This window comes from Stieleria sedimenti, from assembly GCF_025060895.1.
Lineage (GTDB): Bacteria > Planctomycetota > Planctomycetia > Pirellulales > Pirellulaceae > Stieleria > Stieleria sedimenti.
In genome coordinates this window covers 1-41,517 of the sequence record NZ_JANZKV010000089.1, presented here as the reverse complement: position 1 = coordinate 41,517, position 41,517 = coordinate 1, and the positions used below count along the sequence as shown (strand labels likewise).

The window sequence follows — 41,517 nt, the reverse complement described above, 5'->3', positions numbered from 1 at the left end:
GCCTCAAGGCTAGACACCAACGGTTATGCCCGCGCCATTCGGCAGCTGATTCTCAGTGGCCGTTTCACTGTTCACGGAAACAACACGAAGGCGGATGAGATGAGTGAAACATTTTCCGATCCTCCTGGCTCGACGATCGCGTCGGCTCCGACGCTCTATCGGCACAGCGGCAAGGTCTCGCCGGTCAGTTTGGTGATCGCGGCCGTGGTGCTGATTCCGTTGGGGATTCTGTTTGGCGCGATCTACTCGGCGGCCGTCGTCTACCTTCCGTTCATCAAGCTTCGTGGGCTGGTCACCTTTTTTGTCGGCGGCGGATTCGGTCTGATCGCCGGTTCGCTGTGCTTCAAGTTGAAGTATCGCAGTCGGCTGATGGTGTTCCTGACCGTGATCGGATTCACCGCGATCGGTTACTACAGTTCATGGGCGGTGCACCCGGCGTTGGTGATCGGCCCCGGCGAACTCGGCGGTGACTTCGTCCCATTGATGATCCAAGGCTTTGACCCGATCGTGATTTTGGGCTGGATGAAAGGCATCTTTGCCGAGGGCATTTGGGCGATGGGCGGGGGCGGCGCGGGGGCGCTTTCCGGCTGGGGAGCGGTCGCGATCTGGGTGCTGGAAGCTGCACTGATCTTCGGAACCGCCTACGTTTCGGGAATGGCCGCCTATGGCAATCGACCCTTTTGCGAACACTGTTACCGATGGAATGACGAGACCGAAGAGTTGGCCGTGCTGCCCGTTTCCACCACCGACCCGGCCTGGATGCAGATCCGCAACGGAAACTTTGACGCACTGAAGAAGCTGCAAATCGCATCGGATTCCGATGCCGCCTATGTCGAACTGAGACTCGCCGATTGTCCGACCTGCGACGAGAGTGATTATCTGTCCGCGATCGGAATCACATTGACGGTGGACGAGGGGCAGCTAAAAAAGAACGAAACCGATATCTTTCGAAATCTGAGTGTGACCCGGGCGCAACGTGACGAAATCGTCGACTTTGCCGCCGCCATGGCAGAAGCCGTCCAGGTGATGAAGGAGGAGGAAGAGGCCTTGAATGAAGCAGCCACGGACGAAGACGAATTGCCACCCGGTGATCCCATCGACCCGAACGAGTCAGCTCCATGACCGATGACGCGGCACCCGGCCACGCCACGACGATGCCACGTCAATCCGTCTATGTTTCAGCCGTGGATTGGTGGATCGCGGTCCTGCTGATGCTGGGGCCGCTGATTTGTGTCGGCTTGACGGCCCTGCTGTTGCAACAGGGCCGGCAGCAGGACGCCCTGATTTGCCTGCTGGCCGGAGCCGGGACCCTGCTGGTCACGGGCATGTTCACCGTCCCTTGTCGATACACCATCCTGCCGGACACGTTGTCGATCCGTTGCGGCATCCTGTTTCAACGCGTCCCACTGCATCAGGTCAAGGCGATCGAGCCGAGCAGCAGCTGGTTGAGTGGACCGGCACTGTCGGTGCGGCGGGTCAAAATCAGCACCGCCTCGCGCTTCTATCTCGTGTCGCCGGTCGATCGGGAACGGTTCATCGAAGAACTGACCGAAGCGGTCAAGCAAGTGGCCTAAGCGACCAAGTGGCGTAAGCTTCCAGCTTGCGTTCAGCCTGGAATTCGCAAGCCGAAAGCTTACGCCACTTTTTTGAAGACGTATTCGTTGCAGCCCCAGCCGTTGCCGACGGTGGTCAGGTTGATCAGCTGGAAATGCTTGGCGACCAACGGCACGATGATGGCTTCAGGTTTGGCAACTTCAAAGGGCAGCCCGCCGATCCAGTCGACCCAATCGTGCCACGCCGACATGCCGCGATCGGTTCGCTTTTTCCGCCAGTCGGCGAAAGGCAGCGGGTTGCGACCGCCGACCAGCCGGGCCAGTGCGAATTTGAATTCGTACCACGACGCTACCGCCGTGACCCAAACGGGGCGCGCCCACTTCGGCAATCGATGGTAGATCTGCTTGATCTTTAGCCAACGCCGACTGCCGCCGCCCTGGTCGTTATAGATCGCGATCGCAAATCGTCCACCGACCGCCACCCGCGCCGCTGCCAGTTCGATCGCGCGATCCATTCGCCCGGTGTGATGGAGCACACCCCAGCTGTAGACGACATCAAATGGTCCCAGCGATTCCATCAGCGATTCATCCAACGCGGACCCCTGAAGAATTTCCCACTTCGTCGGGTCCGTCGATTCACGCTGCCGGAGTTGTTCCGTGCAGGCGACACTGTGATGATCAAAGTCGATCGACACGACCTCCGCCCCCAAACGAGAGGCGGCTAGGGAAAACAGTCCGCTGCCGCTGCCGAGATCCAGGAATCGTTGACCTTCCAGCGGACGTCCGGCGGCGTCATCAAGACACAGCAGTCCGGTCAACGAACGGCATGCCTGGTCGATGCGATCTTCGTCCAGATGGTTTAGAAACGACGTCCAGTTTTCGCCGAACGCGAACCGCGTTTCGCTCATTCTGTTTCCAAGTCCAAGAGAAACTGTTTGGTCTGCAGCCCGCCCGGCGCGCTGAAGCCTCGTAAGCCACCCCCGGTGCTGACCACTCGGTGACAGGGGATGACCAACAGAATGCGGTTGCGTGCCATCGCCGCCCCGACCGCGCGGCTGGCTGCCTTGTTGCCCGCCCGCCGCGCCAGTTCCTGGTAGGTGATCGTCGTGCCCGGTGCGATCGCTCGACAACACCGATAGACCTGTTTGGTAAACGGCGTCCAGCCCTGTGTGTCCACCTCGATGGCATCGAAATCTGCGTGGCCGGTCGTGAAGTACTCGCGCAACCGTTGATCCAAATCTTCCACGCGAGCGTCAACGTCGCCTGGCCCGTCATCGGCGCCTGGCCCCTGATGAAGGCCTGGGCGTTCTTGCCAACGCAACGAATAAAGTCCCGCCGCGGTCCACGTCGAAACCATGGTCCCCAACGCGGTCCAATGATCCCGTTCCACGCCGGTCTGCGCGGTCAATTGAGCGGTCGTCAAGTTCATGGCGGGTGAACCGAGTCGAAGGGGGCGGAGTTTGCGCGATGCCCTGTTATACGCTAACGATGCATTCTCAACATCGCCCGTTTGTCTTCAATCCAGTCGGTCAACGAATCCCGGACGGCTCGTCCCAGGGTGCCGTCGCGATAAACCAGCCGCGCGTAGCCGGTTTGTCCGGGCATCACGCGGTCGGTTTCGCCGCCGACCAGATCGATCAGCACCGGAAACCTGGGAGCGATCAACTCCATCGCATCCGAATCACCAGTCGCCTGCGGGTTCGGTCGAACCGGTAACGGGCCTCCGGCATCAGCCCCCAGGGCGGCGTGCGGCAGCGACAGTTCGGCCCGCGGCAACACGCGATCGATTCGGCCCGCGATCGGTCGCTCGCCCATGCCCCACAAGCGGACATCGACACGTTGAGCTTGGGCACGCCGAAATGCGTCGACATCGGCTTGATCGACGAGCCCCAGCATTTTTTCGCTTCCATGGGATCCGATCACCAACAAACGTTCGCCCCGGTGGATGTACGTCCCCAAACACGATTCCACATCACACTGCGCAATCACACCGTCCGCCGGCGAGCAAACGACCAGCCCGGCGAGTTGTCGTTGCAGTTGTACCAATCGGCTTCGCAGCGCCGCTTGCACCTTCTGCTCCACACCTGCCGCGGCGATCGATTCGGCACTGAGAAAGCTTCGATAGCGTGCATCGGATGTTTCCAGATCCAACAACACATCGCGGTACTCCAGCTCCAGTTCGCGATTGCTCAGCCGAGCCAGGATCTGTCCGCGCGAGACAACGTCTCCGACTGAAACCGAAAGTTGGTCCAAGAATCCATCCGCGCCGATTCGTACTTCGTACGGACGGTGGTAGTCGACGACCAGCGGTACGGTTCCACGCGAGTACCACGGCACGACCGACCAGCACATCCAGCAGGTTCCGGTGGCAACCGCGGTGAGACACGCCATGCGGCGATAACGCACCGAGCGGTTTTTCATGATCATGAGGATCCAGCGGTAACACGGCAATCCCGCCCACAATCCGATTGCGACGATCGCGATCGCTTTTCCCACCCCGTGCATCAACACTTCGGCCGAGAGGAGCAGTGAGAGACAGACGAGCCAGCGCCACAGCAGCGATGCGATGGCATACGTGACCACGACCGCCGCACTGCCCTCGCTTCGATCGGGACTGCGGACATCCATTCCAAGCAAATAGCGACGCGTCGCAGTGGCCAGCCACTGCCGTCCATGCGTCGCCAGGTTGGGCAATTCCAGGGCGTCGGTCATCATGTAGTACCCGTCGAAACGCATTAACGGGTTCGCGTTGACCAACAGCGTCATCACCGATGCGGTCACAATTACATTCATCGCATGCTGACGGACCAACGGATCGAAGCTGGATGTCCACACCAACGCCGCGATCGCCGCACAGAAGATTTCGGCGTACATTCCCGCCGCCGAAATCAAAACCCGCTGCCACTTGCCGTCGATTCTCCAGCCGCTGGTCACATCGACATAGGGCATCGGTGCAAAGAGAATCAGCACGATCCCCGACTCGCGGACATGGCCTCCGAATCGACGACAGGCCAACGCGTGACCGGCCTCGTGAATCAGCTTCAACCCCAACCAGGTCGCCAACAGCACCAACCAGTTCTCCCGCGCCAGGACGTGGACCCCGGCGCCAGAGAACTCGTCCCACGATCCCCACAGTGCAAACGCCGCGCGGCCGACCACAAGAATCCAGATCACCCACCCCCAGACGCCGAAAAAAAGTTTGGCCAACGGATCCAGATGACGCAAAACCGGCATCGGATTGAACAGCGGAATCTTCTGGATCATCGGATTGACGCTGCCCAGCAGTCTGCGCGTCTGCTGTTTGACACGCCCCTCCTCCAGCCGATTCTCGGAACGCGACTGTTCGGTCGTGATGATGGAACATTCCAGCAGCCACTTGCAAAGCGTGGCGACTTCGCGTTCGTCCAGACCATCGCTGCCGCAGATCTCGGCCGTCTGGCCTATCGCGTCGGCGATCGTCGTTTGACCATCCAACAACGAAACGAACGTGTATTCGGCAAGTCCGAGTCGATAGAACTTGCTGCACAACACGTCTTCGATCAGATAACACGTCCGCCCACCATAAACCTGGACCGAGACACGCACGTCATCGCGAACCGAGGGGTAGGTCCCAAGGACGTCGACGGTGTGGTGCGGGGCGGGGGGGAGAGAAGTTTCAAGTTTCAAGTTTCAAGTTTCAAGTTTCAAGTTTCAAGTTTCAAGTTTCAGGTTTCAGGTTTCAGGTTTCAGGTTTCAGGTTTTGAGATTTGAGATTTGAGATTTGAGATTTGAGATTTGAGATTTGAGACATCCTCCCGCGCTTCAGAAAAACCAGGCCGCCCTGGCTTTCTCCGCGGCGTGATGAAACAAAATCCATGCGATGCGTTTTGAATCGGTGCTGACCTTTGCGGTTCCTTGCATGCCGGGACGCAGGGTTCGATCGGAATTTCCCAGGATCACTTCGGCGACGAAGACGTTGCGTTGATCCCGCACTTCGGCGCGGGGGCGGATCTTGTCGATCGTTCCTTCCGCGGTCTTGCTTCCCATGCCGTCCAGAAACAGCGTCACGCGGTCACCGACTTCGACGTGCGTGACCTCTTCGGCGGGGACCGCCACCTCGACACGCAGACGCTCCAGTGGTGCGACCTCATACAACACTTGTCCCTTGGTCACCGGATAGTTTTCTCGCCGATCCAGACTTCCCGACAGGACGATGCCGTCGATCGGGCTGCGGACTTGAAGATTCGATTGCCGGAACCGCAAGAGTTCTTTCTTGTTCGCCAAGGCTCGGGCTTGCAAGTCGGCCATCACCGCTTGCGGTGTTTCGTAGCGGGCTTGGTGCGAGTCCCGTTGCGCTTCGGCCCGCGAGTGTTCCGCCGTCACGCCGGCCAGTTCCCACAAGATCTCGCTGCCGTCCAGGTTTGCAAGACACTGTCCCGCACGCACCACGTCGCCCGGTTCGGCCAAGGTGGTTTCCAGCAATCCGTCATGCGGCGCGACGCAGAATCGGCGTTCAACCGGTTCGGTCACGCTTTGGCATCGAATCGAATACGGCCAGGGACAGGCCAGCATGATGCCGGCGGCAAGCATGACGAGCAACGCGACGATCTGCTTCGCGCGATGTTGTTTCGCAATCACGCCGCGAAGCATCCGGCCGGCGGCGCTACCTTGATGTCGCGCGACAACACTCAACGCCTCTCCCACGGGTTGTTCGATGGCCGAAAGAAAACGCGTGAATTCCGGAACGGTGGCTAATTCACGTCGGCCGGTGGCTGCCAACGCTCCGATGATTTGTCCTTCGCGGTCTTTCAAGGGGACCGTGATCACCAAAGAATCGCGACCGGCAAACTGTTTGTGGGCCAACAATTGATGCGTCCGGAATCCGGGCAACGGCGGCCAGGAGCCGATCGTTCCGCGTCCGACCGCTTCATCCAAGACTGCTTTCATGTTGAGCGTGGTTTCGCAATAGGGGTCGATCGTCGGCAACTTGGACGCCGCCCTGACGTGGCAGGCACCCGCCGCATCGCGGCTCCGTCGCCGCCCGACCGAGCCGACGAATACCTGGTCGCATGCAAGGTGTTTTTGCAGCTGTGCCGCGGTGACCAGGCATGCCTGATCAATCGTTTCCGCGTCTTGAATGCGCTGAACCAGTTCGAGCGTCGCCGCGGCCATCCGTGTTTGGCCGGCCGATTCCTCAAGTCGCTGTTGCTGTGATGCGTATTGAAGGAAGCTCAGGACGGTCTGGGCGACACTCAACTCGATCGCCCGCTGTGCATTGCCGATCGGCCATTCCACGACGGTCACGACGGCGGCAAATTCCAACGACCTCGTGGCCAACGCGATGCATTCCAACCGGTCGTCGACGCTTGACGCGATCACCGGTCGCCCCTCGGCCAGCGATTCGGTCGCCCTTGGCAACAACCACGCCTGGAGTTTGTGGACGTCGTGTTTCGCCGCATCCAGCGTATGCGAGGCAATCGAAAGAACGCCGTTGTTGGCACGTCGCACCAGCAGAACGCCCCGTACCGCGGGGCGCTCCGCCTGCAGACGCAGCGCGTCGGCGATGGTCCGATGAAGGTTCTGGCCGCGCGACAGCAACCCCATCAGTCGCGTCTGGAGGTCCGCGATCCAGTGCAGCTGTTGTGGGGCATCGGCACCTTCGTCGTGGCGGGGCCGAATGGTCCGGCCGATCGCCAGGGGCATCTGCGCGGTGTCGCTTCGCAGTTGGTCCATCGCTGTGCTAGTCCCTTGGTGTGGGCGTCAGCGTTGCCGGGCGAATCCTCTCGCGGGTGGTCCTCAATTGACAGCGCACTCCACTTCGATAGTGACGATTCGGGTTGTCGATCAGCAGGTCGACACGCACTCGTCCGCTGTCCGCTTCGGTCACGACACCGACATAGTCGATGCGACCGACGCAACGTTGATCGGATTCCGTCAGCCACAGGTCAACCTCTGTCATTGAATCCAGCCAACCGGCGACCGAGGTTGGCACAAACAGCGTGACACGCAATCGATCCAGTTGCACAACGGTGGCGACATGTGGTTCTTGCTGTGACACGTACTCTCCAGGCTGCTTCGTCACGTCGGTGATCACGCCGGAGATCGGGCTGTAGACCCGTCGTTGCTCGATGCGAGCTTCGATTTCACGCAATTCCAGTTTTCTCAGCCGCATCTCTTGCCGCGCCGCTTCGACCTCTAACATGGCCACCGACGCATCGGCTTTCGCGCGGCGAACCTCTTCGACACTGCCCGCACCATCGTCGAGCAGTTGTTGAAGTTTTTCATAGCGCTGTTGCTTCAAATCGGATTCGATGGTCAGGGCATCGATTCGTGATGTGGATTCGGCCTTGGCGGCGGCAACGTTTCGGTTCGCCTGTAACACGTCGCAGTCGAGCGTCATCAGCAACTGCCGCGCATCGACCGTCATTCCGCGATGGATCAAGACCGTGTCGACCGAGCCGCTCTCAGCGACGCAGAGTTTGATTTCGCGAAACGGCTCGGTGAATCCGCTGAAGCTGTCGAGGTGTTCCGCCGGCGTGTCGATCTGCTTTGGCGCGTCGATTTGGGTGTGGCGGGGTGGCGTGGCATGACAGTGGTCGGCGCCCAGGAAATGACATGCGCAACAACAAACGACCAGCAGGCCGCTGAAGAGGTGTGGGGCAGTGATGTTCATGGTGACGTTCGGCGTGCCCTCCTTGGTTTGAGCCGTGTTGCCGATTTCCTCAGGCGCGTCTGGCCAGCGACGATTGCACCGATTCCATCCAATCGTCATGGGCGACCATGCGTTGCCGCTGCACCAGCGCATCGGCTTCGGCTTGTCGTTGCAGTCGCCGCAGCGCGACAGAGAAGTCTTTGCGACATTCACCGGTCGGTCCGGCCGAGGCACGCATTTCCGCCGCCAAATCCGGATCGCGCGATTGAATCATTTCGTCATCGGCGGCGGCATAAAACTGGCAGCTTCCCGGGTCGCCTTGGCGGGCGGCGCGGCCGGCGAGTTGGCGATCGACCCGCTGGCAGGCGTGCATCGCGGCGGCCGCGACGTGCAGTCCTCCGGCCGCCAAGGCTTGGGCGTCGGGTTTGATGTCGGTGCCGCGACCGGCCATGTTCGTCGCGACGGTTACGGCTCCCGAGACGCCGGCCCGGCGGACGATCGACGCTTCCTCTTCATCTTGCAAGCCGTTTAGAACGACGTGCGCAATTCCTTGCTCGGTCAAACGGCGACTCAGCAGTTTGCTTTCGTGAATCGTCCCGGTACCGATCAAGACCGGCTGGCCGCGGCGACTGCGCCCTGCCGCGTCATCGGCGATCGCGTCGAATTTTCGCTGGCACGAATCAAAGCATCGCAGTGGAAGTTGCTGACGGACGCAGGGCTTGTTGGTTTCGATCCGCACGACCGGCAATCGATAGAATTCTCGCAGTTCCGATGCGCTGTCCGAAGCGGTTCCGGTCAGACCCGCGACACCTTCGTAAAACCCGATGTAGCGTTGCCGAGTGATGCGGGCGTGCGTTTCATTTTCATCGGTCAGCTCGACTTGTTCTTTGGCCTCGACTGCCTGGTGCAACCCGCTGCTCCATTTTCGTTCGTCGTGGATGCGGCCCGTGTTTTGGTCGACGATCAGGACCTGGCCTTCTTGCACGACGTAGTCGACGTCGCATTGCAGGATCTGCTCGGCCCGCAATGCGTTTTCCACCAATTGGCTCCAGGGGCGGGCGAGTTGACCCGGCGGCCGTGAATCAAACGATTGGTGAATACGTTTCCAGCCGTCGGGGGTCAACCGAATTGTGCGTTTGATCGGGTCGATGATGTAGTCATCCTCTTCGCTCAAGTTCATTGAGATGCGGCGGGCAAATTGATACAGGGCCGGCGAGGTCGCGGCGCTGCTTTTACCCCCGGCCAAGATCAGCGGTGTGGTGGCTTCGTCGATCAACACGCTATCGGCTTCGTCGATGATCGCGAACGCATGTCCGCGTTGGGCGGGCATCGCTTCACGGCTGTCGATCCCTTGCAGTGAGTGGAGGAATCGTTCACCGAGTCGCGTTCGGTGACGAGCACGAAGTGCCAATTGATCCTTCAGGAAATCGAATCCGAATTCATAGCCCGGGCCATAGGTGATGTCGCGGGCGTAGGCTTCAATTTTCTCTTCGACGGGTCCTTGGGGTTGCAGCAGTCCGACGCTGAACCCGAGCAAGTCATAGACCGGTTTGAGTTCGTCGTGGTCGCGGCGGGAGAGGTAGTCGTTGGTGGTCGCGACGTGCACGCCACGCCCCGACCAGGCATGCAGTACCGTCGGCAGCGCCGTCGTGATCGTTTTGCCTTCTCCCGTTTGAATCTCGGCGATGGTCCCGGCGGCCAGCACGAAACCGCCGCACAGCTGGACGTCGTAGTACGACATGCCCGTGGCCCGCCGCAACGCCTCGCCGGTCAAGGCAAACGATTCGATCGCGTTGTCCCGGACGAGGGCATCATCCCGAGATCGAATCCGGTCGCGACACTGTGAGGCGGAGGATCGAAATGTTCGCTCGTCGAGCGATGCGAGTTGCCGGCCGCGGGCGCGAACCCGCTGGATCCAGTCTTGAGTCGATTTTCCCACCGACTGCAGGCCGCGCTTCGGTTGCCCGGTGATGCCACGGTAGCTGGTGATGGTGGGATGGGACTGAAGCATGGACGACGCGCCGGAGCGGAGATGACCGAGGGAGACACGTCATGAAAATCGACGTTTTCGCCTCGACAACTTCACGCGTCTTGCCGAGCCGATGCAAGAGAGTGCAGGGAAAGCGGTCGCCAGGCGTGAGAATCGTTGCGGCAAGCATGATCGGGCACGCGATGCAACCGCTAAAATTTGCCTGAGGCAAATCTGTCGCTGTCTGGCGAAGGACAGTAGGTGCGGACGTGTGCACCTTGCGGTGCAGGGGTCGCAAGCTGGAAGCTTACGCCACTTGTTCTTCCGGCGGTGTACACCTCTTTCATACCGCCGGCTACTCACCGAGATCCCTTTGGGGACGTCTCCGCTAACCGCGGCGGATTTCGCTGCCTTTGAAATAGAGCGCGATTCGATAGACCTTCTTTTGGCAGCAGGAAATCCTGCCGGTCTCCAAGTCGACTCGTTCGGGGATCGCTCGGCGGCGGACATCGATCATCGCGTGATAGCCCCGTTCGGAAAAGATGTCGATCAACATCTGCAGGGCGAGCGGGTTGTCCAAGACCGGGTCTTCGCTGCTGATCGTGGCCCGTCCGGAAATGGCGTGCCGGAGGATGATCGGGACCAATTTGGCTTCGATCAATTCGACGACGGCATGGAAAATCTCTCCGTGGTCGTATTCATAGCCGTCCAGACGGCGGACCAGATCACGGCGGGCGTGTTGGACGATGTCGCTGGCCAGCGGAATGTCGCCGATGGCGTGGAACGTTCGCGGATCGAGTTCGAGTGAACTTTGGTACTCGAGTTCGTTGAGGATGTTTTCTTGGACAACGACCAGATCGGCTTGGGCGTTGATGAAGTGGAAGTGGAAAATCTGTTTGAGCGAGACGAGCGCGTCGTAGGTTTTTTCTTTGAAGACTCGATAGCGGTTTCGCGCCAGGGCTTCGTTGAAGTCCGTGGCCCGTTCTTCCCAGAGCTCGCCGATCCCGCTCCGCGCGACCTCTTCGTTGTGCGCGATGACTTGCCGTCCGCGCGAGAGTTGGCGTTTGACGCTCTCGGATTCGTCGACAAACAGCACCATGATGTGAAACACCGGCGGCTTCATGTGTTCGACGTTCGGATTGTCGATCAACTCGCGGCGGAGTGATTTCATGCGGTCGTAGAGCGCCTTGAGGCATTCGACCTGGACCTTGGTGCGGGGGAAACCGTCCAGGATCGCGCCGTTTTGGAATTCCGGTTCGAGCAGTTTGCGGAACACCAGCGAGACGACTTCACGGTCGCCGACCATGCCGCCCTGGGCCTTGATCGCCTTGGCGTCGGGTGAGTTGAGCAGCTCGCTGACGACGATCGGTTTGGCGGTGATGTCGCGGACTTGCCGAATGAAGTCGGTGTTGGTGCCCTTGCCCGCACCCGGGGCCCCCCCCAGCAAGATCAGCTCGGTGGGGAACCGGAGGTTCAATTTCCCTTTTTCAAACTCCAATTCTTTCCAGACGGAATTGAAAATCAATTGCGCGTCTTTGACCTCAAGATCGGCCGGCGGAATCGGCTTGGGTTCGGGATCAGCAGCTGGATTCACGATAAAAAGGCGGGCTTAAGAGTAGAGGGGCGGAAGCGGCGGCTTCAGGAGAGCGTATAGGGTAGCACGGGCGGTTCAATACGGCACGCCGATCGAATCGCACAAGAAACGCATCAGCGGTCGGGCCTGTTTGACCCGCTGGACGATCAAATCCACGATCGCATCGCCGGTCAGTTCCGCCTCGCTCAGCGGCGCGATCGCGACGAAGTCCTTGCGGCGCAGGTCCTCGATCAGCGGATGGTCCTTGGGGTAGTCCCGGGGGGCCGTTTTCAGACTTTCGCCGACAAAATCAAAATCCGCCCGAAACGCTTGATTGTCGCGGGCGCGTTTCCAGGCTTTCGGGTCCGCATCGATGGCGGCCCGGATGGACGCCAGAACGCTGCTTTCCGGCCGCCACGTGCCGGCCCCGATGAAACACTCCGCCGGTTCCAGGTGCAGGTAGATGCCGGGGGCGTGGACGTCTTTGCCCGCCTGGTGCCGCAACGAGATGCCGACGTTGGTCTTGTAGGGTGTTTTGTCCTTGCCGAATCGTGTGTCTCGGTAAATCCGCAGCACCGAGCCGTTGTGCGTTTTGGGGGACACGTGCAGCATCGGGGCGCAGCGGGCGAGCGGTTTTTCCAGCCGCGCGACCAGTTCGACGGCCGGCCCGAGCACGTTCTGCTGGTAGAGCTCTTTGTGCTCGGCGAACCAGTCGCGATCGTTGTTCTGTTTCAATTTGCGCAGAAACGCAAACAGCGACTTGGGAATAATGCCTTTGCTCATCGGAGACCACTCAAGGGAGGAGATGTCGCACCGTGAGACTGTCGACTGCGAAGTTGCGACGCCAGCGGTCGGTCGCCCGCCGATCGTTGGCGCTAGCGCTGCGTCGCTTGGATGCCACGGTCCTGCACGAGTTTGGCCGTCGGCAGCGTTCTTGCCAAGTATCGCTGCGAGACGCTGATGATCGTGCGGGCGAATTCGGCTTTGGTTTGGGCATCGATCTGTGGCATGCGGTCGACCATTTCCAGCATCCCCTCGGGGTTTTTTTCACAGGCCTGAGAAATTTGGCTGATGAACTTTGCCGTTTCGACGAAGTTGTGGTCCGCCGATTTTCCGATCAGTCCGCCCAGGGAACGGGCGATGATGTCGGCCCCCAGGCTCTCGAATTTGATGTAGCAATCCAGGGTGCCGGTGACGGTGGTCGATCCGTCGGCCGCGACGGCATAGGTGCTTTTGAAGACGAACACGCCCTTGCCGAGAATCGGTTTCTGCACAAATTTTCCATCGTACATCCCGTCGGCCATGAACACGTGCAGATTGCGATCGCCGTAAAGCAAGTCGATCTGGCAGGTCGTGCCGCTGCCGTCGACCGCGTCGAGTTGGTACGGCCCGGTGCGGGTCGCCTGGACGTTGGTGATCCCCATCAAATCCCAAATCCCGATGATCGCCTCGGGTTTTCGGGTCAGAAATAGAAACAGTTCTTCGTCACAGCGAATCGCTTGGGTGGGCAAACGCCGGTACAGCGTCGGTTTCTCGGTCACCCCGGCCAGTTTGACCTTGGCGTGCGTGGTCAGCCGGTCCATCGGCAAGGCGTCGAGTAATTCATCCCGATGCGATGGGGTTCCGTCTTCGTTTCCGCCAAATAGCGAGCGGAGCCCGAACAGATCGGAGTTCGGCTCGCCATCGTTGGTGTCGCCGCGATCGCCCCCGCTGGAGTGAGCGTGGGTGGCCGAGCGATAGCGGGATTTTCCCGCCGGACCTTCCGCGGCGCAGGGCGAATCAGAAATCGCCCAGCAAACGGCCAACAGTGCCAGCATGGACTGGGCGTAGTGCACCGCCCGGGCGTACCGCACAGCCCGGCCGCATGGCCGCGACGCGGGGGTAGCGGAGACGTGCCGAAGGCGCGCGATCGTGTGTCCCGTCGTCTTGGCCACCAAAATCCCCGGATTGCGTTCGGAGTCAGCGGCCGAATCGGCCACCATCCCACCGGATTAGGATTCGGCGATTGTCGGTAAAGGAGTTGAGAGAAAACCGGTGGGCCCTCCCGGCCGAGCTTTTTCCCGGGCCCCCAGCGAGAATTCGCGGCATGATTTCAGATTTCTTGCCCAGATTCCTTCAAGTTGCCGGGACTCGACACTGCAGACCGGATCTCGATAATCGCATCCAGCAGTGCAGGTAACTCTCCCCCTTACACCCGAACGACCGATGGCGAAGAAAACGATTGACCAAGTTGACGTGGCAGGCAAAACCGTGCTGATGCGAGTCGACTTCAACGTCCCACTCGATGACAACCAAACGATTACCGACGACCGACGCATCCGCATGGCCTTGCCGAGTATCAAGAGCGTCATCGATCGTGGCGGCAAGCTGATCTTGATGAGCCACCTCGGGCGCCCCAAGGGAGAGCCGTCGGACGTCGAAAAGTTTTCGCTCGCCCCGGTCGCCATACGTCTCGGCGAACTACTGGACAAAACCGTCGCTTTTTCCAGTGACACCGTTGGGGCCGACGCCGAAGCGAAAGCGGCCGCACTGTCCGACGGCGACGTGCTGGTGCTGGAAAACCTGCGTTTCAACGACGGTGAAAAGAAAGGCGACGCGGAGTTTGCCGGCAAACTCGCCGCCATGGCTGATGTCTATTGCAACGACGCCTTCGGAACCTGTCACCGCAAAGACGCCTCGATGGTCGCGGTGCCCGAAGCGATGGCCGGCAAGTCCCGGGTCGTCGGACATCTGGTCGCCAAAGAAATTCAATACCTCAGCGACGCGATCGCCAACCCCGAACGACCGTTTGTGGCGATCTTGGGCGGCGCGAAAGTCAGCGACAAGATCAACGTGATCAACAACTTGCTGGGGATCTGCGATGCCGTGCTGATCGGCGGCGCGATGGCTTACACGTTTTCATTGGCCAAGGGCGAAGCGGTCGGAAACAGTCTGGTCGAAAAAGACAAGGTCGATCTGGCAAAGGAACTGATCGCCAAGGGCGGCGACAAATTGGTGTTGCCGGTCGACACCCACTGCGGCGACGATTTCGGGGACCCCGAGGGATGCAACAAAGAGATCGTGCCGGCGGGCGAAATCAAGGACGGCTTTGAAGGCATGGACATCGGACCGGCGACCAGCGCCCAGTACTCGAAAATCCTGGCTTCGGCCAAGACGATCGTCTGGAACGGCCCGATGGGAGTGTTTGAGAAGCCGCCGTTTGACGCCGGGACCAAAGCCGTCGCCCAAGCGGTCGCCGACAGCGATTCGATCAGCATCATCGGCGGCGGTGACAGTGCCGCAGCGGTGGACCAACTGGGATTCGCCGACCAGGTCAGCCATGTCAGCACCGGCGGCGGCGCCAGCTTGGCGATGCTCGAAGGCCAGTCCTTTGCCGCGGTCGACCTGCTCGACGAAGCCTAGGATTCCGTCAACGTTTAAACGCTGCGTGAGCCCGGAGAGGCTCGTGGCCTGTCGATTGAGTGCCTGTCGATTGAATCGATGTTCCGAAATCAGCGTGATCATGTCAGCGGCGCCGCGTTAGCGAGCGGCGCCGCATTAGCGAGCGGCGCCGCGTTAGCGAGGGGCGCCGCGTGGCCCCTTGCCGACGCGTGCGGGCTTCAATCGACAGGCCGCTCACGCCGATCCGCTACGATTTGAGCGGCAGGAACGGGCCATCACACTGCGAGCGCCCTCGGCTCCGTTGATGACCGTTTCACCGTTTGCATACCAAGTCCCGCTCGCACGGATCCGATGCCCATGACTGCCGAAGACCGACGTTTAGACGAAAGCGCCAAACGCCTTCAGAATTGGCAGCGCTGGGGACCCTACCTGTCGGAGCGACAATGGGGGACGGTTCGCGAAGATTACAGCGACGGCGGTGACGCGACGTGGAGCTACTTTCCCCACGATCATGCCCGCAGTCGGGCCTACCGCTGGGGCGAAGACGGATTGCTGGGCATCTGTGACCGCGAAGGTCGATTGTGTTTTTCGGTCGCCCTCTGGAACGGCCGCGACCCGATTCTCAAGGAACGGCTGTTCGGCGTGACAGGCCCCGAAGGCAACCACGGCGAAGACGTCAAGGAGTGCTATTACTATCTCGATAGCACGCCCACGCACAGCTACATGCGGGGCTTGTACAAGTACCCGCACGCGATTTATCCGTACGACGAATTGGTCGATGTTTCGCGCAGTCGGGAACGCACCGAACCGGAATTCGAATTGATCGATACCGGCGTGTTTGACCAATCACGCTACTTTGATGTCGAAGTCGAATACGCCAAGGCCGGTCCCGATGACATCCTGATCCGACTGAACATCACCAACCGCGGACCGCAGCCCGCCGTGCTGCACGTGTTGCCCCAGTTGTTCTTTCGCAACACGTGGACCTGGCAATGCACCGATGAAGGCTGCACGACCCGGCCGACGATGAAGCTGGTCGGCGACGTGGTCAAAACCTTTCACGAATCGCTGAACGAATTCTGGTTCGCTTGCGATTGCATGGGCACCCCGGAAACCTGGGCGTGGCTGTTCACCGACAACGAAACCAATGCCAGCCGCCATCCCGACTTGCCGTCGGAATCGGACTACTACAAAGACGCGTTCCACCACTACGTCGTCAAGGGCGAAGTCAAAACCGTCAACCCGGATCAACGCGGGACCAAGTGCGCCGCCTACGGACTGGATCTGGTGCTGCCGGGCGTGACCAAGACGATCAAGATGCGATTGTCAGGCACCCACGAGCCGATCATCAAGGAAGACTGTGGCGGCGACATCGCGAAGTTCTCGGCGGCCGCATTGGGCGAACGCTTTGATTCGATCTTTGAGACGCGAAAGCGCGAAGCCGATGCGTTTTACAAAACTCGCATCCCGGATTCGGTCGCCGAGTGCCGGCGCCCGGTCATCCGCCAAGCTTATGCCGGATTGCTGTGGACGAAACAGTTCTATCACTACGTCGTTCGCACCTGGCTGGACGGTGATCCCAACGGTCCGCCGGCCAATGAAGCACGCAAACAGGGACGCAACAGCGAGTGGCGTCACCTGTTCAACCGCGACGTGATCTCGATGCCGGACAAATGGGAGTACCCCTGGTACGCCGCCTGGGACCTGGCCTTCCACATGGTTCCGATGGCTCACTTGGATTATGGATTCGCCAGAGATCAGATGATCTTGTTCTTGCGTGAATGGTACATGCACCCCAATGGCCAAATCCCGGCCTACGAATGGCATCTCGACGATGTCAATCCGCCCGTCCACGCCTGGGGCGTTTGGCAGGTCTACAAGGCCAGCGGTCCGCCACACCATCGGGACAAATTGTTTCTCGCCCGCGCGTTTCAAAAACTGCTGCTGAATTTCACCTGGTGGGTCAATCGCAAAGACCCACGTGGCAAGAACATCTTTTCCGGCGGCTTCCTCGGGCTGGACAACATCGGCGTGTTCGACCGCAGCAAACCGCTGCCGCGCGGTCACCTGGAACAGGCCGACGGGACCGCTTGGATGGCGTTCTATTGCGGGACCATGTTGCGGATGGCGATCGAGCTGGCCGATGAAAACGAAGCCTACGGCGACATGGCCAGCAAGTTCTTTGAACACTACATCGCCATTGCCGAGGCGATGAACAGCATGGACGGCTCGGGACTTTGGGACGAGACCGAAGGGTTCTATTACGACCACCTGTATGTCGACGGACAATCCATTCCGATCCGCGTGCGCTCGCTCGTCGGGCTGTTGCCCCTGACGACCGGCGTGATTCTGGAAGAACACATCATCGACAAGTTGCCCGGTTTCAAGCGACGGATGAAATGGTTCTTGAACAGTCGCCCCGACCTGACGCAACACATGACGTACATGGAGGGCGAAGATCCCGAGGAGACGAAGGTCTCGCGACGATTGTTGGCGATCCCCAGCGAAGACCGCTTTCGACGCCTATTGAGCGTGATGCTGGACGAAACCGAGTTCCTCTCGCCCTACGGAATTCGCAGCATGTCCGCCGCCCACGGCGCCGAACCCTTCGTGTTCGACTTCGGCGGTCAACATCACGAAGTCCAATACGTTCCCGGTGAGAGTGAGAGCGGGATGTTCGGCGGCAACAGCAACTGGCGTGGGCCGATCTGGTTCCCGATGAACTACCTGATCATCCAATCGCTCAAACGCTACCACGCGTTTTACGGGGAGTCGTTTCGGGTGGAATGCCCGACCGGCAGCGGGCAGAGCATGACGCTGATGGAAGTTGCTCGGGAATTGGAAAGACGCTGCATTTCGCTGTTCGAACGCGACGAAAACGATGCCCGGCCGGCGCACGGCGAGGAAACTCGCTACCGCGACGACCCCGCCTGGAAAGACTTGATTCTGTTCTACGAGTACTTTCATGCCGACAACGGCAAGGGGCTCGGCGCCAGCCACCAAACCGGCTGGACGGCGTTGGTCGCTTCGATGATCCGCAGCCAAGCCGACGTGCCCAAACACGTCGGCAGCGAGCGGGTCCGCTGATCGGCGGATGCGTCTCCCGGTGTAACGCCCCGGCGAGCGACCAACCGGTTGATCCCATTCGATCAGAGGCCCGTCAGCGTCAACACCAGTTTTCGCGATCCGCCGTGGTTGCGATGCTCGCAGAGATAGATCCCCTGCCAGGCGCCCAGCAGTAACCGCCCGCCGCCGATCGGAATCTGGACGCTGGCCCCCATCATGCTTGCTTTGACGTGGGCGGGCATGTCGTCGCGACCCTCGATCGTATGAACGTAGGGCAGGGATTCGGGGACCGCGTGGTTCATCGCCGTTTCGAAATCCGCGCGGACGTCGGGGTCGGCGTTCTCGTTGATCGTCAGTGAGGCGCTGGTGTGTTGGATGAACACGTGCAACAGTCCCGTCTGTACGGTCGCGATCTCGGGCACACCGTTCAAGACGTCCGAGGTCACCAGATGGAATCCTCGTGGTTTGGCCGCAAGCGTCAATGTTCGCTGAACCCACATACCTAGCACCACCACTACGAAATAGTCGAACCGAAGGAACCGCGACAAAGAAAAAATTGAAACTTTTTTCCCACCCCTGCGCGATCGAAAACCTAGCGATTGTGCACCGATTTTCCACAGTCGGCAAGGTGACACGCGCCAAAGCTGTTATTTTGTAGGCTGCCCCATTGACGATCTGCCGGTGAATGGATTCACCGCGGTGGGCCACCTATGTTAAGATCTGCCCCCTTGACGCGTGAAGGGGGCATGAACCCGGTTTGCGACGTCGTCGTCAGGCCGCTCCGGCGGTGATTTTCGCCACTTGCGGGTGCCCGCAAATCAAAGCATTCCACACCCCTTCGGAGTCCTGCGGCGGCGTGGGACCACCCGACAATTTTCTTGACTCCCGTCAAGCGACGTGAATAATCCCCTCGTCCCAGCCCGGGTTGCGCGAAGTTGCGCCCGTGGGCAAAAAGTTACTGTTAACAAAGAGTGACTGTTGACGAATCACGTGCGTCTGCCTGGACCGATGCACCAAAGTCGTTCAGACATAGTTGTCGAACCCCCCAACCGATATTTTTGAGCGGAACGAAATGAAAGACATGACAAGATGCAAGAACGTCTTCGAGGCGATCCTTCGTTACGGACACGACGAAGACTTCGTGCCCCACGAAGACGACCGATTCTCGCCGACCGACGCTCCTGCCGGAAGCCCCGAGAAGATTGAAGTGCTGCGTAGCCGAGTGGAACGAGGACAACCGCTGTGGCACAACACCGACCGTATTGATTACAGCGGCCTGACCGGTGCCATCCGCCCCCGCGAATAGATCGCACCGATCAACCCCGGTTGCCGTCGTCGCACGGCAGCATCAACGCTGAGAAAGACCCAGACACCCCGCGAGCCTCGCTCGCGGGGTTTTTTCGTGGTCCAGACCTCTATTGCCGGCGCTCTACGCTTTCCCAATCGCCCGGCCCTGTCGGGTAACGAACTAAAGCGTTCACAACCGCGGTGGATCAAAATTGAGTAACGAGTTGAGTCAAGGTGAGTTTGTCGTCGTCGGCGGCAGCAGCGGAATCGGGCTGGGGATTGTCAAACGGCTTGTCCAAGAGGATTGCGCGGTCACCGTCCTGAGCCGGACCTGGGAGCACGCCGGTGCCTTGCCCGGTGTCAAGCACGTTGCAATCGACGTGACCCGAGACGAGATTTCCGGCGAGCTGCTTCCCGGCGTGATCCGCGGGCTGGCCTACTGCCCCGGATCGATTCGATTGAGATCGTTCCGTGGCATCGCGCCGGAAGCGTTTCGGGAGGATTTTGAATTGAACGTCGTCGGGGCGATCAAGTGCATCCAGGCTGCGATGAAGGGGCTGCGGGCCGCTGACGCGGCCAGCGTCGTGCTGTACAGCACCGTCGCAGTCAAGTTGGGAATCCCCCTACACGCCTCAGTCGCCGTCGCCAAAGCCGGTGTCGAGGGACTAGCCCGGACACTGGCCGCCGAGTTGTCACCCAAGATCCGTGTCAACTGCGTCGCGCCGGCGCTGGTCGACACCCCGTTGGCCAGCCAGTTCTTTGGCGACGAAGAAAAGGAGCAGGCGATGGCCGCCCGGTATCCGCTCGGACGCACCGGAACGATCGACGATATCGCGTCGATGAGCCACTATTTATTGACCGACGGGCCGTGGATCACCGGCCAGACGCTGGGGGTCGACGGGGGCATGAGCACGGTGAGGAAATAGGCCCTCGGCCGGCACGCCGTTACTCGTTGTGTGTGTTACAGGCAGAACGCGAACGCGGGTCGAGACAAACGGGTTACAATCATCGGATGGTCCATCGAAAATCGTTCCTCGTCGTCTGGCTCATCTGGGTTTCCGCCGCGAATGCCCAGCCCCCCTCACCGCGGATCATCACTTGCGGATGGAACGCGCCGACCGTCGCGCAGTTCGCCCGCGATCTGGACAAGATGCCTGGCGAATTGCCGCTGACCGGTTGCGTGTTGACGCTGCATGCCGATTCAGGAAATCCGGACCCGTTGGCCACCGCGCACGGGACCGACGACTGGAGTCAATTGGATGTCCGGCGATCGATCGAAGCTGCCGCGGCCGTTTCCAAAGAATCGATGCCGGACAACTTTCTGTTGCTCAAGGCGAATCCCGGGGCTGTGGATTGGTTCGACGATGACGGCTGGCAAACGATCGTCGACCACTATCGCATCGCCGCACGCTTGGCCCGTCAAGCAGGGTTGCGTGGGCTTTTGTTGGACTTTGAGCCCTACACGCATCCGCACCGACAATTTCAGTATTCACGACAGGCGGCTGCCACGGAGCACGACTTTGCCGACTACCAAACCGCTACCCGACGCCGCGGCCGCGAGATGATGGAGGCGATTGCGGCGGAGTTTCCCGATGCCGAAATTTGCACGTTCTTCCTGCTCAGCTACTTGATCGAAGACCACCACCATCGCGGGCCTTCCCCGGTCGGCCGCAGCGATGCCCAGTGGTGTTTGGCGGGTCACGCGTATGGGCTGTTGCCGGCACTGGTCGACGGCTGGTTGGATGTGCTTCCACCCTCGATCACCCTGATCGATGGCTGCGAAAACGGGTATTGGTTCACTTCGGCCGGCCAATTTCAAAGCTGTGCCCAAGCCGTCCGCCAGCGCGGCGTTCAACTGGTTTCCGGCGAGAATCGAGAAAAGTACAGCAATCAAGTCCGCGTTGCATTCCCGGTCTATCTGGATGCCATCCATCCCGATCTTGCCGGCCGATACACCCTCGAGCCCGCTCGGTCCGATCGGCTGGCACTGCTGAAACGGAACCTGAACGCTGCGATCGCATCCGGCGACGGATTGGTCTGGCTGTATGGCGAACAGGGCCGCTGGTGGCCCGAAGCCGGTGACGAGGCACTCTGGAAAGGCAAGGATACCTATCCGCATTGGGAGACGCAGATCCCGGGCATTTCCCGATTGATCACGTCGGTCGTCGCGGGCGCAACGCAGAAACCCGCGCCAAAGGTTCCGCCGCAAACGCGGCCATCGGCTCAACCAGACTCGGAACCGACTGCAGCGGCCGGCGATGTCGAAATTGGCGCCAGCGTGCTCGATGTTGAACCGGTTTGGGAAACGCACAACGGAGATGCACGCGGAGACGTGGTACTCGGCGACGGCCAAGTGACGATCACCGCGGCGGAGGACGCCAGCGGCATCGCGACGTTCCCTACCGAGCCGAATCGCCGCTACATGATTCAGGTGCAAGTGGTCCAGCAAGGCCGCGGATTGACGCGGATGACGGTACGCTGGAAAACGCCTGACGGACAGTGGCGGACCAGCAGGGACAATGACGTCGTCGCGTACCCGCCCGACGGTGACCCGTTCACACCGCGGACGATCACCGCGATCGTGACTGCGCCGGCCCAGCCACACCGCATGGTCGTGATCTGTAACGCATCGCGTCAATTAACCAACGACGATGCGGCCCTGTTCGGAAACTTGTTGATCGGTGTGGTCGACGATTGATCGTCCACCCCCAGGCCCGCGGTTAGCCGCGACGGCGTTCCAACAGCACCAGCATCAACAGCGCCATCAGCGACCGCAGCTCGTCGTCTTCGGGCATGTCGTTGAGCTTCTCGAGCACAAACTTGCCCTCAAACACCGCCGGCTTTTTGGTCAGTTTCAAGAGCGGTGTCCCATCGGGCCGGGAAACGATGTAGCTTGGATTGAGCAAATAGACGGCGGCCAGGCCGAGCAGCGGAATCTCGCCGAGAATGCTTTCGAGCACCTTCTTCATCGGGCTCTCTTCGCGGATCTCCATATCGACTTGGCCTTCTTGCATCACTTGGTAGTGCGCCGCCCACAACGATCGCATCCCCTTGCGACGGACCGATCCCCAGGGATTGCCTTCGGCGTCGGTGAAGCTGTAATTGGCCGAGAAGTCCAGCATCCGATCGGCTTCGATACGAAAGATCAACTGAGACAGCTTCTCGTCGTTGTAGATCTCGACCTTTTCCTTCAGCTTGAACATCTTTTGCTTGATGAACATCAGCACGTTGCCGTCGGCGTCGGTAGCGACGATCCGTTGGCCAAAGGTCAAGAGCTTGAAGCTGAGGTTGAGCGGGTACTGCATCGATCGGGGCTCGGACTAGGCTGAAAAGGTTCGGGAGACGCCCGTTGTAACCGATGAGGCGCAAAAAAACCGCGTGCCGAGATCGGACGGCACGCGGTTTCAAGAATTTTTGCGGTCTGGGCGGCGATCCGCCGAAAACCGACTACTCGGCTGCGGGAGCGGGTGCGGCTTGCGGAGCGTTCTGTTGCTGCGCCAATCCGGGGCGAACACGCTTGTTGATGTCCGTTTCCAGCACGCCAAAGACGGCTTCGTGACGGGCGATCGACATTTGCAATGCGGCCAGCAGTCGCTTGGCGGTAAAGAAGTTGACGATGATGCGTTGCTTGACTTCGATCGGCTCTTTCGGCACGCCGATCGGCTGCGGGTTGAGACCGAAATCGACGATCAGCTCTTCCGGCGACCCGGTGACGCGGCAGAAGTTTGCGTAGGTCGCTAACGTGTTGCTGTCGTTCACCTGAACTTGCACGGGTTGTTGCGTCTGCGCTTGTTCGGCCGGTGGTGCTGCAGCTTCAGGTTTCTTGGATTCATCAGCCATCGATGAGAGTTCTCCACAAAGGTTAGGGTCGCGATCGTGATCCAAAGCAGACAACGGATCGCTCAAAAAGGGGAAAGATCGATTTTGGGTTCGGTTTTCACCGATCGCGACACCGCGAGGAATTCATCCTAACGGCCGTTAGCGACAACGAAAACCGATCCACAGGGGAAATTCAGTTCATGCTTGATGCAATGAGTTAACTAGAGGCAAAGTGCGTCGACTAGGAAATTCGAGAGTGTAAATAGGGAAATGAGAGCAAACGGGCAAGACAGATTGCATCATCGCTTTAAAACTCAAAGTTGAAGGTTTTGGCGATCACTCTCCAAAGTCGTTGCCCGAGTGATTTCTTGTCGACGTGGATCTTGGCGCTGCCGCGATATCCGGGTCGTAGCGGCAGATCGGAATCGAGGATTTCCAAGGGCACGCGGGCTTGGTAGGTCACGCTACGCGGTTTGACCTGTCCGGTGGCGGGATCGATCTCGGTCTGCAGGTCGCTGCCGGTTTGGCTGGACATCGACGTCGACGTCATCCGCAACGGTTCACGCGACTTTTCGCTGATCGTTCCGGAGAAGGTTTCCAGCCGCCGCGAATCGAGCTTCATCTCGACTGCTTGGCCTTCGCGCACCAATTGGACGTCGCCTTGGTCGATCGCCAAGATCGCTTCGAAGTCATCTGCGTTGCCGATTTCGCAAAGCAAGTCGTCCGAAGTCAGCATCGCGCCACGGTTCTGTAATTCCAAGGGAGACCCCGACCAGGACGGCAGCTGGCCGTCGTTGCTGTCTCGTTCGGGACGGCGCGGGGGCGGGATGACCACGCCGGAAATCGGCGCGGTGATCGTCAGCCTGTCCATTTCGACTTGGGTTTTTTTCTTCAGTTCGGTGATCGAGTCCAGGATTTCTTGCTGTGTCTCGAGTTGTGCGGCGAGGGATCGATCGGAGAAGACGCGGTCGGCCAGCTTTTGCAGTTGAACCGTGGCCACGGCCTCTTCGATTTCGAGGTCCTTCATTCGCATTTCAAGGTCTGGGTTCTTCAGTACCGCAATCGTCTCGCCGGCCTCGACGAATTGACCGGGATCCACGGTGTCGACGATTTGCCCGACGCTGCCCGCGTAGACCCGTCCGGCTTCGGTCGGTCGAATTTCAAAGGCGCAATCCACGTGGTGCGGAAGCTTGATGAAACACACCGCGGCGATGATCACCGAGACGACCGACAGTGTGATCATCACATTAAAACGTTTCACTTTCGAAAGTCTCCCAGGAGTTCGACAGAACTTCCATGTTTGAATCACGGGCTGAGCAATCAGTCCCGAAAAACCGATCACCGCGACCATCCGGCCGATCACTTCCAAGCCGTAGGGTTCGAGCACCTTGATCACGAACCAACAGATGGAGAACACCACGACCCAGCGATAGATCACACTGGCGATGGTAAAGAGTGCAAAATAAACGCGTCCCCGTGTCGGCAAGAACGGGTCGTCTTGCAGTTCCAATCCCAAGCAAGTCTTTTGAAACCAACGTTTCAGGACTTCGGTGCTTTTTTGACGGAGGTTGGGGATCTCCAGCATGTCCATCAGGATGTAGTACCCGTCGAACCGCAGCAGCGGGTTCCCGTTGACCAAGATGGTGCTGACGACATTCAAGAACATCATGTTCAAGCACAGGTCGTTGAGTGTCGTCCCCGACTCGGTCAAAAACCACACGAAGGCGGCGATCGAGGCCAAGATCATTTCGACATAGATCCCGCCGGCGCCGATCCAAACACGCTTCCATTTGTTCGGCAGCATCCATGAATCGGAAACGTTGCAGTACAGGCAGGGCGTGAAGACCAGCAACATGAAGCCGATCTCGTGACACTCCCCGCCGAACTTTTTACAGCTCAGCCCGTGCCCGAATTCGTGCAACACTTTGACGATCGCCATCGTCGCGGCCAGGATCAACCAACGATCGGCCGCAAAGAATTGCTGGAACGTCGGCAGCCGCGCGTAGACCGTTTCGTATTGCGTCGCCAGCATCAACGACGCGGCCACGAACAATCCGATGAAGAACAGCAGTGCCGGAACGGTGAACATCCAACCGAACCACGGCAGGATCGCATTCAAGATGCGTTCGGGGTCGAAGCCGCGAAACCGCAGGGCAAAGACGTTGGCCATCTTGCCCATCATCTCTTTGTTCTTTTTCTTCCGCCCGCGATGGCGAAGCGCTTTGCCCTGGCCCGGCGAGTTGCTGATCACCAAGCCGCTGCGGTGCAACATGCCGATGAATTGTTGCAGGTCACCGAAGGTGATTTTTTGCGGGGCAAATCGCTGTTCGAATCCGTCCTTGATCTGCTGCAGACTGACGTGTCCGTCGAGCATGTTCAGGATGAAGAACTCTTCGTCATGAAAACGAAAGTACTGCAGCCCGACGGGTTCCTTCAGGACCCAATAGCCCGTCCCCTGATAGCGATGTCGACTGGACGTCAAATCAGGACGTTTGCGCACCGTGAGCGGGCGCGACGAACTGCTGACGAGAGATTCGGCAAGTGTGGCCATCTATTTCGACAAGGAACCCAACAGGGGAAAGACGAATCAGGAATTGAATTCTCAAATCTCAAACTTGAAACTTGAAACTTGAAACTTGAAACCTAAAACAACCCGGCTGCTGCCGTGGGCGGTGCGATCTGCATCGTCGCCCGCATGCCGGGTTTGATCAGCCAATCGTCGCCGTCGCGTTCGTTGGGAACCTTGACCCAGATGCGGTGTCGCTTGTTCAGGTCCAATTCCATGCTGACGTAATCGATTTTCCCCACGAAGGTCTTCGTGATGGGATTGGTGCTCGTTCCGCCGACGGTGATTTCGACTTTGACGTCCGCACCTTTTTGAATTTGGCCGGCGTAACGAAACGCGTCGATAAATCCTTCGACGCGTACAAAGTCCATTTGCACCAGTTCCACGATCGGGCTTCCCGGCTGGACCCATTCGCCCAGTTGCGCGAATCGGTTTTCGACAAAGGCATCGAATTCGGCGCGGATGGTTCGCATCTCGATGTCCGACTGGGCCAGTTGCGTCCCGACCTGTTTGGCGACGTATTCGGCCATTGCGGTGTTTTCGTTCAGATCCGCCAATTCGATGCGTAGAATCGCACGGTCCGCTTCGGCTTGCTTTTTCAACATTTCGAATTGGGGTGCGGCACCCTTGGCGTACAAGTCGCGATAGGCCGCTGCTTCCTGGCGAGCGATCACTTCGCTTTGAACGGCGTCACGTTTGTTGACGTCGTTTTGCGCGTTCAGTTTGGCGACCAGTTCTTCGGCCTGCTTCAGCTCAAGCGCCAGCCGGGCTTGCTTGTCGTCGACGATCGCGATGACATCGCCTTTCTTGATCGACATCCCCTCCTCGACCGGCAACTGTGTCAGCTTGCCCTGCGTCTCCGACGGGACCTTGGTCTTGTTGATGAACCGCACCATGCAGTTTTCCACCAAGATGCCTGCGTCGCTGTCGATTGCGGACTGTGCCCACGTCGGTGTGACTTGCAAGGCAATGGCCATCACGCCGCCGAGCAGGGTGCCGAGAAAAAATGCGTTTCGTTTGAACATGAAATCGGTGATCTGTGATTGAGTCGTCGAACAGATGATGAGTCGTGGGATCAGAAGAAGAACTTGCAAAGCCATTCCCAGATCTCGTGGAAAAAGACGAACCCGCTGGAGGCTCGACCGCAATGAATTTTGGCGATCACCGAGGCTCCCGGGCTGGGTTTCAGTGCTCTCAAGGGTTCTTGATCTGGTAACGCTTCCATCTCGATGACCGCGCCGTGCTCCTCATGCGCCTCGGCGCGGGGCGAGATGCTGTCCATCGGCAAGGTGGCGTCGAGCGGATCCATGGTCGGATCGGTCGCCAAAATGTAGGTCACTCTGAGCGACTCGGTTTCTTTGGTTTCCATCACGTAGGCGTCCAGGTGCCCCTCGCGTTTTTCCGGCAACTCCAGCTTCAGCGAATAAGGCTGTGTCAGATCGGCGATTTCCAGCAACACCTGGCCGGTCATGATCGGTCGACTGCGAAGTGTTTCCTCCACATCCCAGGTGGTCACGACGCCGTCGATCGGGGCGCGGATGGTCAATTGCGATTCCCGCTCGCGTTGCAGTTTTAGCTTCTGTTGCAACGAGGTGAGTTTGGTTTCCAGCTCGAACTCCTGGCCCTGCAGTGCCGTTCGGTCGGCGGGTTCGAGTTGACCGAATTGCTGGCCCTTGACCTTCCTCAGTTCTGCCAACGTGCTGCGCAGCTGGCCTTCGAGTTCTTCCAACTGGATGGCGATTTCGGGGTTGCGGAGCCGAACCAACTCTTGCCCCTTGGTGACCTTGCTGTTGCGTTGAACCAAGACGTCGATGACTTCGCCGTCGATCGCCGCGAACACCTGTCGACGAACGGTGGGTTCCAAGTTGCCTTCGGCGGAAAGATTAAAATCCTTCTGGATGAAGGTCAGACCGAGAATCACGGCCAGGACCAACGCGGCGATGCCGATGGTTTTGGGCAGCGTTCGGGCACGCAAGATCCACGTCGCCCGTCCGAGCGCTCGCCAAATCGGCATCAGAAACAAGTTGCTGTGCGACTGGGAATTCGCGATCGCCCGCGTCCCGTGTTCATACACCAAGTCGCATCGTTGCCGGAAAATCTGTTCAGGAATGTCGGTTTCGATCTGCTCGACGATCAACGCGCCGATGACTTCGCCGCGGTGTGCGTCGTCGCGATCGATTTCGCCGGCGGCACCGCTGTCTTCCTCCGCGCCGAGCTTGCGCTGCGGTTCACGCAGCGGCAGCACCGCGATGTTTCGGCCGTAGGACTGGTCGACGTAATCTTCCAGTGCTTCTTCGATCTGGGGCGGCAGGTCTTCGGTCGCCCCGTCGTGATAGAGCGGCTCGCCGGCGGCGCAGACGCGCGTGGCCAGCTTGTTCAGGGCGGCAACGATGTTGGACCGATTTTCGATCGTGTCCTGACCGCTGATCGCCTCGACTTTGCATTTGCCGCCTTTCTTAATCGCCACACTGACGCGGTCGCAGCCGATCAACCGCCGCCCTTCGTTGGCGACCACGTAGGCTGTTTCTTTCAAGTCCAACGATTCGTGGGCCGCCCGCGCGAAGGCATCGGCTTGTTGCCAGAGCGTTTGGCGATCGCCGAGCGTTTGCAGCTTTTGGCTGCGCAGCCATTCCGCCGCCAGAGAGCACATCTGCTCGAGAAAACGCAAGTAACCTCGCTGGGTTTCCGGCGCCGTGTCCGGCCGCTGAAAGACTTCGATCAATCCGTCTTTGTGACCGTCGTGCGCGAGCGCACCGAGCACCAACAAGTAACGTGTCGGGTTACCCTCGGCGTCGCCATCGGTCGTGCCGCTGTAGGGCGGAACGAGTACCGATTGGCCGGCGTTGGCGGCGCGGCTGATCAGCCGCGAGTGACGCACCGCATCATCGGTGTCGCCGGCCAAAATCGACGGTTCGGCGTTGATCTGATACTGCAGCTTGAGCTGTTTGTCGTCGTCGAGCAGCCAGATCGCACCGCCGGCGGCGGCCAGGGCCGTGATGATCCGGCCGAGAAGTTCCGGGTAAAACTCCTCGGCGGTCGCGCCGCTCTTGGCGAGCGCCGCGATCTCGTTCACCAAGCCGCGAATCTGCGCCTTGGTTTCTTCAACGGTTTGCTGATTAACCGACATGGATCAGGAGGGGTCTGCGATGAAAAAGGACAAAGGACTGGGGATCAGGCGACAGTAGTAAATCTTAGGAGCCGTTTCCATGTTGACCTGAACGATGCCACGCGAATGCTCGCCGGCGGGGGCGTCGTGTACCGGTTTTGGCGATTCGACTCGACATCATATACAGTTTGTATATGATTGTCCACTGAAATGAACGCACCGCAAAGACCACCGAAAGCCGATCCCCCGATTCCGTCGCCGCCCCACGAGGAGCAGGGGGCGGAAAACGCCTACAAGGGTGGCGACGAATCACCTCTAAAGGGTGGTGCCGAAGCGGCCGTCGCATCGGCGATGCTGGCCGACCTGAAGCGGGAAATGAATCGTCTGCAACGAGAGATCCGCCTCGCCATCCAGGCCCAACTGGCGCAGATGAGCGGACGGACGTTGGGGAGCATTGAAGCGAATCGCGAACTGGCCCGGTCGATCCAAGAGATGCTTGACGCACACGGCTTGCGGGTCCGTTGCACGCATTGCGGGCATCCGGCGATCCTGCGGGTCTCGCCGCGTGCGGGGGCGGCGGCCGGTGTGTTCGTGTTCGACCACACGATCGACGGGCGTCGCACGTTTCACGGCGGCCGGGTGTTGATGCCTGAAATCCGCTTGGTTGCCAAACCGGCCCGCAAACCCCGTGGGGAGAAAAAGGCGGGTTGAAGCGCTGGGCGTGTTCCGCTGTCCTGAAATGTAACGCGGTGAAGTATTTGCTCCCCGTGTTTCACCAATTTTAGCGGCAGGGCGCGAGCCCTCCGGTTCCTCATCATTTCCAATTCACCGGAGGGCTCGCGCCCTGCCGCTAAGAATCCTTCCCAGCGACCCCGGAGAGAAAGGGGTCGACCAAGCGGTCATGTAAATTGTTATGATCGCCGCATGAGCCAATCCGAAAACCAATCCACGTCGGCGTCGAGCGTTTCACTGCCGTCGCCCGAATCCGCCCGCGAAATGCTGACCGGAGCGATCGAGCAGATTCGCTTTGCACGTCACTACACGCTCGAGTTGCTCGAAGCGACGCCGCACGACCAGTGGCTGACGATTCCCGCTGGCTTGCCGACCAACATCGCGTGGCAAGTCGGGCATCTGACGGTCAGCCAATATGGTTTGTTGATGTTTCGGATCCGTGGCCGGCAGAGCGAAGACCTCGATTTGATTCCGGGGCGATTCCGCAAAGCGTACGGACGCGGGTCGACACCCAAGTCGGATCCGGAGGGCCAACCGAGTGCCGAGGCACTGTTGGAGCGTCTCGGCCGGGTCTATGAATCAGGGCTGCACGTTTTGGAGTCGGTTTCGCCGGATGTGTTGCTCGAGCCGATCGACATGCCCTACGCCGCCTATCCGATCAAGTTGGGCGCGATTCTGTTTTGCCCGCTTCACGAACACATCCACGCCGGCCAGATCGGCCTGGTGCGACGAGCCCTCGGGCTGGATCCGGTTCGCTAGTGGTCTGTCCAAATTTGAATTTAGGGTTGCGTTTGTCGAGTGGAAAAGGGGTCAGGTACCAAAAACCAAATGGCCCAACGGGTGCTTCGCAGTTTTGGTACCTGCCCCCTTTTCCGTGGCACCCTCACAGGCAACGCTGTGAAGCATTTTTTAGCGGTAGAGCGCGAGCCCTCCGGTGTTGTGGCAGAGATGAAGAACCGGAGGGCTCGCGCCCTGCCGCTAAAACCTCAAGAAACACGTGGGAAAATTGCTTCACAGCGTTGCCTCACAGGGTGTCGACGCGGCGGAAGGTTCCGGATTTGAATCGCAGCGGTTGGGGATCGGCGAATCCGAGCGGCACGTGGGTCAGCACTTCGTCGTAAGACCGAACGAACAGGTTGTGGTAGAGTCTCAGGTCGCGACAGAGGATCAATCCGGTGATCGTCAGGGGGGCGCCGTCGGCGGTAGGTCTGACCAGCAGATTGTCGGTGGTGTAGATGATGCCGCGAAACTCGGTGGGAATTCGATCGCTCAATGTTATGTTGGCGTCGAAACCACGATAGGGCGTCGCCGGCGGATTGAAGTTTGCTCCGAGCGTGGTTTCATCCAACGTCGGCTCGATCGCATCGAATTGAACCTCCGCGTCGGTGACCAAGATGGCGCCCGAATCGCCGGGGGCTTCCCAAGCCAGCGCGCCGTTTAAAAAGACGCGGTTGGCATTGCGGATCGCCAGCGTGGCGACGAGACGCGCATTGACGATTCGAATGTCGTGTCCTTCCGCGTCGATCCAATAGATTCCGTTGGGATCGGTCTCGCCGTAGGGATTGGTGTTCGCTGAGAGGACCGACAACGCGATCGCCCGGACGCCGTCGTAGGTCGACAGGGCGTCCAACGGGATCTCGGTTCCGGTCTGCTGATAGCGTGCGACCACGTCGAACGCCGGGGGGGCAATAGAGCTGACGGCGATGTCACCGCGTATGGGGAACTCGATCGAGCCCGAGCATTCCAAGGTTGCGGTGGTCAGGTAGCCGATCGAATTGGTCCGGCATTCGTCGAAGACCTGAACGGGGCGTTCACTGACGAGCGTCGCGCCGTCATGGCATTCAAGATCATCAAACGTGCTCACTCCGTAGCGGAGCCAATCCAGCGGCGCGAACCCGGTTTCCAAGTCCACCGAAACTGCGGCCTGGGCGGTGCCGAACCTCGCGTGCGCGATCACCTGGAAATCATCAAAGACGTCATCGGAAAGATCACCATCGTCGTCGCGGACGCTGAATCGAGCCGCCGCGTTGGCGGCTCCGGCCATGGCGCCGTAGTTGACCCAAGCCGACGTCTCCCCGTTGGTCAGGTCCTCTCGCCAATCGGGATCGGTGGAGAGCCGGATCGAGACACGATGCAGTTCCGACTCTGCCAATCGAATCGCGGACTCTCGATCGGTCGCAGCACTATGTGTCTTGATCCGGGCGGTGTCCAACGACAGCGCGGTCGCCACCGCACCGGCCACGATCAACGCGGTGAACAACACCGCGACATACAAGTAGCCACCCCGGGCCTTGCGTCGTGTCAGCCGCGTGCGACGTGTGATCGTTCGGCACAGTCGGGGATCAAAACTGGCGTCTAACCGATCACCCTCCCGTGTGCGGGAGGGTGACTCGATTTCGTCGAGTAATCCTCGGTTTGCCTGGGTGCACATGGCTAGTAAATCGGCGTTGGTGTGTTGCGAAGCGGCACGACGACGTTCAGCCGTCGATCGCCGGGGAATCGAAGTTCGATGCGTCGCAGCCGTTCAAAGGATTCCGTCGCCGGGCGGTCCGACGGGGTGATCGACTTGATCATCCGGTACGTTTGCGGTGATCCATCCGGACCGGTCACGCTGACGGCCACCATGCGAAACTGCGAGTTCGCATCCGCGACGATCTGGAAACCGCTGCCGAAACTGCTCAACGGGATCACGCTGACGTTGACCTCCCACCCATCAAACTCAGGGATCGAGCCGCCATCTCGGAACGTCGGTGTGTCTTGGTGAAACCCCGCGAAGTCGTCGACGTCATCAAACGAGGATCGGTCCGAAGCCGACTCACCGGGTTCGGGGCCGAACACGGCATCGTCAGATGCCTCGCGGAAATCCAGACTCGAGATTTCATCGAGGAAATAGCCTGCCAAGAGCTGGCCTTGGACGGCTTGCCCGGCGGCGATTCGGTTTCGCATCATGTTGGCCGACGCGTTGAGTGAAACCAGCATGATCGTCGCGACCAGGGTCAGCGAGATGATGACTTCCAGCATCGACAAACCGATTCGACGGGCGTCGCGACGTTCGTGGTTTACCGCTTGTCGTCTACTCACTTTCTCCCTCCACTTCGATCGCGATCGTGGTCCAGTTGGCCGATTGCTGATGCAGCACGCGTGGCGAGGTCATCAGGGGCGGCATCGGTCCGGTGCGAAAGGCGATGCCCAATGTGCACTCACCGCTTGTGCCCGGCGAACCGACTTCATTGACACACTCGCTGAACGAAGCGATGCCCAAGGACGTTTGGGGTGAGGGTGCGCCGGTCGAAGCAATCAATTGCAAGTTCAACGTCCGCTCACCGATCGTGTCGGTGTTTTCGAGCGGGCGGGGATAGGTCGACGTGTTTCCGTTGATGGAGGTGCCGAAACTGGACCCGGACCATCCGAACGGCCACGATCCGTTGGCGTGTTCGATGACGAGCACCGCCGCCACCACGTCACCGTCCCAAAAGAAATTCAGCAAGTAGTTGTCCGGTGTGGACGTGTTCATCCATTGCCCGTGCACCTCCAGCAGAATCCCCGTGTTGAAGGCGAAGTCCAAGTACTGCCAATCACCCGGTGAGGGGTTGACGAAGAACGCGTTTCGAGACGACACGACCAGCAGCAATAGATCACCAGGACGCGCGGCGTCGGGGATCTGGATCGTCAACGACGAAGTCGAGCTTCCGCTGGTCACGGCTGTCGAAACGTCGCGAATCCGCGGGCGCCACACGTCCGGGTTGGACGTTGGTGCGGTGTGCCCGTCGACGTAGTGACTGACCGTGGGAGCCAGCGGATCGAGCTGGATGCTCGTGCCCCCGCTGACGTTGCGCATCAACCCGTCGATGTACGCGTCGTATTGCAGCGATTGGGGCTGATTCGCCAAGTCCGATCGTTCGATAGAAATACCATAGCCGCTGGTGCTGTCGATGTTCGTCGCGTAGCGCAGGTCGTGTTGCAGGCGGTCCACGATGACGCGGTCGCGGATCCGATGGCCGTCTTCGTCGTTTGGCTCGACCAGCGAAGTCGAAATCACGACCGACGCCGCCAGGCCGAGCATCAATAGACTTGCCGCCGCCATCGCAGCGATCATTTCGATCAGCGTGTATCCACCCCGTTCGTGATCCGGTCGGCTCGGTCCGGAGACGCTCCACAGCCGCGCGACGGTCCGAGCAATCGCTCGCAGAATGCGACGCTCCGTCATGCCGGACGTCGGTTTGATCCGCGGCATCGCTTGCGACTGACTTGATTGGTAACTCACCGGTACGCTACTCATCGGGGTTCGAAAACGCATCCTCGTCCGGATCGTCGACCTCCGTGATCGCTGCACTTCCCGGCCCCCCACCGATGCGTATCTCGTAAACGACCGCACGCGTGCCGATGGTGATGACACCGTTGCTGAGTGGAGTTCCACCGACGTTGGGTGTGCCTTCCAGGTCAAACGTCACCGAGGTCGCCGAATCGAACGATGCCTTGATTTCCAAGCTGGCGTCGAACCGATCTTTGATCAGCACCGACAGCGGCACTCCGACCTGGTCGGGAAAATCCACATCGGGACTCCAAAATCGGTCGCCGGTCGCATCGACCGAAAGCGTTGTCGATCGGCCTTCATTGATCGCGGTGTTGCGAACATAGTCGACATAACTGGCCAACTGAATCGCCGCGTGACGCGCGTTGCGTGCGTGCAGTGCCCTGGCGAAACGCGGCGCCCCGAGGACGGCCAGCAGCCCCATGATCGTGACGACCACAGTCAGTTCAACGAACGTCATTCCACGTCGAGAGGGATGCATCAAAACCGGCGGGCAGGCGGAGACGAAAGTGGGATCGACCGATCGGCGACCGGACCGGCCCCGTCGGATAGAAAAACCTAGGTCAGCGACTGGTGCCACCGACCGGCTTCTTGTCCCACAACTCCGCTTTGTTTACCCGAGGCCTCCCCCGGATGATTGCGACGATCCGATTGATCGTTGCAAACGATCGGTGTGATGCTCCGACCTAAGTGGTCACGCGGCTGCCGTCCCACCAGGCGTCGTTGCGGTTCCAGACTTCCTCGGGAATGTCCTCCTGAGCGGCTTCGCCTTCAAACAGCTCGGCGTTGACGGCGCGGTGGGCGGCGCGCAGCGTTTCGGCGGCGCGCTCCTCGGTGCTGATGCGTCCGTCGGCCGGTTCCCGCTGAAACCAAGCCCAACCGATCGAGGGTGATGGAGCGATCGGGTGTTCGTCGATCTCGCTGTCGTCCTCTTCGTAGTCGTCCGGCTCGTCCTCGATGTAAACCTTCTTGAGCACGGGTTGGGGCTTGCGTTCGACGGGCGGTCGGGGTTTCTCGACGACTTTGGCCGCCGGTTGGGGTTTGGCTGCTGGTTGAGGTTCGGTGGGCGGTTCCACCGCCACGACGGGTTCGGGTTTGGCAACCGGTACGGGTTTGGGCTCGGGTTGGGGTTCAGGCTCAGGTTCAGCCGCGACCGGCTGTTCCTGTTCCTGCTCTTCGGCCTCCGCATAGACCTCTTCGGCCGACTCCTCGTCGGCCTCGTCATACTCCTGCTGCGGAACGTCTTCGTCGTCAAAGTCTTCGTCGTCGTATTGTTCGTCCGCTTCCGGGATCAGGATCGTGGCCCGGCCGGGGACGCCTTGGGGCGGCAGTTGGCGGACTTCGACATCGATCGAATGGAAAATGTCCACGATGTGGTCGTGGCAGGTGAACATCATCACCTGGTGCCCGAGTTCGGCGAACGTTTTGAGCGTCTCGGCGGCGTGCAAGGCGCGATCGCCGTCGAAGTTGACCAGCACGTCGTCGAGGATCAGTGGCAACATCACACCGCGTCGCGCGTAGGCCGCCGCCAGCGATAATCGCAGCGCGATGAAGACGGCCTCGCGTGTTCCCCGGCTGAGCACTTCCAACGAGATGGGGGTGCCGTCGGCGCCGTCGATGTTGAGTTGGTTCGTGCCTAGCGGAGTCCAAATCCGCGTGTATTTTCCGTCGGTCAATTGGCCCAAAAACGAAGACGCTTCTCGTAACGTTTCGGGTTGGCGTTCGCGTTCAAATTTGCCGCACACCTCTTCGACCAGACAACTTGCGGTGGCGAGTGTTTGCCAGCGCTGCGCCAGCGTCTGGATTTTGCGATGGATGCAGCCGAGTTCCAGTTGGGCGACCATCAAGCGATTGTCGTCGGCCAGGTGTTTCATGTCGGCGGCGCACTCACCGATCTGGGTTTGCAGGGTCGCGATTCGCTGTTGTGTTTCGGCGGTTCGCGAGGTCAACGATTCCCATTTGCGTTCCAGGTCGGCTTGGGTCACGCCTTCGATTTCTTGTTTCACCGCGTCATAGGAGAGGTTGCCGGTGACCATGGACCGGATTTGTTTATCGACTGCGGCGTGTTGGTCCTTCAATTGGGCCAAACTGGCCTTGCTGTCGACCATTTGATAGAACTGTTCGGGCGTCGCGACGCCGCACTTGGCCCACAGGGCGCGGCGTTGTTGTTCGCCGCGTTCGATCGCCCGGGAATAGGCAGCGTGCTGCCGTTTAAGCTGCGCGTCCTGTTCCTTGAGGTCGCGACGGCGTTTGATCCAGTGCCGTTGTCGCTGGACCTCTTCTTGCAGGTGGTTCAACTGTTCCAGCGGCCCGACGCGACTGGCACGCCGCAGCGAGTGTTCCGGGGGCGGCGCGGAGTCGGCTGTACGGGTGGCCGAGGCGTCCTGGGAACCCTTGTCACCGCCGGGCAGTTCACCCGTGGCGCGCTGCTGATCCTGATCGCTGATCTCGAGCGATTCCAGATACAGCGATTCGATCCGTTTGGCGATGCCTTGGCGTTCTCGCTGTCGTTGGTCTTTTTCGTCCTGCAATTCTTCCAGCCGCCGCAGACTGCCTTGCAGTGTTTCGTATCCTTCGCTCAGCTTGCGGACACTGCGGGGTGACATCGATTCGGCGAGCCCGAGTTTTCGAAGCGTGGCGGACCACTCGCGGCGGGCGGCTTTCAACTGGTCGGCCGCTTTGACCGCTTTGGCACGCGACGTTTCATAGGCCTGTTTGGCCGCGGCGTGGGAGTGGTAGGACGGCATGCTGGCTTCCAGATCGTTGAGCAGCAGTTCGGCCTGGCGGACGCGGAATTCGATCGGTTGGGTGCTGCCGGGCAGCTCCGATTCGACATCGTCCTGTTCGGCTTCCAGCTCTCGGATCTGCTTTCTCAGCATGTCGATCTGACGGTCGCAATCTTCGCGGTCGATGGCCGTGGAGCGATGGTTGTTTTGTTTGCTGAAGAAATACAGCGTGATGGACATCAACCCGAACAGCATCCAGACCATGCCGGCGGTCGGCGTTGGCTCACCCGCCAAAAACCAGTTGATCCCCAAGAAATGGGAAAACGCCACGATCAAACAGCAACCGCCGACGACAAAGGGCAGCCCCATCAACAGCAGACTATCGATCGGCAAGACCTCGGCGGTCGACAGGTCGACCGATTCGTTTTCAAGCGATCGATAGTGCCGTTTCAGTTTTTCAATGTGTTCGCCCAGTTGCAGCGCACGGCGAAGCGAAGCCAGGTGCTCGTTTTCCTGACGGATCGCCTGCTGCAAATCCGTGGCCCGCGTGCGTTGCAGGACTTCGCCGAGTTCTTCGTCGAAGTGCTCCATGCGTTTCTTGTGTTCGACCCCCTCGCCCCGGGCCTGTTTGAGCAGGAACAGTTGCTCTTTGACGCGTTTGGCTGGTCCGGCCAGGGCGGCCAGCGTTTGGCGTGACAGATCGGGCATCTGCGACGCGTCGCCGTTGAGCAGCGCGTCGCGGTCTTCCTCGCTGAGCCCCAGCTGTTCGGCGTCCGCGATCAGCTGATTGCGGGCTTTCAGGATTTGCGTGTCGACCTTTTCGAGTTGCTCTTCTAGGGCTTCGACCCACGTCGCCTGTTCGGTCGCCGCTTCGATGCGGCCTTGCAGGTCCAACATCCGCGCGCTGACGGGCAGCTGCGCGGCTTTTTCGCGCAGCGAGCGGCGTTTCGCCTTCACTTCTTCCAACTTGCCACGACGATCTTGGATCATCGCTTCGATTTGCACCAGTTGGCCCGGTGCCTCGTCCGGCAGATGCGTCTCGGCTTCGATCGCCGCGATTTCACCGGCGATGCGCGTCCGATCGGTCCATTGATCGAAAACGCTGATCGCCGCTTCGACGTGTCTCGCTTCGCGTTCCCAGGTCGTGATCCGCGCCGCCAGATCGTTGATTTCTTTTTGCTGGGATTGCCGCAAGCTGGCCAGTTCGCTCCAACGCCGACTCTGGCCGGTCAATCGCTGGACTTCGTCCCGTAGGCCTTCTCGACGTCGAAGCAAGGCTTCCAGTTTATCGGCATCGGCTTTGGCGTTTTGGGAAGCATGACCGACCAGGGATTTGCGGCCGTCGCGCAACGATCGAATCACGTCGACCAACGAGACTCGATCCAGTCCGCTGGAAAGCTTGTACAACTCGTCCGCCGCGGCGGTGTCATCGAGCGTATTGAGCTCTTGTAATTCGCGCATGCCGATCGCGAACACATTGGTGAAGATCGGTTCGTCGATCTGACCGAGCAGCATGCTCAACCGGTGCTGGCCTTGCGCCAGGCCGTCTTGCCCGGTGACCGCCAGCTGGCCGACCACGTTTTCGTCAGTCATTTTGGCATGGCGTCGGATTTGATAGCCGCCGCCCGGGCCGGTGACACGAATCGCTCCGCCGGGCGTTCCGCCATAGATCGGCGGCAGATACTTGTCGCGACGTTCGGACGTGAATCCGTACAGCATTGACCGTAGGAATTGCATCACCGTTGTCTTGCCGGCCTCGTTCGGCCCATAAAACAACGTCATGCCGTCCGGCAATGAATCGATGCTCAGCCCGGTCCAAACGCCGAAGCCATCGATATTCAGGTCTTTGACTTTCATGATTTGTTCACCCAGTTTGGCTTACCGCCACGGAGCAGTTCGACGCCCAACAGCGTCGCTTGATCCAACGTTTCGATTCGACGCGTCTGTGGGATTTCGGCCAGCAGCGTCGTCGTGCTTGCCGGCAGTCCCGGATGTTCTTCGGTCATCGGTAACAAATTGGTTGCCGTGCTTTCGGGCTTGCGATGCTCGGCGGCGATCCGCAGGTAGTCACCCAGAATCGTGTCTTCTTCGTGCCACGACTTGGGGTACTGTTGGGGCGGACGGATTCGCAGAGACGTCGACCAGGCGGCCGGTGCCCCGTGTCCATATTCGTGACGCACCCACTCCAGCAAGGCCTCTCCGTCGCCGATCTCGATCAACGACTCGCCGCTGTCGGCGTTGATCTCCCAGCCGATGATCAGGTGTCGGCCGCCGGCTTCGTGTTGCAAACGCACGATCCGCTCGCCGAGCAAGTTTTCGATGCTGCCGACCGCGGCAATTTCGTCGGCCCTCATGCGGACGTTGCAGTAGCGGAACTTGTCGGCCGGCATTTCGCTGACCCGAACATTTCGTTCGGCGTCGACGTCGATGATGGAGAACCCGTGCGAACCGGGTTCGCTCAACGATCGACCCTGCGGAGACCCGCTGTAAACCGCTCGGATTTCGCCATCGGATTCCAGTTCCAGGCGATTGTGTTTACCGCCGAGGCACCAAAAATCGAAACGAGCCTCCTCGAGCATCTCCAGCGATGCATCGCCGTGGCCGACTCCGATCGCGAATTCCTCAGCGGCTTCGCATTCAAACCCCGGCACGTGCAGCGAGGCGCGGCCGTCACTGCCGCGGCCGATCAAACGGCAGATCGTCCGCCCGCCGCGAACGACATTGATGTCGGTCGCACGGTCCTTGGGAAACAGCGTCACATTGGGCGGAATCACCACCGCTTCGGGCCACTTTTGAGGATCATCGACGTTGCCGGCCGCCCAATACACCGGCGTGTTGGCAGCGGCCAGTTTTTCGAACTGCTCCAACAGCAGGTTCATTCCGTACGGCCCGGCGGCCTGGGGATTGAGCAGGTCGCCGGATAAAACGACGAAATCAATGTTGTTGGAAAGCGCAGCGTCAAACACGGCCTTGACGGCTTCGTGAGGCGCGGTGGCCATCTGATCGCGCAGCGGCGGGGGCAGCTCATCCAAATCACCGAGTGGACTTTCCAAGTGAAAATCACTGGCGTGGATGAATCGAAAAGATTCGCCCGGCATCGGTTCCCTCCGTTAACGCTTGCAGCGTGTTCGCTTCATTGATCCATGGAGCGGAAGACTCTCGTAGCCTTCGTTGATGCTCCCTCATCAATCCCGTGACCGCGGCGAAGACGAACAACGTGTTCGCCCCGTTCCACAGCCCGATTTGTGAAACAAACCAGGCCCGTCGGCCGCGCGGTGCTGCGAGTTTAACGAAACGACGAAAAAATCACCAATCCAGTTTCCCGCACTGCGGGGGCAATTCCGTGAAACATTCAGCACGGGTGTTTGCTAGCAAAATGTGCGGGCATGGCGTGCGAGAGGGCGTGGAGAGAAAGGGTCAAAAGATGGGTCGGTCAAAAAATGGGTTGGTGCCCGGACCAATAAAGAAACCCTCCTGGCAGGAGGGTCGAGCGCAGCGAGGGGCATAGGCATCAAGTTAAGAAGTCACCCTCCCGTGTGCGGGAGGGTCGAGCGCAGCGAGGGGAGGGCTTCCGACATTGATGCTCCATCGTTGCGAGCAACTTTGGCGTCGCAACAACCCTCCCCGCTCCGAGCGCACACTCCTCCGCGACCCTCCCAGAGGGAGGGTGACTACAACTTCGTTGATGAACGGATCGCTTAACTTGATGCCAAACTCTTAATGGGCGAACCCATTATTCCTGCCGTCTGGAACGGGCCTGCAGCCACGCCGCGTATTCGGCAATGCTGATCCGCCCGTTTTCGTCGGCATCGGCGACTGCGGGCGATTGCAGCATTTTCTCATATTCCGCCGGCGTCAATTCTTGATCCCCATCGGTGTCGTAGCGGCCGATGATTCGTTTGGCATACGCCACCATTTTGGAGTCCAGGCCATCCACGCCCAGCTTTTTTTGCTCGGCCAGTTGGCGAGATTGTTGATTCAACTTGCGCACCTGTTCCATCAAACTTGGAATCCAATTCATCGCCCAGACTGCGACTTCGGGATCATCACTCTTGGCGAGTTCCATCAACCGTGGCAACGTGGCTTCGGTGGATGATCCGACAATGTCCACCAGCGGCAGCACGCTTTTTGGATCATCCGTTTGTCGCAGTCGCTCGTTGACCAGCCGACTGGTTGAATCGGGATGCCGTCGCAGCACCTGCTTCAACTGGTTTTGCAACCTGGAATCGGTTTTAGAATCTTCACACTCAAGGTAACATTCAAAAACAAGCTCGGCCTGTTCCTGTGATGGCAGCGTGCACAAGGGAAGCAGCTTGATGGCGCGCGAGAGTTCTTCGACGTTCCAACGCTCGGGGCGCGATGCGTTTTGCATCGACTGACGGATGATCGCGTCAAACCGGGCATCGACATAGCGTTGCCGCAGCGCCAGGTCGATCGCCTGATCCTGATTGGGGTCTGATGCATCGGCGGCTCGGGCACAGATCAGCTCCCGATAGTCCTTTTCCACCGCATCCACGACAGACGTTGCGGCGGTCGCTTCCTCTGGCGATGACGCAGGCTCCGGCACCTGGGCGACGCAGTGGCCGGCCCCGACTAATAGAGCGATCGACAGTGTGGGAATGGACATGGATCGGAACATCGAGATCCTCACTTGGCGTTGGAGAGCTATCGGGCTGCTTCATTGTAACCCCGCTTCCCGCCTGGAGTCTCGTACGGAAAACGCCAAGAGAGTGGCGTAAGCTTCCAGCTTGCGTTTGACGAGTGAAACGAGACGGCAAGCTGGAAGCTTGCCCCAC

Annotated in this window: 31 protein-coding genes; 9 read left to right on the top strand and 22 right to left on the bottom strand. The window is 59.8% G+C overall.

Going from position 1 to position 41,517, the window contains the following annotated elements; genetic code table 11:
- Together NZK35_RS13130 and NZK35_RS13125 are read left to right on the top strand one after the other, a co-directional pair.
- Positions 1 to 1,122, top strand: a 1,122-nt coding sequence (locus NZK35_RS13130; RefSeq protein ID WP_259632993.1) for a hypothetical protein, incomplete at its 5' end; no start/stop codon positions are given.
- Positions 1,119 to 1,574 carry a PH domain-containing protein gene (locus NZK35_RS13125; RefSeq protein ID WP_259632992.1) on the top strand — a complete coding sequence of 152 codons (456 nt, stop codon included), beginning with the start codon at positions 1,119 to 1,121 and terminating at the stop codon, positions 1,572 to 1,574. The genes NZK35_RS13130 and NZK35_RS13125, both read left to right, overlap by 4 nt.
- 59 nt (positions 1,575 to 1,633) lie before the next feature.
- Here the strand turns inward: NZK35_RS13125 and NZK35_RS13120 are convergent, their stop codons facing one another.
- From NZK35_RS13120 to NZK35_RS13080, 9 genes are all read right to left on the bottom strand, one after another.
- Positions 1,634 to 2,461 carry a class I SAM-dependent methyltransferase gene (locus NZK35_RS13120; RefSeq protein ID WP_259632991.1) on the bottom strand — a complete coding sequence of 276 codons (828 nt, stop codon included), beginning with the start codon at positions 2,459 to 2,461 and terminating at the stop codon, positions 1,634 to 1,636.
- Positions 2,458 to 2,982 (bottom strand): methylated-DNA--[protein]-cysteine S-methyltransferase, encoded by a 525-nt coding sequence (locus NZK35_RS13115; protein ID WP_259632990.1) that lies wholly within the window; start codon positions 2,980 to 2,982, stop codon positions 2,458 to 2,460. The genes NZK35_RS13120 and NZK35_RS13115 overlap by 4 nt, the downstream gene beginning before the upstream one ends.
- A 53-nt stretch (positions 2,983 to 3,035) precedes the next feature.
- Positions 3,036 to 5,219, bottom strand: coding sequence for an HlyD family efflux transporter periplasmic adaptor subunit (locus NZK35_RS13110; protein WP_259632989.1), 2,184 nt, complete (start codon positions 5,217 to 5,219; stop codon positions 3,036 to 3,038).
- Positions 5,220 to 5,354: 135 nt separating this feature from the next.
- Positions 5,355 to 7,265 carry an efflux RND transporter periplasmic adaptor subunit gene (locus NZK35_RS13105; protein ID WP_259632988.1) on the bottom strand — a complete coding sequence of 637 codons (1,911 nt, stop codon included), beginning with the start codon at positions 7,263 to 7,265 and terminating at the stop codon, positions 5,355 to 5,357.
- Positions 7,266 to 7,272: 7 nt separating this feature from the next.
- Positions 7,273 to 8,205, bottom strand: a complete 933-nt coding sequence (locus NZK35_RS13100; protein ID WP_259632987.1) for an efflux RND transporter periplasmic adaptor subunit — start codon at positions 8,203 to 8,205, stop codon at positions 7,273 to 7,275.
- Between the two features lie 49 nt (positions 8,206 to 8,254).
- On the bottom strand, positions 8,255 to 10,195 hold the full coding sequence (locus NZK35_RS13095) for a preprotein translocase subunit SecA (RefSeq protein ID WP_259632986.1): 1,941 nt from the start codon (positions 10,193 to 10,195) through the stop codon (positions 8,255 to 8,257).
- Between the two features lie 346 nt (positions 10,196 to 10,541).
- Positions 10,542 to 11,747 (bottom strand): nucleoside monophosphate kinase, encoded by a 1,206-nt coding sequence (locus tag NZK35_RS13090; RefSeq protein ID WP_259632985.1) that lies wholly within the window; start codon positions 11,745 to 11,747, stop codon positions 10,542 to 10,544.
- A 75-nt stretch (positions 11,748 to 11,822) separates the two neighbouring features.
- Entirely contained in the window at positions 11,823 to 12,509 is a 687-nt protein-coding gene (locus NZK35_RS13085) for a DUF2461 domain-containing protein (RefSeq protein WP_259632984.1), read from the bottom strand.
- Positions 12,510 to 12,601: 92 nt separating this feature from the next.
- Positions 12,602 to 13,708, bottom strand: a complete 1,107-nt coding sequence (locus NZK35_RS13080; RefSeq protein ID WP_259632983.1) for a hypothetical protein — start codon at positions 13,706 to 13,708, stop codon at positions 12,602 to 12,604.
- A gap of 223 nt (positions 13,709 to 13,931) precedes the next feature.
- Between NZK35_RS13080 and NZK35_RS13075 the strand changes: the two genes are divergently transcribed.
- Together NZK35_RS13075 and NZK35_RS13070 are read left to right on the top strand one after the other, a co-directional pair.
- Complete coding sequence (locus NZK35_RS13075) at positions 13,932 to 15,128, top strand: phosphoglycerate kinase (protein WP_259632982.1); 1,197 nt, start codon at positions 13,932 to 13,934, stop codon at positions 15,126 to 15,128.
- 336 nt (positions 15,129 to 15,464) lie between these two features.
- Positions 15,465 to 18,194, top strand: a complete 2,730-nt coding sequence (locus tag NZK35_RS13070) for an MGH1-like glycoside hydrolase domain-containing protein (RefSeq protein ID WP_259632981.1) — start codon at positions 15,465 to 15,467, stop codon at positions 18,192 to 18,194.
- Positions 18,195 to 18,256: 62 nt separating this feature from the next.
- Here the strand turns inward: NZK35_RS13070 and NZK35_RS13065 are convergent, their stop codons facing one another.
- Positions 18,257 to 18,673, bottom strand: a complete 417-nt coding sequence (locus tag NZK35_RS13065) for a secondary thiamine-phosphate synthase enzyme YjbQ (protein ID WP_259632980.1) — start codon at positions 18,671 to 18,673, stop codon at positions 18,257 to 18,259.
- A 581-nt stretch (positions 18,674 to 19,254) separates the two neighbouring features.
- Here NZK35_RS13065 and NZK35_RS13060 point away from each other — a divergent pair.
- From NZK35_RS13060 to NZK35_RS13050, 3 genes are all read left to right on the top strand, one after another.
- Positions 19,255 to 19,479 carry a hypothetical protein gene (locus NZK35_RS13060; protein ID WP_259632979.1) on the top strand — a complete coding sequence of 75 codons (225 nt, stop codon included), beginning with the start codon at positions 19,255 to 19,257 and terminating at the stop codon, positions 19,477 to 19,479.
- Positions 19,480 to 19,672: 193 nt separating this feature from the next.
- On the top strand, positions 19,673 to 20,386 hold the full coding sequence (locus NZK35_RS13055) for an SDR family NAD(P)-dependent oxidoreductase (RefSeq protein ID WP_259632978.1): 714 nt from the start codon (positions 19,673 to 19,675) through the stop codon (positions 20,384 to 20,386).
- Positions 20,387 to 20,472: 86 nt separating this feature from the next.
- Positions 20,473 to 22,158, top strand: a complete 1,686-nt coding sequence (locus tag NZK35_RS13050) for a hypothetical protein (RefSeq protein ID WP_259632977.1) — start codon at positions 20,473 to 20,475, stop codon at positions 22,156 to 22,158.
- 22 nt (positions 22,159 to 22,180) lie between these two features.
- Here the strand turns inward: NZK35_RS13050 and NZK35_RS13045 are convergent, their stop codons facing one another.
- The 5 genes from NZK35_RS13045 to NZK35_RS13025 all read right to left on the bottom strand — a co-directional run bounded on the left by NZK35_RS13045 (position 22,181) and on the right by NZK35_RS13025 (position 28,972).
- Entirely contained in the window at positions 22,181 to 22,765 is a 585-nt protein-coding gene (locus NZK35_RS13045; RefSeq protein ID WP_259632976.1) for an LURP-one-related family protein, read from the bottom strand.
- Between the two features lie 142 nt (positions 22,766 to 22,907).
- Positions 22,908 to 23,300, bottom strand: a complete 393-nt coding sequence (locus tag NZK35_RS13040; RefSeq protein ID WP_259632975.1) for a DUF3467 domain-containing protein — start codon at positions 23,298 to 23,300, stop codon at positions 22,908 to 22,910.
- A gap of 286 nt (positions 23,301 to 23,586) precedes the next feature.
- Positions 23,587 to 25,830 (bottom strand): HlyD family efflux transporter periplasmic adaptor subunit, encoded by a 2,244-nt coding sequence (locus tag NZK35_RS13035; protein ID WP_259632974.1) that lies wholly within the window; start codon positions 25,828 to 25,830, stop codon positions 23,587 to 23,589.
- Positions 25,831 to 25,922: 92 nt separating this feature from the next.
- On the bottom strand, positions 25,923 to 26,945 hold the full coding sequence (locus tag NZK35_RS13030) for an efflux RND transporter periplasmic adaptor subunit (RefSeq protein WP_259632973.1): 1,023 nt from the start codon (positions 26,943 to 26,945) through the stop codon (positions 25,923 to 25,925).
- Complete coding sequence (locus NZK35_RS13025) at positions 26,921 to 28,972, bottom strand: efflux RND transporter periplasmic adaptor subunit (protein WP_259632972.1); 2,052 nt, start codon at positions 28,970 to 28,972, stop codon at positions 26,921 to 26,923. The genes NZK35_RS13030 and NZK35_RS13025 overlap by 25 nt, the downstream gene beginning before the upstream one ends.
- A 189-nt stretch (positions 28,973 to 29,161) precedes the next feature.
- Here NZK35_RS13025 and NZK35_RS13020 point away from each other — a divergent pair, with 189 nt between their 5' ends.
- A complete protein-coding gene (locus NZK35_RS13020; RefSeq protein ID WP_259632971.1) occupies positions 29,162 to 29,662 on the top strand; it encodes a hypothetical protein in 501 nt (166 codons plus the stop codon).
- Between the two features lie 213 nt (positions 29,663 to 29,875).
- Positions 29,876 to 30,442: a DinB family protein gene (locus tag NZK35_RS13015; protein ID WP_259632970.1), complete on the top strand. Its 567-nt coding sequence runs from the start codon at positions 29,876 to 29,878 to the stop codon at positions 30,440 to 30,442.
- Positions 30,443 to 30,707: 265 nt separating this feature from the next.
- Here NZK35_RS13015 and NZK35_RS13010 read toward each other — a convergent pair whose 3' ends face one another.
- The 7 genes from NZK35_RS13010 to NZK35_RS12980 form a co-directional block, all read right to left on the bottom strand.
- Positions 30,708 to 32,114 (bottom strand): hypothetical protein, encoded by a 1,407-nt coding sequence (locus NZK35_RS13010; protein WP_259632969.1) that lies wholly within the window; start codon positions 32,112 to 32,114, stop codon positions 30,708 to 30,710.
- A 2-nt stretch (positions 32,115 to 32,116) separates the two neighbouring features.
- Positions 32,117 to 32,764 (bottom strand): type IV pilus modification PilV family protein, encoded by a 648-nt coding sequence (locus NZK35_RS13005; protein ID WP_259632968.1) that lies wholly within the window; start codon positions 32,762 to 32,764, stop codon positions 32,117 to 32,119.
- Positions 32,757 to 33,947 carry a prepilin-type N-terminal cleavage/methylation domain-containing protein gene (locus NZK35_RS13000; protein ID WP_259632967.1) on the bottom strand — a complete coding sequence of 397 codons (1,191 nt, stop codon included), beginning with the start codon at positions 33,945 to 33,947 and terminating at the stop codon, positions 32,757 to 32,759. Before NZK35_RS13000 ends, NZK35_RS13005 begins: the two co-directional genes overlap by 8 nt.
- A 7-nt stretch (positions 33,948 to 33,954) precedes the next feature.
- Entirely contained in the window at positions 33,955 to 34,476 is a 522-nt protein-coding gene (locus NZK35_RS12995) for a GspH/FimT family pseudopilin (RefSeq protein WP_259632966.1), read from the bottom strand.
- A gap of 205 nt (positions 34,477 to 34,681) precedes the next feature.
- Positions 34,682 to 38,578 (bottom strand): ATP-binding protein, encoded by a 3,897-nt coding sequence (locus NZK35_RS12990; protein WP_259632965.1) that lies wholly within the window; start codon positions 38,576 to 38,578, stop codon positions 34,682 to 34,684.
- Positions 38,575 to 39,819, bottom strand: coding sequence for a metallophosphoesterase family protein (locus NZK35_RS12985; protein ID WP_259632964.1), 1,245 nt, complete (start codon positions 39,817 to 39,819; stop codon positions 38,575 to 38,577). Before NZK35_RS12985 ends, NZK35_RS12990 begins: the two co-directional genes overlap by 4 nt.
- Positions 39,820 to 40,454: 635 nt before the next feature.
- Positions 40,455 to 41,348, bottom strand: a complete 894-nt coding sequence (locus NZK35_RS12980; RefSeq protein ID WP_259632963.1) for an EF-hand domain-containing protein — start codon at positions 41,346 to 41,348, stop codon at positions 40,455 to 40,457.
- Positions 41,349 to 41,517 lie beyond the last annotated feature (169 nt).

What these genes read in the sequence shown, in the direction of transcription:
- NZK35_RS13125 (WP_259632992.1), top strand. Translation starts at nt 1,119, where the DNA reads ATGACCGATGACGCGGCACCCGGCCACGCCACGACGATGCCACGTCAA.
- NZK35_RS13120 (WP_259632991.1), bottom strand. Translation starts at nt 2,461, where the DNA reads ATGAGCGAAACGCGGTTCGCGTTCGGCGAAAACTGGACGTCGTTTCTA.
- NZK35_RS13115 (WP_259632990.1), bottom strand. Translation starts at nt 2,982, where the DNA reads ATGAACTTGACGACCGCTCAATTGACCGCGCAGACCGGCGTGGAACGG.
- NZK35_RS13105 (WP_259632988.1), bottom strand. Translation starts at nt 7,265, where the DNA reads ATGGACCAACTGCGAAGCGACACCGCGCAGATGCCCCTGGCGATCGGC.
- NZK35_RS13100 (WP_259632987.1), bottom strand. Translation starts at nt 8,205, where the DNA reads ATGAACATCACTGCCCCACACCTCTTCAGCGGCCTGCTGGTCGTTTGT.
- NZK35_RS13095 (WP_259632986.1), bottom strand. Translation starts at nt 10,195, where the DNA reads ATGCTTCAGTCCCATCCCACCATCACCAGCTACCGTGGCATCACCGGG.
- NZK35_RS13085 (WP_259632984.1), bottom strand. Translation starts at nt 12,509, where the DNA reads ATGAGCAAAGGCATTATTCCCAAGTCGCTGTTTGCGTTTCTGCGCAAA.
- NZK35_RS13080 (WP_259632983.1), bottom strand. Translation starts at nt 13,708, where the DNA reads ATGGTGGCCGATTCGGCCGCTGACTCCGAACGCAATCCGGGGATTTTG.
- NZK35_RS13075 (WP_259632982.1), top strand. Translation starts at nt 13,932, where the DNA reads ATGGCGAAGAAAACGATTGACCAAGTTGACGTGGCAGGCAAAACCGTG.
- NZK35_RS13070 (WP_259632981.1), top strand. Translation starts at nt 15,465, where the DNA reads ATGACTGCCGAAGACCGACGTTTAGACGAAAGCGCCAAACGCCTTCAG.
- NZK35_RS13065 (WP_259632980.1), bottom strand. Translation starts at nt 18,673, where the DNA reads ATGTGGGTTCAGCGAACATTGACGCTTGCGGCCAAACCACGAGGATTC.
- NZK35_RS13060 (WP_259632979.1), top strand. Translation starts at nt 19,255, where the DNA reads ATGACAAGATGCAAGAACGTCTTCGAGGCGATCCTTCGTTACGGACAC.
- NZK35_RS13050 (WP_259632977.1), top strand. Translation starts at nt 20,473, where the DNA reads ATGGTCCATCGAAAATCGTTCCTCGTCGTCTGGCTCATCTGGGTTTCC.
- NZK35_RS13045 (WP_259632976.1), bottom strand. Translation starts at nt 22,765, where the DNA reads ATGCAGTACCCGCTCAACCTCAGCTTCAAGCTCTTGACCTTTGGCCAA.
- NZK35_RS13040 (WP_259632975.1), bottom strand. Translation starts at nt 23,300, where the DNA reads ATGGCTGATGAATCCAAGAAACCTGAAGCTGCAGCACCACCGGCCGAA.
- NZK35_RS13035 (WP_259632974.1), bottom strand. Translation starts at nt 25,830, where the DNA reads ATGGCCACACTTGCCGAATCTCTCGTCAGCAGTTCGTCGCGCCCGCTC.
- NZK35_RS13030 (WP_259632973.1), bottom strand. Translation starts at nt 26,945, where the DNA reads ATGGCTTTGCAAGTTCTTCTTCTGATCCCACGACTCATCATCTGTTCG.
- NZK35_RS13025 (WP_259632972.1), bottom strand. Translation starts at nt 28,972, where the DNA reads ATGTCGGTTAATCAGCAAACCGTTGAAGAAACCAAGGCGCAGATTCGC.
- NZK35_RS13020 (WP_259632971.1), top strand. Translation starts at nt 29,162, where the DNA reads ATGAACGCACCGCAAAGACCACCGAAAGCCGATCCCCCGATTCCGTCG.
- NZK35_RS13015 (WP_259632970.1), top strand. Translation starts at nt 29,876, where the DNA reads ATGAGCCAATCCGAAAACCAATCCACGTCGGCGTCGAGCGTTTCACTG.
- NZK35_RS13010 (WP_259632969.1), bottom strand. Translation starts at nt 32,114, where the DNA reads ATGTGCACCCAGGCAAACCGAGGATTACTCGACGAAATCGAGTCACCC.
- NZK35_RS12995 (WP_259632966.1), bottom strand. Translation starts at nt 34,476, where the DNA reads ATGCATCCCTCTCGACGTGGAATGACGTTCGTTGAACTGACTGTGGTC.
- NZK35_RS12990 (WP_259632965.1), bottom strand. Translation starts at nt 38,578, where the DNA reads ATGAAAGTCAAAGACCTGAATATCGATGGCTTCGGCGTTTGGACCGGG.
- NZK35_RS12985 (WP_259632964.1), bottom strand. Translation starts at nt 39,819, where the DNA reads ATGCCGGGCGAATCTTTTCGATTCATCCACGCCAGTGATTTTCACTTG.
- NZK35_RS12980 (WP_259632963.1), bottom strand. Translation starts at nt 41,348, where the DNA reads ATGTCCATTCCCACACTGTCGATCGCTCTATTAGTCGGGGCCGGCCAC.